Annotated in this window: 53 protein-coding genes (1 of these 53 cut by a window edge); 24 read left to right on the top strand and 29 right to left on the bottom strand. The window is 61.6% G+C overall.

Annotated elements, in window-relative coordinates; all coding sequences use genetic code 11:
* On the bottom strand, positions 1-150 hold the beginning of the coding sequence (locus ACHPFG_RS29130) for a choline ABC transporter substrate-binding protein (protein ID WP_431701116.1). 795 nt of this gene lie to the left of the window's left edge; only the first 150 of its 945 coding nucleotides appear in the window; the start codon lies at positions 148-150; its stop codon lies off the left edge, out of view.
* A 194-nt stretch (positions 151-344) separates the two neighbouring features.
* Here ACHPFG_RS29130 and ACHPFG_RS29125 point away from each other — a divergent pair, with 194 nt between their 5' ends.
* Positions 345-1289 carry a GlxA family transcriptional regulator gene (locus ACHPFG_RS29125; RefSeq protein WP_431701115.1) on the top strand — a complete coding sequence of 315 codons (945 nt, stop codon included), beginning with the start codon at positions 345-347 and terminating at the stop codon, positions 1287-1289.
* A gap of 68 nt (positions 1290-1357) precedes the next feature.
* On the top strand, positions 1358-2536 hold the full coding sequence (locus tag ACHPFG_RS29120; RefSeq protein ID WP_431701114.1) for an AAA family ATPase: 1179 nt from the start codon (positions 1358-1360) through the stop codon (positions 2534-2536).
* Positions 2537-2660: 124 nt separating this feature from the next.
* Here the strand turns inward: ACHPFG_RS29120 and ACHPFG_RS29115 are convergent, their stop codons facing one another.
* Together ACHPFG_RS29115 and ACHPFG_RS29110 are read right to left on the bottom strand one after the other, a co-directional pair.
* A complete protein-coding gene (locus tag ACHPFG_RS29115) occupies positions 2661-3077 on the bottom strand; it encodes a DUF3010 family protein (RefSeq protein WP_259193938.1) in 417 nt (138 codons plus the stop codon).
* A gap of 40 nt (positions 3078-3117) precedes the next feature.
* Complete coding sequence (locus ACHPFG_RS29110) at positions 3118-3519, bottom strand: lysozyme inhibitor LprI family protein (protein WP_074847796.1); 402 nt, start codon at positions 3517-3519, stop codon at positions 3118-3120.
* A 219-nt stretch (positions 3520-3738) separates the two neighbouring features.
* On the opposite strand from ACHPFG_RS29110, the gene ACHPFG_RS29105 reads away from it, so the two are divergent.
* The 6 genes from ACHPFG_RS29105 (at position 3739) to ACHPFG_RS29080 (ending at position 11500) form a co-directional block, all read left to right on the top strand.
* Positions 3739-4716 carry a dipeptidase gene (locus tag ACHPFG_RS29105; protein ID WP_010207105.1) on the top strand — a complete coding sequence of 326 codons (978 nt, stop codon included), beginning with the start codon at positions 3739-3741 and terminating at the stop codon, positions 4714-4716.
* Between the two features lie 76 nt (positions 4717-4792).
* Complete coding sequence (locus ACHPFG_RS29100) at positions 4793-5323, top strand: DUF5943 domain-containing protein (RefSeq protein WP_003194877.1); 531 nt, start codon at positions 4793-4795, stop codon at positions 5321-5323.
* Positions 5324-5338: 15 nt separating this feature from the next.
* Positions 5339-7399 carry a dimethylglycine demethylation protein DgcA gene (gene dgcA, locus ACHPFG_RS29095; RefSeq protein ID WP_065925458.1) on the top strand — a complete coding sequence of 687 codons (2061 nt, stop codon included), beginning with the start codon at positions 5339-5341 and terminating at the stop codon, positions 7397-7399.
* A gap of 156 nt (positions 7400-7555) precedes the next feature.
* Complete coding sequence (gene dgcB, locus ACHPFG_RS29090; RefSeq protein WP_431701113.1) at positions 7556-9499, top strand: dimethylglycine demethylation protein DgcB; 1944 nt, start codon at positions 7556-7558, stop codon at positions 9497-9499.
* Positions 9499-10719, top strand: coding sequence for an electron transfer flavoprotein subunit alpha/FixB family protein (locus tag ACHPFG_RS29085; RefSeq protein ID WP_131699072.1), 1221 nt, complete (start codon positions 9499-9501; stop codon positions 10717-10719). The genes dgcB and ACHPFG_RS29085 overlap by 1 nt, the downstream gene beginning before the upstream one ends.
* 10 nt (positions 10720-10729) lie before the next feature.
* Entirely contained in the window at positions 10730-11500 is a 771-nt protein-coding gene (locus ACHPFG_RS29080; RefSeq protein WP_431701112.1) for an electron transfer flavoprotein subunit beta, read from the top strand.
* Positions 11501-11576: 76 nt separating this feature from the next.
* On the opposite strand, the gene ACHPFG_RS29075 is transcribed toward ACHPFG_RS29080, so the two are convergent.
* The 14 genes from ACHPFG_RS29075 to gbcA all read right to left on the bottom strand — a co-directional run bounded on the left by ACHPFG_RS29075 (position 11577) and on the right by gbcA (position 24738).
* Positions 11577-13496, bottom strand: coding sequence for a secretin N-terminal domain-containing protein (locus ACHPFG_RS29075; RefSeq protein ID WP_431701111.1), 1920 nt, complete (start codon positions 13494-13496; stop codon positions 11577-11579).
* Between the two features lie 18 nt (positions 13497-13514).
* Complete coding sequence (locus ACHPFG_RS29070) at positions 13515-14003, bottom strand: hypothetical protein (protein WP_431701110.1); 489 nt, start codon at positions 14001-14003, stop codon at positions 13515-13517.
* On the bottom strand, positions 14000-14536 hold the full coding sequence (locus ACHPFG_RS29065) for a hypothetical protein (protein WP_431701109.1): 537 nt from the start codon (positions 14534-14536) through the stop codon (positions 14000-14002). The genes ACHPFG_RS29070 and ACHPFG_RS29065 overlap by 4 nt, the downstream gene beginning before the upstream one ends.
* Positions 14537-14542: 6 nt before the next feature.
* Complete coding sequence (locus ACHPFG_RS29060) at positions 14543-15097, bottom strand: hypothetical protein (RefSeq protein ID WP_431701108.1); 555 nt, start codon at positions 15095-15097, stop codon at positions 14543-14545.
* Positions 15094-15819, bottom strand: a complete 726-nt coding sequence (locus ACHPFG_RS29055) for a hypothetical protein (RefSeq protein WP_431701107.1) — start codon at positions 15817-15819, stop codon at positions 15094-15096. Before ACHPFG_RS29055 ends, ACHPFG_RS29060 begins: the two co-directional genes overlap by 4 nt.
* Positions 15800-17437 (bottom strand): GspE/PulE family protein, encoded by a 1638-nt coding sequence (locus ACHPFG_RS29050; protein ID WP_431701106.1) that lies wholly within the window; start codon positions 17435-17437, stop codon positions 15800-15802. Before ACHPFG_RS29050 ends, ACHPFG_RS29055 begins: the two co-directional genes overlap by 20 nt.
* A 4-nt stretch (positions 17438-17441) precedes the next feature.
* The gene (locus tag ACHPFG_RS29045) at positions 17442-18626 is read right to left on the bottom strand and encodes a type II secretion system F family protein (protein WP_431701105.1); all 1185 of its coding nucleotides are present in this window, start codon (positions 18624-18626) and stop codon (positions 17442-17444) included.
* Positions 18623-19087, bottom strand: coding sequence for a transglycosylase SLT domain-containing protein (locus tag ACHPFG_RS29040; RefSeq protein ID WP_431701104.1), 465 nt, complete (start codon positions 19085-19087; stop codon positions 18623-18625). Before ACHPFG_RS29040 ends, ACHPFG_RS29045 begins: the two co-directional genes overlap by 4 nt.
* A 1-nt stretch (position 19088) precedes the next feature.
* Positions 19089-19520 (bottom strand): type II secretion system major pseudopilin GspG, encoded by a 432-nt coding sequence (gene gspG, locus ACHPFG_RS29035; RefSeq protein ID WP_431701103.1) that lies wholly within the window; start codon positions 19518-19520, stop codon positions 19089-19091.
* A gap of 212 nt (positions 19521-19732) precedes the next feature.
* Positions 19733-21235 carry a lytic polysaccharide monooxygenase gene (locus ACHPFG_RS29030; RefSeq protein ID WP_431701102.1) on the bottom strand — a complete coding sequence of 501 codons (1503 nt, stop codon included), beginning with the start codon at positions 21233-21235 and terminating at the stop codon, positions 19733-19735.
* Positions 21236-21307: 72 nt separating this feature from the next.
* The gene (locus tag ACHPFG_RS29025; RefSeq protein ID WP_431701101.1) at positions 21308-21814 is read right to left on the bottom strand and encodes a type II secretion system protein; all 507 of its coding nucleotides are present in this window, start codon (positions 21812-21814) and stop codon (positions 21308-21310) included.
* On the bottom strand, positions 21801-22181 hold the full coding sequence (locus ACHPFG_RS29020; RefSeq protein ID WP_431701100.1) for a type II secretion system protein: 381 nt from the start codon (positions 22179-22181) through the stop codon (positions 21801-21803). The genes ACHPFG_RS29025 and ACHPFG_RS29020 overlap by 14 nt, the downstream gene beginning before the upstream one ends.
* Positions 22156-22650: a prepilin-type N-terminal cleavage/methylation domain-containing protein gene (locus tag ACHPFG_RS29015; protein ID WP_431701099.1), complete on the bottom strand. Its 495-nt coding sequence runs from the start codon at positions 22648-22650 to the stop codon at positions 22156-22158. The genes ACHPFG_RS29020 and ACHPFG_RS29015 overlap by 26 nt, the downstream gene beginning before the upstream one ends.
* Before the next feature lie 792 nt (positions 22651-23442).
* Complete coding sequence (gene gbcA, locus ACHPFG_RS29010) at positions 23443-24738, bottom strand: glycine-betaine demethylase subunit GbcA (protein WP_431701098.1); 1296 nt, start codon at positions 24736-24738, stop codon at positions 23443-23445.
* A gap of 282 nt (positions 24739-25020) precedes the next feature.
* Between gbcA and gbcB the strand changes: the two genes are divergently transcribed.
* Positions 25021-26121, top strand: a complete 1101-nt coding sequence (gene gbcB, locus ACHPFG_RS29005) for a glycine-betaine demethylase subunit GbcB (protein WP_431701097.1) — start codon at positions 25021-25023, stop codon at positions 26119-26121.
* 148 nt (positions 26122-26269) lie between these two features.
* Here gbcB and ACHPFG_RS29000 read toward each other — a convergent pair whose 3' ends face one another.
* On the bottom strand, positions 26270-27310 hold the full coding sequence (locus ACHPFG_RS29000) for a low specificity L-threonine aldolase (RefSeq protein WP_131699076.1): 1041 nt from the start codon (positions 27308-27310) through the stop codon (positions 26270-26272).
* A 90-nt stretch (positions 27311-27400) separates the two neighbouring features.
* On the opposite strand from ACHPFG_RS29000, the gene ACHPFG_RS28995 reads away from it, so the two are divergent.
* The 8 genes from ACHPFG_RS28995 (at position 27401) to fdhA (ending at position 37121) form a co-directional block, all read left to right on the top strand.
* Positions 27401-28129 carry a TraX family protein gene (locus ACHPFG_RS28995; protein WP_431701096.1) on the top strand — a complete coding sequence of 243 codons (729 nt, stop codon included), beginning with the start codon at positions 27401-27403 and terminating at the stop codon, positions 28127-28129.
* Between the two features lie 170 nt (positions 28130-28299).
* The gene (gene glyA, locus ACHPFG_RS28990; protein WP_090401748.1) at positions 28300-29553 is read left to right on the top strand and encodes a serine hydroxymethyltransferase; all 1254 of its coding nucleotides are present in this window, start codon (positions 28300-28302) and stop codon (positions 29551-29553) included.
* 22 nt (positions 29554-29575) lie between these two features.
* Positions 29576-30826, top strand: a complete 1251-nt coding sequence (locus ACHPFG_RS28985; protein WP_010207084.1) for a sarcosine oxidase subunit beta — start codon at positions 29576-29578, stop codon at positions 30824-30826.
* Positions 30827-30841: 15 nt separating this feature from the next.
* Positions 30842-31144, top strand: a complete 303-nt coding sequence (locus tag ACHPFG_RS28980; RefSeq protein WP_027605979.1) for a sarcosine oxidase subunit delta — start codon at positions 30842-30844, stop codon at positions 31142-31144.
* Positions 31141-34158 carry a sarcosine oxidase subunit alpha gene (locus ACHPFG_RS28975; RefSeq protein ID WP_131699078.1) on the top strand — a complete coding sequence of 1006 codons (3018 nt, stop codon included), beginning with the start codon at positions 31141-31143 and terminating at the stop codon, positions 34156-34158. The genes ACHPFG_RS28980 and ACHPFG_RS28975 overlap by 4 nt, the downstream gene beginning before the upstream one ends.
* A 130-nt stretch (positions 34159-34288) precedes the next feature.
* The gene (locus tag ACHPFG_RS28970; RefSeq protein ID WP_339451942.1) at positions 34289-34921 is read left to right on the top strand and encodes a sarcosine oxidase subunit gamma; all 633 of its coding nucleotides are present in this window, start codon (positions 34289-34291) and stop codon (positions 34919-34921) included.
* A 10-nt stretch (positions 34922-34931) separates the two neighbouring features.
* Positions 34932-35789, top strand: coding sequence for a formyltetrahydrofolate deformylase (gene purU, locus ACHPFG_RS28965; RefSeq protein ID WP_032883972.1), 858 nt, complete (start codon positions 34932-34934; stop codon positions 35787-35789).
* Between the two features lie 132 nt (positions 35790-35921).
* Positions 35922-37121, top strand: coding sequence for a formaldehyde dehydrogenase, glutathione-independent (fdhA, locus tag ACHPFG_RS28960; protein ID WP_003176541.1), 1200 nt, complete (start codon positions 35922-35924; stop codon positions 37119-37121).
* 135 nt (positions 37122-37256) lie between these two features.
* Here fdhA and ACHPFG_RS28955 read toward each other — a convergent pair whose 3' ends face one another.
* On the bottom strand, positions 37257-37715 hold the full coding sequence (locus ACHPFG_RS28955) for an anti-sigma factor (protein ID WP_431701095.1): 459 nt from the start codon (positions 37713-37715) through the stop codon (positions 37257-37259).
* A gap of 136 nt (positions 37716-37851) precedes the next feature.
* Between ACHPFG_RS28955 and ACHPFG_RS28950 the strand changes: the two genes are divergently transcribed.
* Complete coding sequence (locus tag ACHPFG_RS28950) at positions 37852-38424, top strand: DUF2780 domain-containing protein (RefSeq protein ID WP_131699081.1); 573 nt, start codon at positions 37852-37854, stop codon at positions 38422-38424.
* Here ACHPFG_RS28950 and ACHPFG_RS28945 read toward each other — a convergent pair.
* Positions 38421-39308: an acyltransferase gene (locus ACHPFG_RS28945; protein WP_131699082.1), complete on the bottom strand. Its 888-nt coding sequence runs from the start codon at positions 39306-39308 to the stop codon at positions 38421-38423. The genes ACHPFG_RS28950 and ACHPFG_RS28945 overlap by 4 nt on opposite strands.
* A gap of 173 nt (positions 39309-39481) precedes the next feature.
* Between ACHPFG_RS28945 and ACHPFG_RS28940 the strand changes: the two genes are divergently transcribed.
* Genes ACHPFG_RS28940 through creD form a run of 4 tightly spaced genes read left to right on the top strand, consistent with a single transcriptional unit; the run spans position 39482 to position 43524 of the window.
* On the top strand, positions 39482-39982 hold the full coding sequence (locus ACHPFG_RS28940; RefSeq protein ID WP_053131000.1) for an ATP-dependent zinc protease family protein: 501 nt from the start codon (positions 39482-39484) through the stop codon (positions 39980-39982).
* A gap of 9 nt (positions 39983-39991) precedes the next feature.
* Positions 39992-40660 carry a two-component system response regulator CreB gene (gene creB / locus ACHPFG_RS28935; RefSeq protein ID WP_131699083.1) on the top strand — a complete coding sequence of 223 codons (669 nt, stop codon included), beginning with the start codon at positions 39992-39994 and terminating at the stop codon, positions 40658-40660.
* Complete coding sequence (creC, locus tag ACHPFG_RS28930) at positions 40660-42099, top strand: two-component system sensor histidine kinase CreC (protein WP_431701094.1); 1440 nt, start codon at positions 40660-40662, stop codon at positions 42097-42099. The genes creB and creC overlap by 1 nt, the downstream gene beginning before the upstream one ends.
* Positions 42100-42150: 51 nt before the next feature.
* A complete protein-coding gene (gene creD, locus ACHPFG_RS28925; protein ID WP_131699085.1) occupies positions 42151-43524 on the top strand; it encodes a cell envelope integrity protein CreD in 1374 nt (457 codons plus the stop codon).
* Positions 43525-43710: 186 nt separating this feature from the next.
* Here the strand turns inward: creD and ACHPFG_RS28920 are convergent, their stop codons facing one another.
* From ACHPFG_RS28920 to ACHPFG_RS28885, 8 genes are all read right to left on the bottom strand, one after another.
* Complete coding sequence (locus tag ACHPFG_RS28920) at positions 43711-44340, bottom strand: glutathione S-transferase (protein ID WP_431701093.1); 630 nt, start codon at positions 44338-44340, stop codon at positions 43711-43713.
* 170 nt (positions 44341-44510) lie between these two features.
* Entirely contained in the window at positions 44511-44693 is a 183-nt protein-coding gene (locus tag ACHPFG_RS28915; protein WP_131699087.1) for a hypothetical protein, read from the bottom strand.
* Positions 44690-45793: a PepSY-associated TM helix domain-containing protein gene (locus tag ACHPFG_RS28910; RefSeq protein ID WP_431701092.1), complete on the bottom strand. Its 1104-nt coding sequence runs from the start codon at positions 45791-45793 to the stop codon at positions 44690-44692. Before ACHPFG_RS28910 ends, ACHPFG_RS28915 begins: the two co-directional genes overlap by 4 nt.
* 63 nt (positions 45794-45856) lie before the next feature.
* Positions 45857-48295 carry a TonB-dependent siderophore receptor gene (locus ACHPFG_RS28905; RefSeq protein WP_431701091.1) on the bottom strand — a complete coding sequence of 813 codons (2439 nt, stop codon included), beginning with the start codon at positions 48293-48295 and terminating at the stop codon, positions 45857-45859.
* A gap of 219 nt (positions 48296-48514) precedes the next feature.
* Positions 48515-49483: a FecR domain-containing protein gene (locus ACHPFG_RS28900; protein ID WP_431701090.1), complete on the bottom strand. Its 969-nt coding sequence runs from the start codon at positions 49481-49483 to the stop codon at positions 48515-48517.
* On the bottom strand, positions 49480-49998 hold the full coding sequence (locus ACHPFG_RS28895) for an RNA polymerase sigma factor (RefSeq protein WP_131699091.1): 519 nt from the start codon (positions 49996-49998) through the stop codon (positions 49480-49482). The genes ACHPFG_RS28900 and ACHPFG_RS28895 overlap by 4 nt, the downstream gene beginning before the upstream one ends.
* A 100-nt stretch (positions 49999-50098) precedes the next feature.
* A complete protein-coding gene (locus tag ACHPFG_RS28890; protein WP_131699092.1) occupies positions 50099-50806 on the bottom strand; it encodes a 3'-5' exonuclease in 708 nt (235 codons plus the stop codon).
* Positions 50803-52725: a putative nucleotidyltransferase substrate binding domain-containing protein gene (locus tag ACHPFG_RS28885; RefSeq protein ID WP_178116728.1), complete on the bottom strand. Its 1923-nt coding sequence runs from the start codon at positions 52723-52725 to the stop codon at positions 50803-50805. Before ACHPFG_RS28885 ends, ACHPFG_RS28890 begins: the two co-directional genes overlap by 4 nt.
* Before the next feature lie 246 nt (positions 52726-52971).
* Here ACHPFG_RS28885 and ACHPFG_RS28880 point away from each other — a divergent pair, with 246 nt between their 5' ends.
* Complete coding sequence (locus ACHPFG_RS28880; protein WP_431701089.1) at positions 52972-53418, top strand: response regulator; 447 nt, start codon at positions 52972-52974, stop codon at positions 53416-53418.
* Positions 53419-53536: 118 nt separating this feature from the next.
* Here the strand turns inward: ACHPFG_RS28880 and ACHPFG_RS28875 are convergent, their stop codons facing one another.
* Positions 53537-55714 carry a malate synthase G gene (locus tag ACHPFG_RS28875; protein WP_131699094.1) on the bottom strand — a complete coding sequence of 726 codons (2178 nt, stop codon included), beginning with the start codon at positions 55712-55714 and terminating at the stop codon, positions 53537-53539.
* 266 nt (positions 55715-55980) lie between these two features.
* On the opposite strand from ACHPFG_RS28875, the gene ACHPFG_RS28870 reads away from it, so the two are divergent.
* Positions 55981-56493 carry a glycine cleavage system protein R gene (locus ACHPFG_RS28870; protein WP_145336852.1) on the top strand — a complete coding sequence of 171 codons (513 nt, stop codon included), beginning with the start codon at positions 55981-55983 and terminating at the stop codon, positions 56491-56493.
* Positions 56494-56520: the final 27 nt, after the last annotated feature.

The following is a 56520-nucleotide window of genomic DNA, read 5'->3' as shown; positions in this document are numbered from 1 at the left end:
GGTCATGGCGCTGGTGGCGATGACGTCGGTCCAGTTCACCACGCCCATGCGTACGTTCTGGCAAGATGCCGCGTCGGCCGCCAGTACGTTCGTGCTCAAGATGGCGCTGGCGCTGAGTGCAAGCACGCAGTGGCGAATCAGTCGGTTCATGGTGGATCCCTCGGCAGGTCGTTATTGTGGGGGCCGGCGTCTTTGTGCGCCGTGGGATCACGTTACGGAGCTTTGGGCCCGCCGAAACGCACGGCGGCGACCAGCTCTTGCACTGCAGCGACCTGTGCTCTTGAATGGCCCGTTGAACTGGCGTATCACAGTGACCACGCTGCCCGTCCTACGAGAGCGCCATCATGTCCCAGGATTTCTACTTTCTGCTGATGCCGGGGTTCTCGGCCATTGGCTTTATTTCTGCGCTGGAACCGCTGCGCGTGGCCAACCGCTTTCGTGGCGAGCTGTACCGCTGGCATGTGCTGAGCGCCGATGGCGGCGCGGTGCTGGCTAGCAATGGCATGTCGGTCAACGCCGACGCCGCGCTGGAACCGCTGAAAAAGGGCGCGACGCTGCTGGTGGTGGCCGGCTTCGAACCGCTGCAGTTCGCCACGCCGGCGCTGGAACACTGGCTGCGCCGTCTGGACAATGACGGCGTGACCCTCGGCGCCATCGACACCGGCGCCTGCGTGCTCGCCGAAGCCGGCCTGCTCGACGGCCACCGCCTGACCCTGCATTGGGAAGCCATCGACGCCTTCAAGGAGTCGTACCCGCAGCTGACCGTGACTCAGGAACTGTTCGAGATCGACCGCCGTCGCATCACCTGCGCCGGCGGCACCGCCTCCATCGACCTGATGCTCGACCTGATCGCCCAGGCCCACGGCGCGGACCTGGCGATCCAGGTCTCCGAACAATTCGTACTCGGCCGCATCCGCCCACGCAAGGACCACCAGCGCATGCAGATCGCCACGCGCTACGGCATCAACAACAAGAAACTGGTGCAAGTGATCGGCGAGATGGAGCAGCACACCGAACCGCCCCTGAGCACCTTGGCGTTGGCCGATGCGATCAAGGTTACCCGGCGTCAGCTTGAACGGCTGTTTCGCCTGCATTTGAACGACACGCCCAGTAATTTCTACCTCGGCCTGCGCCTGGAAAAAGCCCGGCAGTTATTGCGCCAGAGCGATATGAGCGTGCTGGAGGTGAGCATTGCGTGCGGGTTTGAATCGCCCTCATATTTTACCCGGAGTTATCGGGCGCGGTTTGCCAAGTGTCCGAGGGAGGATCGGCGACGGGAGGTGGTTTGACGGGCAATTATAGTCAATTATACTCGCTACTATAATTTATAGTCCTTTTCATAATTGAGTATAAAACCATGTCCAAGCACAGCGGCTTTGTGTTTCGCCGCCCCACCCTGGCAAGCAGTATTGCCGATGGCCTGGTGGGGGCCGGTATTCAGGATTTCACCTCTGGCCTGTTTCTCGCGGCGCCCCGTCGCACGGGCAAAAGCACGTTTTTGCGCGAAGACTTGATCCCGGAATGTCAGCTCCGGGGCTGGCTGGCGGTGTATGTGGATCTCTGGGCTGACAAAGAGAAAGATCCTGCAGAGTTGATTGCCAGTGCTATTGCTGCTGCTCTGGTTCCCTATGAAAAGGGCATTCGCAAACTGGCCAAGAACATTGGCATCGAGAAACTCAGCTTTCTGCGTACGCTTTCCTGGGACTTTACCAAGCCACAATTGCCTGTCGGTGCGACGCTGACCCAAGCGTTGGAATTGCTCCACAGCGCTGCAGAAAAACCCGTTGTGCTGGTGATTGACGAAGCGCAGCACGCCTTAACCACCGAGTCAGGTATCAATGCGATGTTCGCGTTGAAGGCTGCCCGGGATCAGCTCAACCAAGGCCGTGACGAGGAGGGCAGCGGCTTGCGCCTGGTGTTTACCGGTTCCAACCGCGACAAGTTGGCCCACTTGGTGCTCGGCAAAAGCCAGCCGTTCTTCGGTTCCAGCATCACGCCGTTCCCGTTGCTGGGCAGGGAGTTCACCCAGGCCTACACCGCGCATCTCAACGCGCACCTGGCCGAGACCAACCAGTTCAACGCGGCTGATATTGATGAGGCATTTGAGTTGGTCGGCCGTCGCCCCGAGATGCTGCGCACCATTATTGGTGAAGTCGCGCTGGAGTTAGGCGAGGCAAGCAACCTGGGCCAACTGCTGCACAGTCGCGCCGAACTGCTGCGCGCGGGTGTATGGACCGAATTCGAAAGCGCCTGGAACGCCCTGACCATCCCGCAGCGTGCGGTGTTGGAGGTGATGGTGGAGCGCTCACACAACAACGAACCTTTTGCGCCGTTTACCGACAGCACACTGATAGCGGTCAGCAAGGCGCTGGAGGACATGGGCAGCGACGTGGTGCCGGGCACCCAGACCATTCAGGCCTGTATCGATGCGTTGCGCGATAAGGAGCTGGTGTGGAAGTCGAGCCGGGGAGGTTATGCCCTGGAGGACAAAACGTTCGGCGATTGGCTGCGGCACAAGCGCCATACACCCCACTGAAAACACCACAGACCCAGTGTGGGAGGGGGCTTGCTCCCGATAGCGGTATGTCAGCCAATGCATGAGCAAGCTGATCCACCACCATCGGGAGCAAGCCCCCTCCCACAGTGGATTTCGGCGTGGCTTATTTCTTCAGCAGGGCGGAGCATGCGGTCTTGAAGGCCTCATGCTGATACTTGTTCAGTGTCGCCGGCAGTTCAAAGTTGTGCTTCTTGTTCTGCGCATTGATGGTCTGCGGCGACAGCAACGTCACCTCAACCCCCTCCAGCAGTTGAAACACCCCTTCAATCTTGAACGTGGTCGGGCCACCGGCGAATTCGCCTTTTTTGCTGCGCTTCTTGATCGCGATGCGAGTGACGGCGTTGGCCTGCACGAAGGCCTTCACCTGGGCGGCAAAGGCTTTGACGTTGGCCGCTTCATCATCGTCTTCAAGGGCGATTTTCTTGGTAGCCAGGGCGACGTGGCTCAGCGCCTGGTTGTCCAGGGAGGCGACAGCGATGATGGCTTCGCTGCCTTTGATTTCGATGCCACAGATAGTCATGAAGGGCCTTGGTTCAAAGAGAAAGTGGAGGGATTGTCGCTTATTCCTGCCCAATCGACTCCAAAAACTCCGACCGCTCATCACTCATCCGCGCCAAACAGTCATTCTGCTCAATGGCGTAGGCCTTGGTGCCGGTCACCGCCGGGAAGGTGTCCACCGCGCAATCGGCGTCACGCAGTTTTTCCCACTTCTGCTGGGCATCCTTCAGACGAGCGGTAATGTCGGCGAGCTTGGTCTTGTCGCTGCCATAGGTGGAATGCATACGTTCCAGCAGACCCTGATAATTATCCTTGAGCAATTGCTCGGCAGTGGTTTTGTTGTAGGTGGCGCATTCCAGGGTTTGCTTGTCGTTTTCGATGCCATCGCATGGCGTGCTGTCGGTGTCTTCGGCCGCGTGGACGCCGGTTGCGATGAGTGCCAAAGCCAGGAAAATCGATTTCATTGCGCCGTCTCATATCAGTTGATGCGGGAATTCTGGCTCAAGCGTAAGACAAATAACAGCCGCCAGTCAGACACCTCTTAACAGCCTTTGTCGTGGATTGACGCTTTCGGCAATTCCCCTGTCGTTTTTGCACCCGGCTCCGTCGTCCCCTGGGCATATGCTGGCCCCAAAGCGCCGGCAGACGATTCGGCGCATGAATCGCCAATAAGGGGACGCCTGATGAGCCCAGCCGAATTGCACGCCGACAGCATCGTTATCGACGGGCTGATCATTGCCAAGTGGAACCGCGACCTGTTCGAGGATATGCGCAAAGGCGGCCTGACCGCCGCGAACTGCACCGTGTCGGTGTGGGAAGGGTTCCAGGCCACGATCAACAACATCGTCGCCAGCCAGACCCTGATCCGCGAGAACAGCGACCTGGTGATCCCGGTGAAAACCACCGCCGACATCCGCAAGGCCAAGGAACAGGGCAAGACCGGCATCATCTTCGGCTTCCAGAACGCCCATGCATTTGAAGACCAGCTCGGCTATGTCGAGATCTTCAAGCAGCTCGGCGTCGGTGTGGTGCAGATGTGCTACAACACCCAGAACCTGGTGGGCACTGGTTGCTACGAGCGCGACGGCGGCCTGTCGGGCTTCGGTCGTGAGATTGTCGCCGAGATGAACCGTGTCGGCATCATGTGCGACCTGTCCCACGTCGGCTCCAAGACCAGTGAAGAAGTCATCCTCGAATCGAAAAAGCCGGTGTGCTACTCCCACTGCCTGCCGTCCGGTCTTAAAGAACACCCGCGCAACAAGTCCGATGAAGAACTGAAGTTCATCGCCGACCACGGCGGCTTTGTCGGCGTGACCATGTTCGCGCCGTTCCTGGCCAAGGGCATCGATTCGACCATCGACGACTACGCCGAGGCCATCGAATACACCATGAACATCGTCGGCGAAGACGCCATCGGTATCGGCACCGACTTTACCCAGGGCCATGGCCAGGATTTCTTTGAAATGCTGACCCATGACAAGGGCTACGCCCGCCGCCTGACCAGCTTCGGCAAGATCATCAACCCGCTGGGCATCCGCACCGTGGGCGAGTTCCCCAACCTCACCGAGACCTTGCTCAAGCGCGGCCACCCTGAGCGTGTGGTGCGCAAGATCATGGGCGAGAACTGGGTCAACGTGCTCAAGGACGTCTGGGGCGAATAAGCCACCGCTGACACTTCTTTTCCCCCGGCCACCCAGGTCTGGGGCATCCAAACGAATTTTCTGGAGTTAAGTTTCCATGGCCAAGATCGCCCCTCAATTGCCTATCGAAGTCGACAGCGAAACCGGTGTCTGGACTTCCGACGCCCTGCCGATGCTGTACGTACCGCGCCATTTCTTCGTCAACAACCACATGGGCATCGAAGAAGTGCTGGGCGCCGACGCCTACGCCGAAATCCTCTACAAGGCCGGCTACAAGTCCGCCTGGCACTGGTGTGAAAAAGAAGCTGAATGCCACGGCCTGGAAGGCGTCGCGGTGTTCGAGCACTACATGAAGCGCCTGTCGCAGCGCGGCTGGGGCCTGTTCAAGATCCAGGACATCGACCTGGATAAAGGCACCGCCAGCGTCAAGCTCGAACACTCGGCATTCGTCTATGTGTACGGCAAGGTCGGGCGCAAAGTGGACTACATGTTCACCGGTTGGTTTGCCGGCGCCATGGACCAGATTCTGCAAGCGCGTGGCAGCAACATCCGCACCGTGGCCGAACAAGTCTACGGAGGCTCCGAAGAGGGCCACGATGACGGCTTGTTCACCGTCAAGCCGTTGTAAGCCGAGGACCGTGCCATGGCTTTCGAAGCAATGTTCCAGCCGATCCAGATCGGCAAACTGACCATCCGCAACCGCGTACTCAGTACCGCCCACGCCGAGGTGTATGCCACCGACGGCGGCATGACCACCGACCGCTATGTGAAGTACTACGAAGAGAAAGCCAAGGGCGGTATTGGCCTGGCGATCTGTGGCGGTTCCTCGGTGGTCGCCATCGACAGCCCCCAGGAATGGTGGAGTTCGGTGAACCTGTCCACCGACCGCATCATCCCGCACTTCCAGAACCTGGCGGATGCCATGCACAAGCATGGCGCCAAGATCATGATCCAGATTACCCACATGGGCCGTCGCTCGCGTTGGGATGGCTTTAACTGGCCGACCCTGATGTCGCCGTCCGGCGTGCGTGAGCCGGTGCACCGTGCCACGTGCAAGACCATCGAACCGGAAGAGATCTGGCGCGTGATCGGCAACTACGCCAGCGCCGCCAAGCGCGCCAAGGCCGGTGGCCTGGACGGTGTGGAACTGTCCGCTGTGCACCAGCATATGATCGACCAATTCTGGAGCCCACGGGTCAACAAGCGTACCGACGAATGGGGCGGCACCTTCGAAGGCCGCATGAAGTTCGGCCTGGAAGTGTTGAAAGCCGTGCGCGCCGAAGTCGGTGATGACTTCTGCGTGGGCATGCGCCTGTGCGGTGACGAGTTCCACCCGGACGGCCTGTCCCACGAGGACATGAAGCAGATCGCCAAGTACTACGACGACACCGGCATGCTCGATTTCATCGGCGTCGTCGGCTCGGGCTGCGACACGCACAACACCCTGGCCAACGTGATCCCCAACATGAGTTATCCACCGGAGCCGTTCCTGCACCTGGCGGCCGGTATCAAGGAAGTGGTCAAGGTTCCGGTGCTGCACGCACAGAACATCAAGGACCCGAACCAGGCTACGCGCATCCTCGAAGGCGGCTATGTGGACATGGTCGGCATGACGCGTGCGCACATCGCCGATCCGCACTTGATCGCCAAGATCAAGATGGGCCAGATCGACCAGATCAAGCAGTGTGTCGGCGCCAACTATTGCATCGACCGCCAGTACCAGGGCCTGGACGTGCTGTGCATCCAGAACGCCGCGACCTCCCGTGAATACATGGGCGTGCCGCATATCATCGAGAAATCCACCGGACCGAAACGCAAGGTGGTCGTGGTGGGCGCCGGCCCTGCCGGGATGGAAGCCGCGCGGGTGGCCGCCGAACGTGGTCACGACGTGACCCTGTTCGAGAAAAAAGAGTTTATCGGCGGGCAAATCACCACCGCCTCCAAGGCCCCGCAGCGCGACCAGATCGCCGGTATCACGCGCTGGTTCCAGCTGGAGCTGGCGCGCTTGAAAGTCGACCTGCGCCTGGGCGTGGCCGCCGATGCCGAGACCATTCTGGACCTGCGTCCGGACGTGGTGGTGCTGGCGGTCGGCGGGCATCCGTTTATCGAACAGAACGAACACTGGGGCGCTGCCGAAGGCCTGGTGGTGAGCAGCTGGGACGTGCTCGACGGCAAAGTCGCGCCGGGCAAGAACGTGCTGGTGTACGACACCATTTGCGAATTCACCGGCATGTCGGTGGCGGACTTCCTGGCCGACAAAGGCTGCCAGGTGGAAATCGTCACCGATGACATCAAGCCGGGCGTAGCCATCGGCGGTACGTCGTTCCCGACCTACTACCGCAGCATGTACCCCAAGGAAGTGATCATGACCGGCGACATGATGCTGGAAAAGGTCTACCGCGAGGGCGACAAGCTGGTGGCGGTGCTGGAGAACGAATACACCGGCGCCAAAGAGGAGCGGGTGGTCGATCAGGTGGTGGTCGAGAACGGCGTGCGTCCGGACGAAGCCATCTACTACGGGCTCAAGGAAGGTTCGCGCAACAAGGGCCAGATCGACGTTGAAGCCCTGTTCGCGATCAAGCCGCAGCCGTGCCTGAGCGAGGCGGGTGAGGGGTACTTGCTGTTCCGCATCGGTGACTGTGTGGCACAGCGTAATACCCACGCTGCCATCTATGACGCCCTGCGCCTTTGCAAAGACTTTTGATGAGGTGAACTCGGTCAAATGTGGGAGGGGGCTTGCCCCCGATAGCGGTGGTTCAGCGACAGCTGTATCAACTGACAGTCCGCCATCGGGGGCAAGCCCCCTCTCAATTTCGGGCCAGTTTCACAGTAGACCTGTGTGGTCTGTGGGAGCTTCACCATGTTGAACACCTTGCTGCCTATTCTCTTATTCGCCGCCCTGGGCCTTGCCGTCCTCGGCGCCTTGCGCCGGGTGAACATGTGGCGCCGTGGCCGTGCCTCCAAGGTCGACCTGCTGGGCGGCCTGCTGGCCATGCCCAAGCGCTACATGGTCGACCTGCACCACGTGGTCGCCCGCGACAAATACATCGCCAACACCCACGTCGCCACGGCGCTGGGCTTTGTGCTGTCGGCGCTGCTGGCGATCCTGGTGCACGGTTTCGGCCTGCACAATCGCATCCTCGGCTACGCGCTGCTTTTGGCCTCGACCTTGATGTTTGTCGGCGCCATCTTCATGTACCTGCGCCGCCGCAACCCGCCCGCGCGCCTGTCGAAGGGCCCGTGGATGCGCCTGCCGAAAAGCCTGATGGCGTTCTCGGTGAGCTTCTTCCTGGTGACCTTGCCGGTGGCCGGGATTCTGCCGGCGGACTTCGGCGGCTGGTTGCTGGCTGCACTGCTGAGTGTGGGTGTGCTGTGGGGTGTGTCCGAGACGTTCTTCGGCATGACCTGGGGCGGCCCGATGAAACACGCCTTCGCCGGTGCCCTGCACCTGGCCTGGCACCGCCGCGCCGAGCGCTTCGGCGGCGGTCGCTCCACCGGTTTGAAACCGCTGGACCTGAGCGACAAGACCGCGCCCCTGGGCGTGGAAAAACCCAAGGATTTCACCTGGAACCAGCTGCTCGGTTTCGACGCCTGCGTGCAGTGCGGCAAGTGTGAAGCCGCGTGCCCGGCCTTCGCCGCCGGCCAGCCGCTGAACCCGAAAAAACTGATCCAGGACATGGTGGTCGGCCTGGCGGGCGGCACCGATGCCAAGTTCGCCGGTAGCCCGTATCCGGGCAAAGCCATTGGCGAACACGGCGGCAATCCGCATCAGCCGATCGTAAACGGCCTGGTGGACGCCGAGACCCTGTGGTCGTGCACCACCTGCCGCGCCTGCGTGGAAGAGTGCCCGATGATGATCGAGCACGTGGACGCCATCGTCGACATGCGCCGCCACCTGACTCTGGAAAAAGGCGCCACGCCGAACAAGGGCGCCGAAGTCCTGGAAAACCTGATCGCCACCGACAACCCCGGCGGTTTTGCCCCGGGCGGCCGCCTGAACTGGGCGGCGGATCTGAACCTGCCACTGCTCAGCGAAAAAGGCAGTGCCGACGTGCTGTTCTGGGTCGGCGACGGTGCCTTCGACATGCGCAACCAGCGCACCCTGCGCGCATTCGTCAAAGTACTGAAAGCGGCCAAGGTCGACTTCGCGGTGCTCGGCCTGGAAGAACGCGACAGCGGTGACGTGGCGCGACGCCTGGGCGATGAAGCGACGTTCCAACTGCTGGCCTCGCGCAATATCCAGACGCTGGCCAAGTACAGCTTCAAGCGCATCGTCACCTGCGATCCGCACAGTTTCCATGTGCTGAAAAACGAATACGGCGCCTTCAACGGCAACTATCTTGTGCAGCACCACAGCACCTTCATGGCCGAGCTGATCGGCGAAGGCGCGCTGAACCTGGGCCAGCACAAAGGCAACAGCGTGACCTACCACGACCCGTGCTACCTGGGCCGCTACAACGGTGAGTACGAGGCCCCGCGCCAAGTGCTGCGTGCCTTGGGCATCGAGGTCAAGGAGATGCAACGTTCGGGCTTCCGCTCACGCTGCTGCGGCGGCGGTGGCGGCGCGCCGATTACCGACATCCCCGGCAAGCAACGGATCCCCGACATGCGCATGGAAGACATCCGCGAGACCGGCGCCGAACTGGTAGCGGTCGGTTGCCCGCAATGCACGGCGATGCTCGAAGGTGTGGTTGAACCGCGCCCGTTGATCAAAGACATCGCCGAGCTGGTGGCCGATGCATTGCTCGAAGACGTCGCACCGGCCAAAGCTCCCAACAAGCGTGAACCTGCGGAGGTGCACTGATGAGCGACATTATCCGCCGCGACCCACGGGCCGAATGGATCGCCCGTAACCGCCTGCACCCGCTGCACGCGGCGATGCAGCCGGTGCAACACAGCTGGATGGGGCCGAACGGTGTTATCCGCAAAAACGTACATGGCGTCGGTTTTATCGGCCCCAACGGCATCAAGCGCATCGACCGCAGCGGTGCCCAGCAGGGCGGCGCGGCCAAGCGTACGGCAGCGATTGAAGTGCAGTTGCCGCTGCATCAGGTGCCTGCGCCTGCGTTCTACATCAACGTAGTGCCGGACATGGTCGGCGGCCGCTTGAGCAGTCACGACCGCGACCTGCTCGGCCTGGCGCGACAACTCGCCGGCAGCGACGGTGCGGTGTTGGCGGTGGTGTTTGGCGAGCACAAGGAAAGCGCGTTTGCCACGGCCGGTGTCGATCGCCTGCTGGTGCTGGACGGCCACGAATTCGACGGTTACTCACCGGAGCAACGCGTGCAGGGTTTGCGCGCTGTGGATAACCAGTTCAACCCGCGCCATTGGTTGCTGCCCGACAGCCGCAGTGGTGGCGGCGAGCTGGGTCGGCGTTTTGCCGCCAGCCTCAAGGAGCGCCCGGCTACACGGGTGTGGCAGATCAAGGGCGACGAGTGCATCGGCCGCGCCGGTGCGGGCCGGGAAGACTTGGCGCGACCGCTGCCGCGTCTGATTCTTGCGGCTGCCGAATGCGCCGATCCGGTCAGCGACACACGCCATGAAGTGCTGCCTGTGGAGTTATCCACAAGCCTGGCGCGCAGCCTGCCGCGTATCGAGGATCTCGGCGCGGTGGCGGTGGACCCGGCGGCGATTCCCATGGCCGAGGCCGAGTTTATTTTCTCCGGCGGCAACGGCGTGAAGGACTGGGCGCTGTTCCACCAGACCGCCGCCGCATTGGGGGCAACCGAAGGCGCCTCGCGGGTGGCGGTGGACGACGGCTTTATGGCCCGTGATCGCCAGGTCGGCGCCAGCGGTACCTGGGTGACGGCGCGGGTGTATGTGGCCGTGGGAATTTCCGGGGCGATCCAACACCTGCAAGGCATTGGCGCCTGCGACAAGGTGGTGGCGATCAACCTCGACCCGGGCTGCGACATGATCAAGCGTGCCGACCTGTCGGTGATCGGCGAAAGCGCCGCGATTCTGCAAGCCTTGATCGATGCGGTCGAGGCCTACCGCAACGGCGCCAAGCGCGATGCGGCTTGAGGACATGACCATGACCACGAATGTAATCAGCCTGGTGTCCATCGGCGCCCACCCCACCTCCGGGCGCCCGCGCCGCGCCGAACAGGACGCGCGCGCGGTCGAGCTGGGCCTGCAAATGGCCGGGGATAAGTTGCAGGTGCTGCACGCCGGCAATATCGCCGAACCGACCCTGCGCAGCTACTTGGGCATGGGGTTGCCGCAACTGCATGTGCTGGAACAACCGGAGGGTGCCGATGCCTTGCCGGTACTCAGTGATTATCTGCGCGAGGCAGGTGCCCAGGTGGTGCTCACCGGCAGCCAGGCCGAAACCGGTGAAGGCTCGGGGATGTTGCCGTTCCTGCTCGCCGAGCAATTGGGCTGGCCGCTGGTTGTCGGGTTGGCTCAGGTGGAGTCCATCGACGGCGGCGTTGCTCATGTGCTGCAAGCCTTGCCGCGTGGGCAGCGGCGGCGCTTGAAGGTGCGCTTGCCGTTTCTGGCCACGGTGGACAACGCCGCGCCGAAGCCTCGGCAGAGCGCCTACGGCCCGGCACAGCGCGGTGAGTTGGCGGCCCATGAGGTCGAAATTGAAGCCGATGAGTTATTCACAGGCGCGGTGCTGCAACCGGCCAAACCTCGTCCCAAACGCCTCAAGGTGATCAAGGCCAAGAGCGGTGCCGACCGTATGAAAGCGGCCACGGCCAAGGCCAGTGGTGGCGGTGGACAGGTGCTCAAGGGTGTGAGCGCCGAGGAAGGCGCCCAAGCCATTCTCAAGTTGCTGATCGAAGAAGGCGTCGTGCGCTAACCCACTAACACTGCAAAACCAATGTGGGAGGGGGGCAAGCCCCCTCCCACATTTTTATCTCCATCAGGGTCTGAGATTAAGGTGGGGCTGGCGCAGGCTTGGGCACCAGATCCGGCAGCGGTGGCGGCAGTGGCTGCCAGGTGGCATCCGGCTGTTGCATCGGCGGTGGCAGCGCCGGTGTAGGGTCGCCTCCCATCGGCTTGAGAATCATTTTTTCGGTGGTGTCGCGCAGGATCATGCCTTGGGTCGAACTGCGCGCTTCGGTGCCGCTGTGGAAGGTGCTGATCTGGGAAATCGGCAGGTCCAGGTTGCGTTCGATCCTCGGGGTCAGCAGCAGGATGATCTCGGTTTTCTGCTGCGTGTTCTGGTTAGTGCCGAACAGCTTCTTGCCGATCCACGGGATCTGGCTCAACCACGGTAGCCCCGAGCCTTCATCGATATCCGAGGTGCGGATCAGCCCCGAGACGATCTGGGTTTCATTGTTGCGCGCGGTCAGCAAGGTCTTGGTGGCCCGTGAGCCGAGCTCGAAAGTAGCCGGTACATGTTCCGAGCCGGGAATGCGCTTGGTGATATGGCTCATTTCCACGTTCAGTTCCAGGTTTACCTCATCGCTCAGGCTGATATTCGGTTTGACCGTAATCTGCAGCCCCACGTCCTGGTAAGACACTGACGAGGTGGTGATCTGGTTGGCGGTAGTGGTGGTCACCACGGGGATCTTGTCGCCGATGTTCACCTGGGCTTCTTCACGATTGCGCACCCGCACCCTGGGGTTGGCCAGGGTCACGGTGTTACCGCTGCGTTGCAGCATATTGATGCGCGCCGAGGTGCTGCCCGAATCGAGCAGGATGTTGTCGCCATTGATCCCCCGCAACGCGCTGATCGGGATGCCTGCCAGCCCGGCAGGTACGTTGGCGAGGTTGCCCACGGATAAGCCGATGCTCTCCGGGTACTGGATGCCCAGGTTCAATTCGTCGGTCAGGCTGACCTCCAGCACCTGGATGTCGATGGTCACTTCCGACTGCGCGATATCAATGGCCTCCACCAGTTTTTCCACGGCGCTCAGGGTGTCCAGGCCGTCGCGCACAATCACCGCGTTCAGGCGTTCGTCCACCAGCACTTCCTTGGGCTTGAGCACCTGTTTGATCTCGGCGGCGATGACCTTGGGGTCGCCATGACTGAGGTAGAAGGTGCGTACGGCCAACTCGCGGTATTCACGTTCTTTGTCCGGGCGTCGCGGGTAAACCAGGATGGTGTTGGCGTTGAGGATTTTCTTGTCCAGCCCTTGGGTGGTCAGCAGCAGGTTCAGTGCGTCTTCGGCGGTGGTTCGGCTGGCGGTCATGCTCGCTGAGGCACTGGGATTGACGTCCTTGTCGATGACGAAGTTGACCCCCGACAGGCGCGCAATGGTCTCGAAAATCGTGGTCAGGCTTTGGGCGCTGAACTCCAGGCTCAGGGGTTTGCGCATCGCTTCGGAGAGGTCGGCGCTGAGGTAATCGGCGCTCACCAGTTCACGGGTCAGGGCATTGCGAAAGTCCAGCGCCTCTCGGTAATTGGGCTTTTGCGCGATGATCTGGCGCACCAGGTTGAGTGCTTCTACCGGGTTGGCGCGTTTCATTTCGTAGGCCCGGGCCAGTTGCGGGCGCAGCTGTTTCATTGCCTGGATGCTCTGGATTTCCTGGCGCGCGCCGAGGTTGCTGGGGTCGTATTTGAGGATGGTTTCCAGGGCGCGGAGGGCGGCGGCATCGTCGCCACGCATCAGCGCGGTACTGGCTTCGCGGCTGTATTGGGCCACCAGCAATTCCAGTTTGCTGAAGTTGGCGGTGCGCAATTGCACATCGTCAGGGGCTTGTTTGGCTTCGGCTTGCAGCACTTCGACCGAGCGGATGATGTCGCCCTTCTGGCGCAACTCGTCGCTCTCCTTGATCGCCCGTTGGGTCTGGCAGGCGCAGAGCAAAGCCATGGCCAGGCTCAAGGGAATCCACGTGCGTATGGCCATGATCGTGTCCTGCCCCGGTCAGTGAGGGTCCAGCCGCAAGGTGCTGGCATGCTTGAGCGGCATGTAGGTCAGCACCACGGTGGTGTCGGTGAGTTTGTCCAGCCGGTAATGGGCGTCGAGCATCTTGCCGGGCACGATGCGCCCGGGTACCGAGCAGCGGTTGCACAGGGTGTACTGGCTGCCATTGCCGCGCAGCACGACGATTTTCGCTTGGTTCTCGTAGCGCCATTGCGCACTCACGGTGAAGGGCAGTGGCGGGGGCCTGGGGGGCGCCGGGTCGACCGTCGTGGGTGGCGGCGGTGGGGCCCAGGTCTGCGCGGGAAACAGGTCGATGGCCACCATCGTCGTTGCTGTCGCGGAGGGTGATACCGGCGCAGGCTCGATCGCCGGGGGGACGACAGGCACTGGCGCGCGGGTGACGGTGTCGGGTGTGTCCTGCCAGAACAGCCAGCCGCAGCCGATCAAGGTCAGCAGTAACAGGATGCGCAGATACAGCGGCAGTTTCATTCCACCACCCCCAGTACGCTCACTTTGAGATCGATATTCAGCATGCCGCTGGCGATGTCCTTGCGTTCCAGCGTCAGGCTTTCGATACGCACTGCGGGCTCGCGTGCCACTTCAGCCAGGGCTTCGCGCAACAGGTTATAGGGGCCGGAGAGGGGGATCTGCGCGTCCAGGCGTTGCAGGCCTGTGTCGCCTGGCGCGGAGTAGGCCAGGTGGGTCTGCGCGATGATGAAGCCGTGACGTGTGAGCAGGCCCAGCAGTTTTTCCAGGCGCGGCGCGAAGTCGGCGGCGGCGGGCAGTTTTTCCACCACCGCAGGCGTGGTGACTTGAACCTGCTGGGGCTGTTCGGCGATCCCGGCTTCAAGTTCCTGGCGTCGCTGGGTGTCGGCGAGAGTCGCCGGTCGAATCACCGTCACTTCAATCAACAGCGCCGCCGCGATCACTCCCAGGGCCAGCAACCCCCAGAAACCCAGGCTTTGCTGGCACTGCAACAGTTGCCAGCGCAGGCGCGGCAGGTAGCGAGTGAGGGTGTCCATTGGCGGCTATCCTGCGCCCACGCGGAGTTTGATCTGCACCGGCTGCTGCGGGTCGGTGGTCTTGAGCGTGCTTTGTTGCAGGTTGACCCGCACGCCCGGCTGGGCCTGGAGCCGTTCCACAAAACGGAAGGCATCGCCCAGCGCCTTGGCTTCCAGATCGAGGTGCACCTGCAGGGACTGGGTGTTGACCTCTACACGGGTCAGCGCGACCTCCCCGGACAAGGCCCTGGCCACGGTATCCATCAAGGCGAAGGGGGTGGTCGATTGTTGGGCGAAAGCGGCCAATTGCTGTTTTTGCCGGGGCGACAGGCGGATGGCCGCCTGGATTAATTGTTCCTGTCGGCGGGTCAGTTGGATGAATTGCTGCTCCAGTTCGTCGGTCTGCACCTGCTGTTGTTCCATGCGTTGCCAGTGCTGCCAGGTACTGAACAGCAAGGCTGCGGCGACCAGCCATAACACGCTCACCACGGGGCGATGGGTCGCGTTGGGACGCTGGAAATCAACGCCCGGGGCCTTGGGCGCGCGTAGCCGTTGCCAGATGCCGATGAGCCTGGATTTCATGCCGGTGCCTCCTCCAGCCACGGGTGCACAGGCCCCAGGCGATGTTCGACAGGGGTGCTGGCGATAACCACGGTCTGCGGCGCATGGCGCTCCGCGAGAAGGTCGGCGTTGAACAGGTTGTCACTCAAGGCGCTGCCGGGTTGGGTGGGGATCACGCACACCTGGTCGATCACACCGTGCTGGCGATACAGGCAACTGAGGCTGTCGGTTTCGGCGACCGCCAGCACACAGTCGGCGGGCAAATGCCGCCAGTACTGCTGGGCCACCGCCGTCAGCAGGGGGGTGCAGGTGAACAGGGGCAAGCGTTGCAATTTGAACAGCTCGCGCAGGTCTTGCAGCAGATCCCGTGGCGTCGCGACCGCCAGGCGTTGCTGGCCAAAGGGGCTGTTGGCGAGTTGTACCTGCCAATGCTCGGGGTCGAGCCCCGCCTGTTGGCTGAACATGGCCTCGGCAAAGTCCTGCCAGTCGGCCTGACTGTACAGGCCGGTTTGCCAGGGCAGCATCAGATAGTGCACATGGGGAAACCCCAGCAGCACCGTGGCCCGGTCGAGGAAGCGCACCTGGCTGCGAGGCGCCTGTTCCAGCAGGTCGGCGCATGCTGCCAGGGGGGCGCCTTGCTGCTGTGCGCGCCAGATACGTGCTCCGCGCCACCGAGCACGTGCGGCCCACTCGGCGCCGGCGCTGTGCAGGCGCACCACGTGTTCAATAAAGGGAAATGACACGGTGGATCTCCTTGAGGGTGGTGTGGCCCTGGGCGGCATGGGCCAGGGCGATATCGCGGATGAACACATGGCCGGCTTCGCGCGCCAGTTCCCGCAGGGTGGACGCCGAATTACGGTTGAGCAGGCCTTCCTTGATCGGGTCAGTCATGTTCAGCACTTCCGCAAGCGCCAGGCGGCCGCGATAGCCCGTATGGCGACAGGCCTCACAGCCCTTGCCCAGGCGGTATTGACCCTGGCTGAGCAGGGCGTCGGGCACGTGGGCGAGGCGGACGATTTCCGCGTCGGGTTCGGCGGCTTCACCACAGTCCGGGCAAATGCGCCGCACCAGGCGCTGAGCGACGACGCCGTTGAGCGCTTCGACGAAACTGGCCGGGTCCACATTCATGTAGGTAAAGCGCTCCAGCACGTTGAACGCGCTGTTGGCGTGCACCGAAGACATCACCAGGTGCCCGGTCAGCGCGGCCTGCACGGCGATGCCGGCGGTTTCACCGTCGCGTATTTCCCCCACCAGGATGGTGTCCGGGTCATGGCGCAGGATCGAGCGCAGGCCACGGGCGAAGGTCAGGCCCTTCTTGTCGTTGACCGGGATTTGCAGGATCCCGGGCAGCTCGTATTCCACCGGGTCTTCGATGGTGATGATCTTTTTCTCGCCGGTATTGGTCTCCGACAAAGCGGCATACAGCGTGGTGGATTTGCCGCTGCCGGTGGGGCCGGTCACCAGCAACATGCCATAGGGTTCGCTGGCCAGCACGCGGATCCGGTCGATGGTGTCGGCGGCCAGCCCGAGGTCGGAAAGGCTCAGGGATTCGCCCCGCTGCGATTTGTCGAGTACGCGCAATACAGCGTCTTCGCCGTGGATGCTGGGCATGATCGACACGCGAAAATCCACCTCGCGGCCCTGGATCTTCATCTTGAAGCGGCCATCCTGGGGCACGCGGCGCTCGCCGATATCCAGCTCCGACAACACCTTTATGCGCGACAGCGCCTGCTCCGCCATGTCCATGCCGCTGGCCTGGCCCATCTGCTGCAACACGCCGTCGATGCGGTACTTGATGACCAGGCCGACCGGTGTGGTTTCCACATGGATATCGCTGGCGCGACTTTGCAGCGCGTCGAACAACATGGAGTTGACCAGGCGTACCACCGGGTTGTCGTCCCTGGCGATACTGCTCAAGGAAATCTCCTGGGCGGCCTGGCTGACCTGGGCGTTGTCGGCGGCCTCGCCGAAAGGTTGCATGACCCGTTGGCTGGCTTCTGCCTGGCTCAGTTGGGCCTTGACCGCCCCCGGCAGGCTCATCCCCAGGGGCAGTGGGCGCAAGGTGGCAGAGGACTGCAGCCAGTGCCGGCTGGCCAGTGTGAACGGGTCGCCCAGCACCAGGCAGGGCTGGCCCTGGTGCTCCACCGGCAACACGTTGTGGATCAGCGCCTGGGGCAATGGCAGCAGATCAAAGCGCCAGTGTTCACCGAGGTTTTCCGGCGCAATGGCGAGCAGTCCCAAAGGCTGGGCGATAGTACCCAGCTGTTCGGGCGCCTTATGCAACACCTCCAGCAGGTAATTGGACAAGCTCAGCCCGCGTTGCTCTGCAAGGGCCTGCCATTGCCGTGTCTGCTCGCTCATAGCGCTACCCCTGGATGGAACCTGCCAGTTCGAAAATCGGCATATACAGCATGAAAACGATCAGGCCGATCAGCCCGCCCACCACCAGCATCAACAGCGGCTCGAACACCTTGCTGAACAACTCGATGGCGCGTTCCAGCGCTTCATCGTGGAACTGCGCGATGCGCTCGCACATGGCCGCCAATTCGCCGCTTTGCTCACCCACGCGTAGCAGGCGTTCGGCGACGGCGGTGGTCAATTGATGGCGGGCGAGGGCGGTGGACAGTGGCTGGCCGGCCTGGATGTCGGTCATGGCCTGGCGCAGGTCCGCCTGGCGTTCCACGGGCAGCAGCGCGCCGGACAGCTCCACCGCGGTGACCACCGGCATGCCGCCCATCAGCAACATGCCGGCCGTGCGGTAAAAGCGCGCGAGGATAAACAGCGTGCGTTGGGCGCCCAGGCTGGGGATCTTCCAGAACAGCTGGGCGACGCGGCGCTTGAACCCGGCGCTGCGCAATAACAGCACCAGCACGGCAATCGTCAGCACCAGGCCAAGCAGCAACTCCATGCCACGTGCGTCTACCAGTGCGCCCCACCACACCATGAAGCGCGCGGTGGCCGGCAGGTCGGCGACCGCGTCGAACACCGAGGCAAAGCGTGGGATCACGAAAAACAGCAGGAACAGCAGGATCAGCGCGCCAACGCTGAGCACTACCAAGGGGTACATCAGGGCGCCGCTGACGCGCTTCTTCACGGTTTCCAGGTGGGCTTCAAAATGATGGTAACGGCGCAGGGCCACGGCCAACTGGCCGCTGTGTTCCGAGGACGCCACGGTGGCAATCAACAGTGACGGGAAGGTCTGCGGCTTGAGCAGCATCGCCTTGGACAGCGAATTGCCTTCGTACATAGACGCGAGCAGATCGCTCATGACTTGCCGGTTAATCCCTGCTGGCGCCTTGTCGCGCAGGGTCTCTACCGCTTCCACCAGCACCAGGCCAGCATCGAGCAGTACCACCAGTTCCTGGATAAACAGGCCCAGGGCGAACGTGCTACGACGGCTGGGCAGTTTGAGTGAGCGGCGGGCTTTCAGCGAGATGACCTGGGCGCCATCGGCCTGCAGTTGCTGGCGCGCCTGGGCGATGTCGAGGGCTTGCAGGCGCAGGGTCTGCAAATGGCCGTCGCGGATGATGCGCACGTCAAAGTCGATCATGGCGTTTGCCCCGCCTGTTGTTGGCGCTGTTGCAACAACACACCGTAGTAACGCCACACGGTCAGGGCGTAGCGTGAGCGCCGCGCCTCCCGCTCCGGTCTGGCCCCGGCGTTATAGGCGCCGACGGCCTGCCAGCCATAACCCTGCTCGCGAATAAAACCGGCGAGGATCCACGCGCCCACCATGACGCTGGTGCAGGGCTGTGTGAGCAGATGCTGTTCGGTGATGCCGAATTGGGCCAGTACGGGCAAGTGGCGGCTATTGATCTGCATCAGGCCGATGTCCTGGCTGCCGTCACTGTTGAAGTTGCGCGCGCTGGGATTGAGGCCGGATTCGACCTTGGCAATGGCATACAGCAACAGCGGGTCGACGTGGTAGCGGCTGGCTGCCAGTTGCCAGCAGTTGGCCTGTGCGGTACCCGTGAGGCACAGCAGCGTCAGGACGAGCCGCAGCGTGTACATGTCACAGGCCGTACACAATGTCGGCGTAGGTGTTGACACCGCCGGCCTTGCCGTCACGGCCCAGGCAGATGATTTCCGCATCGTTGGGCGGTGTGCCGGGGTTCTTGTAGAGATACGGGTTGCCCCAAGGGTCTGGCGGCAGCGTCTTCACATAGGGGCCCTGCCAATGGTTGGCGGTGGCGGGCCGGGTGGTGAGGGCGTTGAGGCCGAGCGTTTCGTCGGGGTAGTTGCCGTTGTCCAGGCGGTACTGGTTCAAGGCATCGGCAAGGGCTTTCATCTGGCCCTGGGCGGTTTGTACCTTGGCCAGTTCCAGGCGGTCGAACATCTTCGGGCCGACGTAGCCGGCGAGCAGGGCGATGATCAGCAGGACGACCAGCAGCTCCAGCAGCGTGAAGCCACGTTGAGGGCTGTGGATAAGTGAGTGCGTGCGCATGGAGAGACCCTGTTGGGAGTGCCAAGGTACGGCGGTTGTGTGTAACTCTCCCGGCCCGCTGTAAAGCGGGCACCGCCGGTAGAACTGCGTTAGAACCTTTTCTATTCACGTACATCTTCAACTGTAGCGTTGCTCGATATAAGGCGCCGGGAGGCGCCCTATAACGTTTGGCACTTACGCTTATCCACTAACTGAATATGCGGCGGAATGGGTCATTGAACTTCCTCCCAGGCCTGATCCCATGCCGTGCCCGAGCCAGGGGCATACGCCCATGCGGCGCCTGCGCACCACGCGGTGTAGGGGTGAGGTTTGCACTTATAGTTTTTGCCGTTATTGGTCACGATGTCGTCCGCTTTATACGGGGTGCCTTCTTTGTAGGCCGGGTGTTCTTCACCTCCACCGGCGGGCGTGACGGTAAACACAACTTCGGCTTGGCCGGTCTTGCCATTTTGCTGGTCACGAACCTTCAGCTGTGCAGTGAATTTAGTCTCCTGTGTGACGGTGTAAGCGTTGCCGCTGACCGTGGCGCCATCCTGTGCGCCCACCATCCCTGGAGCTGTCCACAGATAGAGCAAGGGGCCGTTGCTGCCTGACGATCCCGTGCCGCTGAACGTAAAGGCTTGCCCCGACTTCAATGTGCTCGGCCCCGTGATGCGTGCCACCGGTTGCGCTGGATTGACCGGGCCTGGGCCCTCGCCGGCGATGATCGCCATCGCTCGGCTGTAACCCTTGGCGGTGGTGTAGACCGAGTTGGCGCTGGAGTCGGTGGGGTTGAATACGATCGTGTTGCCCTTCTTCTCTCCCACTCTGGCAATGGTGGGATTGATCCTGTCCGCCAACTGCTTGCCCCAGATGTTGGGGTCCAGGTTGTTCGCGCTGATCGGCAGGGTGATGTCCACCACTTCCTTGGCCGCCGGTGAGTTATCGAGGATGCGGAAGTGGACCGAGTCACCGGCTTTGAGGGTGTTCATGATCGAATCGATGAATTGGCCAAGATTGACCCACTGCTCCGGAACCCCACCGCCGATGATGTTGATGTCACTGCAGTTATAGAACCCTTCGCCCGCTGGATCGATACGCTGCCACTGCACGAACAGCGTGGCTTTGCCCGTTTGCGTCGAAGGAATCGGCACAGGGAACTTGAAGTACCCGGAAGCGCCGGAAATGGTGGGAGGATCGTTGCCCCAGTTGGTTTGTGCGACGCTGAATTGCTCGGAATGGATGAGTGTCAGGTCATTCCAGGTCAACGGCGACTGGGTCGGGTCAAAACCCGGTTTTGTGAGAAAGACCTTCACAAAACTGGGAACGTGCGGGGCCGTACCGATGATGCGCACGTCCATCATGCCGTTGGAGGGTGTTACGTCAGTACGGTACCAGTCATCCGAGACAATGTTCAGGCCATCCTTCTTACTGTCGGCCGCCGAGCACAGTTGGCCGTCGGGCACTTCTCTTTTGACGATCTCCGGATCGTTGTAACCAGGTGCCGTGATCAAATGGGCCACTTCATTCCATTGCTGGCCTGGATACTGTCCACTTTTTGCAGACAGGGCTGCGCAGCCGTTATCGCTGGGGCTTCCTGACCAGAAATCCGGGAGCGTCTTGCAATAGACCTGCCGTGCGATGGGCTTGTCCACCGCACCGTGGGCCATGACCAGCGTCGGGGCCAACAAGACCGCCGCCAACAACCATTTCGTTAAGCGCTGTAAGTTACTCATGCTTGATCCACCTTAATTCAGATAAACAAGTTCCGAACGGCTGGAACGATCAGTCTGTCGAGTGTGTGAGCGTCATCGGGTCAGTTGATCTCCCATGGGAGCGACGCGGGTTGCAGGGTTGTTCTGCCCAGGGCCAAACAGAAACACCCACCCTTGATAACTGCCTTGTCCTGTAAAACTCTGATTGATAACTGAAAAGTTACCTTGTTTGAACGGTGTGCCCTCGGCCGTGCTGAACACGCCCATGATGGTTTCACCGGGCCCGGCCACCACGCCCCACTCGGCGCTGCCGGTCAGCGGGTCGGTATAGGCACGGCGCAAATAGCGCCGGGTGGTGGGGTGGCGACGGTCGAGCACCAGGTCTTCGAGGGACTTGGGGTAGGTGCTGCCGGCGGCGTAGTACAGGCCTATTGCGCGGCGGATTTCATTGCCTCGCGCCAGCAATTCCAGCTCGCGCTCGCGCTGCAGCACGCTGGACCACAGCGTGCCGACTTCCATCAACATCACGGCCACCACGGCCACCGTCACCAACATGCCCATGAACACCGAGCCCTGCTGGGGGTGTTTACCAGTCGGCATAGGTGCTCCCGTTCGTGTCGGTGCCGGGCGCGCCGCTGCGTACATCGCCCAGGCCTTGTTCGTCGGAAGGTTGCAGTTGCCAGGTGTCACGCCTGCCGGTCAGCGGGTCTGTGGGAATCTCGCGCAGGTAGCGGCGGTCGACCAGGGCTTGCAGGGACTCGGGGTTGGCGCCGTGGTCTTCGCGGTACTGGTCCAGGGCCTGGCGAATGGAAGACAGGTTGTGGCGCAGCACGGTTTCCTGGGCCTTGGTGTGCTGGCGGAAGTACTGCGGGGTGACCAGGGTCATAAGGGTGGCGATGATCGCCATGACCACCAGCAACTCAATCAGGGTAAACCCCCGATTACCATTGGCTGTATGACGTTCCATTCAAGCTCTCCCGGGTGCTTCGGGATGAAACGTCGAATACATCTTCTCCCTCTTGTGGATTATCCGCAGTGCTTTTGTAGCTGCGCAGCTGCCAGGTTTCTGCGGGCGCGTGTTCAGGGCACTCGCACACGGGATCGCGGGGAATGCGTCGCAGGAAATAGAGTTTGTTGCCCTGAAGGTTGGTCTTGTCGGTCACCCCCTCGACCAATACGTGCAGGGAGGGTGGATAGCCGCTGTCAGTGATGCTCTTTTCAATGCGGCCATCGTCACTGGCGTCTTTGTAGGCATCGATTGCGCGCCGGATTTCCCGCAACGAACGTTGCAGGTCCAGTTCTCGATCACGTTTACCCATCAATGCTGTCAGCGGATAAGCCACTGTCGCAAGCGTGGCCAGCAGGGCCAGCGTCAGTAGTAATTCAATCAGCGTAAAACCTTTGGCGCAGTGATGGCTGGGCTTGCCCTGCCACATCACCGTTCTACCTCCCGATCAGGCTGCCAAGGACTTCCGCGTTAACCCAGGCCATGGAATTGACTGCAAAGGTGAGTGTAGATGCTGAGTGTTTTTTGTACAGGTTGCACGGTTACCCACAAACGCTGTGCGCGTAGCTGTGGATAAGGTGTTCGTGGGTGTCCACGAGGCCCGTGAATCAAGGCCTGCAAGCCGCTGTACGAAAATTGATCAAGCTAAGTCACGGTTTTTTGGTGCTTTTTTGTGTGGATAAGCTTGAAGCAGCGGTTGGACTTGCCCCCAAAGTCTGTTGGCGCTTCTGTGGATAAGATGTTTGCTATCCGCTACAGGCCTTATAGATAAAGGCTTTCAATCGTTTGGTTATTTATTGATCAAATTGCCGCTGAAACCGAAGAATACAGCTGAAACCCACGGTTTATGACGGTTTGGCATGGTTTTCCACAGCGCTGTAGAAGTTGCCCCCAAAGTCTGTTGGCGGTTCTGTGGATAAGGTGTTTGCGTACCGCTACAGGTCACGATTTACGTGGCTTGTAAGGTCTTGATCAATAAATGATCAATGCGCCTTGGGAACCGTCAACTTGAATAAGTCACGGATTTTCTTCAATTAATTTTGCTTGGATAGCGGAGTTGCCCACAATTGCTGTGGGTGGCTTTGTGGATAAGTTGTTGGGTAAAGGCTGGAGGGCAGGCTGGCAGTGGTCTGCGAGAGACTTGATCAAATATTAAGCAGTGTGAGGTTCAAGTGTGGGAGGGGGAACGCCCCCTCCCACAGTTTTGAGCTGTGGGTATCGGTTATTCGTGTGCTGCCACGCCTTTCAGGTAAGGCGCCGGGGCTGCACCGAGGTTGTTCAACATGCGCTCGCTGTACCAGTCCACAAAGTTCACCACGCCGAACTCATAGGTCTTGGAGTAAGGGCCAGGCTGGTAGGCGGTGGAGTTGATCCCGCGCTGGTTCTCTTCGGCCAGGCGACGGTCCTGGTCGTTGGTGGCGTCCCACACCTTGCGCATGCGCTCCACGTCGTAGTCCACGCCTTCCACGGCGTCCTTGTGCACGATCCACTTGGTGGTGACCATGGTTTCCTGTGCGCTGATCGGCCACACGGTGAACACGATAATGTGGTCGCCCATGCAGTGGTTCCACGAATGCGGCAGGTGCAGGATGCGCATCGAGCCCAGGTCGGGGTTCTTGATCCGGCCCATCAGCTTGGCGCAGCCCTGCTTGCCGTCCAGGGTCATCGACACGGTGCCCTTGAGCAGCGGCATGCGCACGATACGGTTACGCAGGCCGAAGCTGGCATGGGCGTAAGGGATCTTCTCGGCATCCCAGGCAGCGGCCGACGCCGCGACGTGGTCCTTGAACGCCTGGTCGGCGCGTGGGTCGGTAACGTCGTCCCACTCAAGCAGGGTTTTCAACAACTCGGGGTGCGACGCGTTGCAGTGGTAGCACTCGCGGTTGTTTTCCAGCACCAGCTTCCAGTTGGCTTTTTCGAACAAGGTGGTCTGGATCGCCACCTTGGTGTTTTCCATGTCGTAGGGTTCCATGTAATGGTTCAACGTCGACAGGAAGTCATCGATGGCCGGCGGGTTCTCGGCCAGGCTGATAAAGATGTAGCCGCCGGCGGTCTTCACATTCACCGGTTTGAGGCCGTATTGCTTCATGTCGAAGTCGGCGCCCATCTCGGTGCCGGCGAACAGCAGGCGGCCGTCGATCTCGTAGGTCCACTGGTGGTAAGGGCAGACCAGCTTGGCGACTTTGCCTTTGTCGCTGGTGCACAGGCGCGAACCCCGGTGGCGACACACGTTATGGAACGCATGCACCACGCCTTCGGCGCCACGGATCACGATGATCGGGTTCTTGCCCACTTGCAGGGTCAGGTAGTTGCCCTTGGTGGGGATTTCGCAGGTCATGCCGGCGATCAACCACTCTTTCTGGAAGATCTCCTGCATGTCGATATCAAACAACCGCTCATCAGAGTAGAACGGCTGCGGCAGCGAAAAGGTGCGCTCGCGCTCTTGCAGCATTTGCGCGGTGGCCTTGCGTGCGGGTTCCAGCGGATCGCCCAAGCTTAAGGTTGCGGTGACGTCCATCGTGTGTGTCCTCATGGCCATTCTGTGTGGCCGGCGAATAGTGGCTGATCAGGTTTGCAGCAAGGCGTAAAGAAAGCGTCGTTGTTGGGAGCGAGTGTGGGGCTGCTGATGCACGGAACCTTATCCATGAGCGACATGGCCCACTCTGTTCCCGACGCGCAACCCCCGTGGTATGGGGGCTGGTCGCGATAAGTATGTGAATGTCGCAGATAGGTAAATGGGTGGTTCTCGCGTTACGCAGAATTGCCCCCATAAGGCCGACTATCGGCGGTGGAGAACAGCATGTCCAACAGCTTCCTGAATCCGGTAACCACCCAGACCTGGGCCAATGGTCGGCACATCGTCCGTTGCGTCAAAGTCATCCAGGAAACCTGGGATGTGCGCACCTTCTGCTTTATGGCCGACCAGCCGATCCTGTTCTTTTTCAAGCCGGGGCAGTTCGTCACCCTGGAGCTGGAAATCGATGGCCAGCCGATCATGCGCTCGTACACCATTTCCAGTTCGCCGTCGGTGCCCTACAGCTTCTCGGTGACCATCAAGCGCGTTCCGGGCGGCAAGGTGTCCAACTGGCTGCACGACACGCTGCACGAAGGACAGGAATTGGCGGTGCACGGGCCGGTCGGGCTGTTCAATGCCATCGACTTCCCGAGTCCGAAAGTCTTGTACCTCAGCGGCGGTGTTGGTATCACCCCGGTGATGTCCATGGCGCGCTGGTTCTACGACACCAACGCCAATGTCGACATGACGTTTATCCACAGCGCGCGTTCGCCCAAAGACATCATCTACCACCGCGAGCTGGAGCATATGGCGTCGCGGATCGACAACTTCAGCTTGCATCTGATCTGCGAAAAACACGGCCTGGGTGAACCTTGGGCCGGCTACCGCGGTTACCTGAACCACAAGATGCTCGAACTGATGGTGCCAGACTTCCTTGAGCGCGAAGTATTCTGCTGCGGTCCTACGCCGTATATGAATGCGGTGAAGCGCCTGCTGGAGGCGGCCGGTTTCGACATGGCGCGGTACCACGAGGAATCCTTCGGTGCCACGCCGCCGGAAGCCCGCGCCGACGCGGTGGAGCAGGCCGAGCAAGCGGCGGATGCGCCGGAAATCGACCTGGCGGATTTGCACCAGGTGGAATTCCTTGCCTCCGGCAAGAGCATTCGCGTCGCGCCGGGCGAGACCGTCCACGCGGCGGCGGCCAAGCTTGGGCTGTTGATCCCGAAAGCCTGCGGCATGGGCATTTGCGGAACGTGCAAGGTAATGAAGCTGGGCGGAGAGGTGGAGATGGAGCACAACGGCGGGATCACCGAAGAAGACGAAGCCGAAGGCTACATCCTCTCGTGCTGCAGTGTGCCGAAGGGGGATGTGCGCATCGATTTCTGATTGCTCGAGCAGGCACAACACAATCCAAATGTGGGAGGGGGCTTGCTCCCGATAGCAGAGTGTCAGCCACTGTATGTGCAGGCTGACCCACCGCTATCGGGAGCAAGCCCCCTCCCACATTTGTTTTATGTACATCAGTGAGTCATTGTCAGTCACCCATGACTTCGCGGATATCTGCTGCCAATTCCCGCACGCGCTCTTCGTCGGTATCCCACGCACACATGAACCGCGCGCCACCTTTGCCGATGAAGGTGTAGAAGCGCCAGCCCTTGGCGGTCAGCGCGGCAATCGCCGGTTCCGAGAGTTGCAGGAACACGCCGTTGGCCTGTACCGGGAACATCAACTCCACACCCGGAATATCCGCCACCAGACTGCTGAGCAATTGCGCGCAGTGGTTGGCGTGGCGCGCATGTTTGAGCCAGGCGTCGTTTTCCAGCAGGCCCACCCAAGGGGCGGACAGGAAGCGCATTTTTGAGGCCAGTTGGCCGGCCTGTTTGCAGCGGTAGTCGAAGTCTTCGGCCAGCGCGCGGTTGAAAAATAGGATGGCTTCACCCACGGCCATGCCGTTCTTGGTGCCGCCAAAGCACAACACGTCCACTCCGGCTTTCCAGGTCAGGTCGGCCGGCGAGCAGCCGAGAAACGCGCAAGCGTTGGAGAAGCGCGCGCCGTCCATGTGCAGGTTCAGGCCCAGCTCCTTGCAGGTGACGCTGATCGCGCGGATTTCTTCCGGGGTGTAGACGCTGCCGACTTCGGTGGCTTGGGTCAGGGTCACTACGCGGGGTTTGGGGTAGTGGATGTCCTGGCGCTTGAGGGCGATCTCGCGGATCGATTCCGGGGTCAGCTTGCCGTTCTCGGTGCGCGCGGTGAGCAGCTTGGAGCCGTTGGAGAAAAACTCCGGCGCGCCGCATTCGTCGGTCTCGACGTGGGCGGTTTCCGAGCAAATCACGCTATGGTAGCTCTGGCACAAGGAGGACAGCGCCAGGGAGTTGGCGGCCGTACCGTTGAAGGCGAAGAACACTTCGCAGTCGGTTTCGAACAGGTTGCGGAAACCGTCGGCGGCGCGGTGGGTCCATTCATCATCACCGTAGGCGCGTTGATGACCCTGGTTGGCTTGTTCCATGGCGGCCCAGGCTTCCGGGCAAATGCCCGAATAGTTGTCACTGGCGAATTGTTGGCTCTTGTCGGTCATGGCCCATTCCTGTGGTCGATGTTGGTGCGCACTTTAACCAAGATTGTCGGGCGTGCGCACGCACTGTAAATGCAAAGTCACTGGGGAATTATGCACGGTTCTGAAACGATGCCTGTCGGACGCGTCCGTGATGGCGCTTTGGATTTGCTCAAGTGGCTGGCGCTGCTGAGCATGGTGCTGGACCACCTGCGTTATGTCGGTCTGGACCTGGATGGCCTTTATGTACCGGGGCGCCTGGCGTTCCCGTGGTTTTGCCTGGCGATTGCGGCGAACCTGCACCGGGCCAGAGACCTGGCGGTGAGCGGCCAGTGGCGCTACCTGGGCTGGCTGTTGCTGTTCAGCGTGATCAGCGAGGTGCCGTATCGGCTGTTTATCGAGGATGCCGATACGTTGAACGTGCTGCCCACCTTGGCGTTGGGACTGCTGGTTGCCCGAGGATGGCAGCAGAAGGCGCTTATTGATCGAGGATTGGCGTTGATCGCTGTCACTATAGCGGCGGTATTTTCGTCGCAGCTAATGTTCGGGTTCTTTGGGGTATTGCTGCCACTGGCGATGCTGCTGGTGTTTCGGCGGCCTTGGTATTTCAGTGTGTTGCCGGGATTGGTCTGCGTGGCCGCCAACCAATGGCAGGTCCTGCTCAATAGCGGCACGCCGGTGGCGTTGTTGGGATTGGCGACCTGCCTGATTGCGCCATTGCTCGGTATGGTCTTGTTGCGACACGCAAAAAGCGCTGGGCCACCAGCCATGCGCCGCTGGGCGTATGCCCTGTATCCCATGCACTTCCTCCTGCTGCTACTGCTCCGCCACATCATCGCCTAACCCCTGTGGGAGGGGGCTTGCTCCCACATTTGTTCGGTGTTGTTTCGGCAATGTCGTAAACGCACCTTTGCGTGGCGTCCGTAGGCATTTGGCCTGTCTGCGCCAGCCCTACCATCGCATCAAAGGGCCCTGCATGGGCCTCAACAATACGAAAGGCTGGGAGAGACGCGATGTTCAGCAAACAAGACCAGATCCAAGGGTATGACGACGCACTGCTGGCAGCCATGAATGCCGAGGAGCAGCGTCAGGAAGATCATATCGAGCTGATCGCGTCGGAGAACTACACCAGCAAGCGCGTGATGGAAGCCCAGGGCAGCGGCCTCACCAACAAATACGCCGAAGGCTACCCGGGCAAGCGCTACTACGGTGGCTGCGAGCACGTGGACAAGGTCGAGGCCCTGGCCATCGAGCGCGCCAAGCAACTGTTCGGTGCCGATTACGCCAACGTGCAACCGCACTCCGGCTCCTCCGCCAACAGCGCGGTGTACCTGGCGCTGTTGAACGCCGGCGACACCATCCTCGGCATGAGCCTGGCTCACGGTGGTCACCTGACCCACGGTGCCAAGGTGTCGTCCTCGGGCAAGCTGTACAACGCGGTGCAATACGGCATCAACACCGACACCGGCCTGATCGACTACGACGAAGTCGAGCGCCTGGCCGTGGAGCACAAGCCGAAGATGGTCGTGGCTGGGTTCTCCGCCTACTCCAAGACCCTGGATTTCCCACGCTTTCGCGCGATCGCCGACAAGGTCGGTGCGCTGCTGTTCGTCGACATGGCCCACGTCGCCGGCCTGGTCGCCGCCGGCCTGTACCCGAACCCGCTGCCTTACGCCGATGTGGTCACCACCACCACCCACAAGACCCTGCGCGGTCCACGTGGCGGTTTGATCCTGGCCAAGGCCAACGAAGAAATTGAAAAGAAACTCAACGCCGCCGTATTCCCTGGCGCCCAGGGCGGCCCCCTGATGCATGTGATCGCCGGCAAGGCCGTGTGCTTCAAGGAAGCCCAGGAGCCAGGCTTCAAGGCCTACCAGCAGCAAGTGATCGATAACGCCCAGGCCATGGCCAGCGTGTTTATCAAACGCGGCTACGATGTAGTGTCCGGCGGCACCGATAACCACCTGTTCCTGGTCAGCCTGATTCGTCAGGGCCTCACCGGCAAAGAGGCGGATGCCGCCCTCGGTCGCGCCCACATCACCGTCAACAAGAACGCCGTGCCGAATGACCCGCAGTCGCCGTTCGTGACCTCGGGCCTGCGCATCGGCACCCCGGCGGTGACCACGCGCGGTTTCAAAGTGCCGCAGTGCATCGAGTTGGCCGGTTGGATCTGCGACATCCTCGACAACCTCGGCGACGCCGACGTCGAGGCCAACGTGGCCAAGCACGTGTCTGCCCTGTGCGCTGATTTCCCGGTTTATCGCTGAGCGCGGTTTTGGAGTAATGACTATGCAACGCTACTCGGGCTTCGGCCTCTTCAAGCACTCCCTCAGCCACCACGAAAACTGGCAGAAGATGTGGCGCACGCCGACCCCTAAGAAGGTCTACGACGTGGTCATCGTCGGCGGCGGCGGGCATGGTCTGGCGACGGCTTACTACCTGGCCAAAGAGCACGGCATCACCAACGTGGCCGTGGTCGAGAAAGGCTGGCTGGGCGGCGGTAACACCGCGCGCAACACCACCATCGTACGTTCCAACTACCTGTGGGACGAGTCGGCGCACCTTTACGAACACGCGATGAAACTGTGGGAAGGCCTGTCCCAGGACCTGAACTACAACGTGATGTTCTCCCAGCGTGGCGTCTACAACCTGTGCCACACCCTGCAGGACATCCGTGATTCCGAGCGTCGTGTCAGCGCCAACCGCCTTAACGGCGTGGATGGCGAGCTGCTGAATGCCAAGCAAGTGGCCGACGAGATTCCGTACCTGGACTGCTCGAAAAACACCCGCTACCCGGTACTCGGCGCCACCGTGCAACGGCGTGGCGGCGTGGCCCGTCACGATGCCGTGGCCTGGGGCTTTGCCCGCGCCGCCGACGCTCTCGGCGTGGACTTGATCCAGCAGACCGAAGTGATCGGTTTCCGCAAGGAAAACGGCGTGTGCATCGGTGTGGAAACCAACAAGGGCTTTATCGGCGCCAAACGCGTCGGTGTGGTCACCGCCGGTAACTCCGGTCACATGGCTTCGCTCGCCGGTTTCCGCCTGCCGATCGAATCCCACCCGCTGCAAGCGTTGGTGTCGGAGCCGATCAAGCCGATTATCGACAGCGTGATCATGTCCAACGCCGTGCACGGCTACATCAGCCAGTCCGACAAGGGCGACCTGGTGATCGGTGCCGGTATCGACGGCTACAACGGCTACGGCCAGCGTGGTTCGTACCCGGTGATCGAACACACCATCCAGGCCATCGTCGAGATGTTCCCGGTGCTGTCGCGGGTGCGCATGAACCGTCAGTGGGGCGGCATCGTCGACACCACGCCGGACGCCTGCCCGATCATCTCCAAGACCCCGGTGCCGAACATGTTCTTCAACTGCGGTTGGGGTACCGGTGGCTTCAAGGCCACCCCAGGCTCAGGCAACGTGTTTGCTGCCAGCCTGGCCAAGGGTGAAATGCACCCGTTGGCGGCACCTTTCTCCATCGACCGTTTCCACAACGGTGCGTTGATCGACGAACACGGCGCTGCGGCCGTCGCCCACTAACAGGAGAAATTCCCTATGTTGCATATCTTCTGTCCTCACTGTGGCGAACTGCGCTCCGAAGAGGAATTCCACGCGTCCGGCCAAGCGCACATCCCGCGCCCGCTGGACCCGAATGCCTGCACCGATGAAGAGTGGGGCGACTACATGTTCTTCCGCGATAACCCGCGTGGCCTGCACCACGAACTGTGGATTCACGCCGCCGGTTGCCGCCAGTACTTCAACGCGACCCGCGACACCGTGACCTACGAAATTCTTGAAACCTACAAGATCGGTGAGAAGCCTCAGTTCACCGCCAAGGCCTCTGGAGAGAAGGTATGAGCCAGATCAATCGCCTGTCCAACGGTGGCCGCATCGACCGTAATAAAGTCCTGACCTTCAGCTTCAACGGTCAGAGCTACAAAGGCTTTGAAGGCGACACCCTGGCCGCAGCCCTGCTGGCCAACGGCGTCGACATCATCGGCCGCAGCTTCAAGTACTCGCGCCCACGCGGCATCTTCGCTGCCGGCGCCGAAGAGCCGAACGCCGTGCTGCAGATCGGCGCTACCGAAGCCACGCAGATCCCTAACGTGCGTGCCACGCAACAGGCGCTGTACCAAGGTTTGGTCGCCACCAGCACCAACGGCTGGCCGAGCGTCAACAACGACATGATGGGCATTCTCGGCAAGGTCGGCGGCAAGCTGATGCCGCCGGGGTTCTACTACAAAACCTTCATGTACCCGCAATCGTTCTGGATGACCTACGAGAAGTACATCCGCAAGGCCGCAGGCCTGGGTCGCTCGCCGACCGAGAACGACCCGGACACCTACGACAACTTCAACCGTCACTGCGACGTCCTGGTGGTCGGCGCAGGCCCTGCCGGCCTCGCTGCGGCACTGGCTGCGGCACGCAGTGGTGCTCGCGTGATCATCGCCGATGAGCAGGAAGAGTTTGGCGGATCCTTGCTTGATTCCCGCGAAAGCCTCGACGGCAAACCGGCCACCGAATGGGTCGCGAGTGTCATCGCCGAATTGAAAACCCTGCCGGACGTGGTGCTGCTGCCCCGCGCCACCGTCAACGGCTACCACGACCATAACTTCCTGACCATTCACGAGCGCCTCACCGATCACCTGGGTGACCGTGCGCCGATTGGCGTGGTGCGCCAGCGTATCCACCGCGTGCGTGCCCAGCGTGTGGTCCTGGCGACCGGTGCTTGCGAGCGTCCGCTGGTGTACGGCAACAACGATGTGCCGGGCAATATGCTGGCGGGTGCGGTGTCCACCTACGTGCGCCGCTACGGCGTGGCACCGGGCAAGAAACTGGTGCTGTCGACCAACAACGACCACGCTTACCGCGTGGCGCTGGATTGGCTCGATGCCGGCCTGCAAGTCGTGGCGGTGGCCGATGTGCGCCACAACCCACGCGGTGCATTGGTTGAAGAAGCCCGCGCCAAAGGTATTCGGATCCTCACCGGCAGCGCTGTGATCGAGGCCCGTGGCACCAAGCGCGTGACCGCTGCGCGTATCGCCGCGATCGACGTCAAGGCGCATAAAGTCACCAGCCCCGGCGAATGGCTGGACTGCGACCTGGTGGCCAGCTCCGGCGGCTACAGCCCGGTGGTCCACTTGGCCTCGCACCTGGGCGGCAAGCCGACCTGGCGTGAAGACATCCTCGGTTTTGTACCGGGCGAAGCCCCGCAGAAACGTGTGTGCGTCGGTGGCATCAACGGCGTCTACGGCCTTGGCGATTCCCTGGCGGATGGTTTTGAAGGCGGCGTGCGCGCCGCCAGCGAGGCCGGTTTTGCCCCGGTGGAAGGTACGCTGCCAAAAGCCTTGAGCCGGCTGGAAGAGCCAACCCTGGCGCTGTTCCAAGTGCCTCACGAGAAAGCTACCGCACGGGCGCCGAAGCAATTTGTCGACCTGCAAAACGATGTCACCGCCGCCGCCATCGAACTCGCCACCCGCGAAGGTTTCGAGTCGGTGGAACACGTCAAGCGCTACACCGCGCTGGGCTTCGGCACCGACCAGGGCAAGCTCGGTAACGTCAACGGCCTGGCGATTGCCGCGCGCTCGCTGAACGTGACCATCCCGCAGATGGGCACCACCATGTTCCGTCCCAACTACACGCCGGTGACCTTCGGCGCGGTGGCGGGCCGTCACTGTGGGCACATCTTCGAACCGGTGCGCTACACCGCTTTGCAAGCCTGGCACGTGAAGAACGGCGCCGAGTTCGAAGACGTCGGTCAGTGGAAACGCCCGTGGTACTTCCCGCGCAACGGTGAAGACCTGCATGCCGCGGTGAAACGCGAATGCCTGGCCGTGCGCGACAGCGTCGGCCTGCTGGATGCGTCCACCCTCGGCAAGATCGACATTCAAGGCCCGGATGCGCGTGAGTTCCTCAACCGCATCTACACCAACGCCTGGACCAAGCTCGACGTGGGCAAGGCGCGTTACGGCCTGATGTGCAAGGAAGACGGCATGGTCTTCGACGACGGCGTCACCGCCTGCCTCGCCGACAACCACTTCCTGATGACCACCACCACCGGCGGCGCCGCCCGCGTATTGCAGTGGCTGGAAATTTACCAACAGACCGAGTGGCCGGACCTCAAGGTGTACTTCACCTCGGTCACAGACCATTGGGCGACCATGACCCTGTCCGGCCCCAACAGCCGCAAGCTGCTGGCGGAAGTCACCGACATCGACCTGGACAAGGACGGCTTCCCGTTCATGACCTGGAAAGAAGGCCTGGTGGGCGGTGTTCCGGCGCGGGTGTTCCGTATCTCGTTTACCGGTGAGTTGTCGTACGAAGTCAACGTGCAGGCCGACTACGCCATGGGCGTGCTGGAACAGATCGTCGCGGCCGGCAAGAAGTACAACCTGACCCCTTACGGCACCGAGACCATGCACGTACTGCGGGCCGAGAAGGGCTTCATCATCGTCGGCCAGGACACCGACGGCTCGATGACCCCGGACGACCTGAACATGGGCTGGTGTGTCGGTCGTACCAAGCCGTTCTCGTGGATCGGCTGGCGCGGCATGAACCGTGAAGACTGCGTGCGTGAAGAGCGCAAGCAACTGGTGGGCCTGAAGCCGATCGATCCGAACGTGTGGCTGCCGGAAGGCGCGCAACTGGTGTTCGATCCGAAGCAGACGATCCCGATGAAGATGGTCGGTCACGTCACCTCCAGCTACGCGCATAACTCCCTGGGTTATTCGTTTGCCATGGGCGTGGTCAAGGGCGGCTTGAAGCGCATCGGTGAGCGGGTGTTCTCGCCCCAGGCGGATGGCAGCGTGATCGAAGCGGAGATTGTGTCTTCGGTGTTCTTTGATCCTAAGGGTGATCGGCAGAACATCTGATAGACCGCGGCGCGGCCATCGGGAGCAAGCCCCCTCCCACATTTTGATGTGTGAATACTTTCAAATGTGGGAGGGGGCTTGCTCCCGATGAGGCCATCAGCCTCACAACAGAATTCAGGAAAGGTGCTCCATGACAGCAGCCAATGTTTACCAACAACGCCCCACCTCCGGCGCCAAGGCCGAGTCGTCCCTGCACCATGCCGACCTCGCCAGCCTGGTCGGCAAGGGCCGCAAGAACGCCGGCGTGACGGTGCGCGAAAAGAAACTGCTCGGCCACCTGACCCTTCGGGGTGACGGTCATGACGCCGCCTTTGCCGCCGGCGTGCACAAGGCCCTGGGCATCGAACTGCCTGGCGCCCTGCAGGTCATCGTCAAAGGCGAAACCAGCCTGCAATGGCTCGGCCCGGATGAGTGGTTGCTGATCGTGCCAAGCGGTGAGGAATTCGCCGCCGAACAAAACCTGCGCGCCGCCCTGGGTGACCTGCATATCCAGGTCGTCAACGTCAGCGGCGGCCAGCAGATCCTCGAACTCAGCGGCCCGAACGTGCGCGATGTGCTGATGAAATCCACCAGCTATGACGTGCACCCCAACAACTTCCCGGTGGGCAAGGCGGTGGGCACGGTGTTCGCCAAATCGCAGCTGGTGATTCGCCACACCGCTGAAGACACCTGGGAACTGCTGATTCGTCGCAGCTTTTCGGATTACTGGTGGTTGTGGTTGCAGGACGCCTCGGCCGAATTTGGCCTGAGCGTTCAAGCCTGAGGAATGACCCATGAGCCGCGCACCCGATACATGGATTTTGACCGCCGACTGCCCCAGCGTGCTCGGCACGGTGGACGCGGTTACCCGCTACCTGTTCGAGCAGGGCTGCTACGTCACCGAGCACCATTCGTTCGATGACCGCCTCTCGGGCCGGTTTTTTATTCGCGTGGAATTTCGCCAGCCGGATGGCTTCGACGAGCAGGCTTTCCGCGATGGCCTGGCCACGCGCGGTGAAGCCTTTGGCATGATCTTCGAGCTGACGGCGCCGAACTACCGGCCAAAAGTGGTGATCATGGTCTCCAAGGCCGATCACTGCCTCAACGACCTGCTGTACCGTCAGCGTATCGGTCAGCTGTCGATGGACGTGGTCGCGGTGGTGTCCAACCATCCCGATCTCAAACCTTTGGCCGACTGGCATCAAATTCCCTACTACCATTTCCCCCTCGACCCTAACGACAAACCGTCCCAGGAGCGTCAGGTGTGGCAAGTGATTGAAGAGACCGGCGCCGAACTGGTGATCCTTGCGCGCTACATGCAAGTGCTGTCGCCGGAGCTGTGCCGCAAGCTGGACGGCAAGGCCATCAATATCCACCACTCGTTGCTGCCGGGGTTCAAGGGCGCCAAGCCGTATCACCAGGCCTACAACAAGGGCGTGAAATTGGTCGGCGCCACGGCGCATTACATCAACAACGACCTGGACGAAGGCCCGATCATCGCCCAGGGTGTGGAAGTGGTGGATCACAGTCACTATCCCGAGGATCTGATTGCCAAGGGGCGGGACATCGAAGGGCTGACACTGGCTCGGGCGGTGGGGTATCACATTGAGCGGCGGGTGTTTTTGAACGCCAATAGGACTGTGGTGCTCTGACTGCCGCCATCGGGGGCTTGCTCCCGATGAGGCCCAAACAAACAACACAAGAAACAGCATCTGTACCCGAGCATTTAACGCGCTGCCTGCCTGGGCAACGCAGTTCCATAAAAACAACAGCGAGGTGAAAGCATGTCTGGTAATCGTGGTGTCGTGTATCTCGGCAACGGCAAGGTCGAAGTACAGAAAATCGACTATCCCAAAATGCAGGACCCCCGTGGCAGGAAAATTGAGCACGGCGTCATCCTGCGCGTGGTCTCCACCAACATCTGCGGCTCCGACCAACACATGGTGCGCGGCCGCACTACTGCCCAAACCGGCCTGGTGCTCGGTCACGAGATCACCGGTGAAGTGATCGAGAAGGGCAGCGACGTCGAAAACCTGAAGATCGGCGACCTGGTTTCCGTCCCCTTCAACGTCGCCTGCGGGCGCTGCCGCTCTTGCAAAGAGCAACACACCGGCGTGTGCCTCACCGTCAACCCGGCCCGTGCCGGTGGTGCCTACGGCTATGTCGACATGGGCGACTGGACCGGCGGCCAGGCCGAGTACGTGCTGGTGCCGTACGCCGACTTCAACCTGCTGAAACTGCCGGACCGTGACAAGGCCATGGAGAAAATCCGTGACCTGACCTGCCTCTCCGACATTCTCCCGACCGGCTACCACGGTGCCGTTACCGCTGGCGTAGGCCCTGGCAGCACCGTCTACATCGCCGGTGCCGGCCCGGTCGGCCTGGCGGCTGCTGCGTCTGCACGTCTGCTGGGTGCGGCGGTGGTGATCATCGGCGACGTCAACCCGATCCGCCTGGCCCACGCCAAGGCCCAGGGTTTCGAAATTGCCGACCTGTCCACCGACACCCCCCTGCACGAACAGATCGCCGCGCTGCTCGGCGAGCCGGAAGTGGACTGCGCCGTCGACTGCGTAGGCTTTGAAGCCCGCGGCCACGGGCACGACGGCGTCAAGGCCGAAGCCCCGGCCACTGTGCTCAACTCACTGATGGGCGTGGTGCGCGTGGCGGGCAAGATCGGTATCCCCGGCCTGTACGTCACCGAAGATCCAGGTGCTGTGGATGCCGCCGCGAAAATGGGCAGCCTGAGCATCCGCTTCGGTCTGGGCTGGGCCAAATCCCACAGCTTCCACACCGGCCAGACTCCGGTGATGAAGTACAACCGCCAACTGATGCAGGCGATCATGTGGGACCGTATCAACATTGCCGAGATCGTCGGCGTGCAGGTGATCAGCCTGGATGACGCGCCACGTGGGTACGGCGAGTTCGATGCGGGCGTGCCGAAGAAGTTTGTGATTGATCCGCATAAGTTGTTTAGTGCGGCGTAAATCCCAGGCATACGAAAACCCAAATGTGGGAGGGGGCTTGCTCCCGATAGCGTTCAGTCAGTTACCTATTTACTGGCTGACTCAACGCCATCGGGAGCAAGCCCCCTCCCACAGTGGGTTGTGGTGTTTGGAACATCAGCGGTTGGCCAAAGCCCCCTGATAGACGGTCGGCCCCGTCGGTTGCTTGCTCACCGAGCCCCCTTTGCTCTCCGAACTCACCATCAATTCCACCGGCTTGCTGATCGAGGCCTGCTGCCTTGGATTCAAGCCGATGATGCCTTCGCCACTCTCCGGTAACAGTCCAAGTGACACGGGCTTGCCGTCGTCGGGAATCGCCCACAGTTCCAGGCTCTGATCCGACGCGGGTGCGGTGATGGCGATGGGTTGCACTTTCAGGTAATCCTTGTGCGCCATGATTTGCGCGGCCGGCTGTTGGGTGGTGGTCACCAGCGTGGCGGCGGACTTGACGTTGTCCTGGGTGTAGAACGCGCCGCCGAGACCGGCGACTATGGCAATGCACACCCCGATAAACATCCGGGGGCGGCTCCAAAAAGGGGGCTTGGATTCAATCACTTGGGGGCGGGTCGCGCTCATAGGGCTGTTTCCTGGAAAGTTTTGACGTTGTTTCATGGACTCTGATCTGGCCATTGGGTTCCTGGGCCGCTCGGAACAATGTGCCGGATGCCCAGTCAAACGCCTGCGTTTACCCCTACATCCAGAGGTTGTTTCAATGAAGATTTCACGCGGTTTCGCCCTTTCCTGCCTGATGAGCCTGGCCGCCACCCCGGTGTTTGCCGCGGGATTCAGCCTTGGCGACGCGGCCAATGCCATCTCCGGCATGCAAGGGGGCAATAACAAGGCCGCAGCTGCAGCACCGTCGTCCGAGACGGCCGGCCTGCTCAGCGCCCTGACCTCGCAACTGAACATCACCCCCGAACAAGCCGTAGGCGGTACCGGCGCGATGCTGGGCCTGGCCAAGAACAAATTGAGCGGCAACGACTATTCGCAACTGGGTAACAGCGTGCCGGGCCTCGACCAACTGTCGGGCAACAATGCATTGGGCAGCCTCGGGGCCTTGAGCGGGATGCTCGGCCAGACCGGCGGTAGCAAGACCAGCGGCCTGGACGGCTTGCTGGGTAACGTGAAGAACACCAACGACCTGAACACCGCGTTCAGCGCCTTGGGTATGGACAGTGGCATGGTCGGCCAGTTTGCTCCGGTGATCCTGCAATACCTGGGTGGGCAGGGCGCCAATAGCTCGTTGCTGGGTAAACTGGCCCAGGCCTGGGGCACCGGGAGCTAAATACGCTCCGCGCGCAGTTGTTCGATGCGTGCGTCTTTCTGCGTCCAGAGCTGGTTGACCCAGCTCTGGACGGTCTGGCGAAACGCCGGATCGTTTTCGTAATCACCCTGCCACAACGCCGGGTCCAGCTCACGGGTCTGGATGTCGATGATCACCTTGGGCACTGCGCCGCTGATCAAATCCCAGAATCCCGGAATCTTTTGCTGCGGATAGACCACGGTCACGTCGAGCACGGCGTCCAGCTGTTCCCCCAGCGCCGCCAGCACAAACGCCACGCCGCCCGCCTTGGGCTTGAGCAAGTGAGTGAATGGCGAAGCCTGCTGCTTGCGCTTGGCCTCGCCGAACCGCGTGCCTTCGAGGTAATTGACCACGGTCACCGGCTGGCGCTTGAACAGCTCGCAGGCCTCCTTGGTGATCTTCAAATCCTGCCCCGCCAGCTCCGGGTGCTTGGCCAGGAACGCCTTGGTGTAGCGCTTCATGAACGGGTAATCCAACGCCCACCAGGCCAGGCCCAGGAAGGGTACCCAGATCAGCTCTTTTTTCAGGAAGAATTTGAAGAACGGTGTGCGGCGGTTGAGGGCCTGGATCAGCGCCGGGATATCCACCCAGGATTGGTGGTTGCTGATCACCAGGTAGCTGGTATCGCCGCGCAGCTCATCACCGCCGCGAATGTCCCATTGGGTGGGGATGCACAAGGAAAAAATCAGCTTGTCGATCTCGGCCCAGGTCTCGGCGATCCACATCACCGCCCATGAGGCGTAGTCCCGATAGCGCCCGGGCGCCACCAGTTTGAGCAGGGCAAATACCATCAGCGGTCCGATCAGGACCAGGGTGTTGAGCAACAGCAGCAGTGAGACAAAACAGCCGGTGAGCAGGCGGCGCATAAGTAACTCTTGGAATCTTGTGGGCGGGCCATCATAAGCAAGCTGAGTCTAGAGGCCAAATCGCAAATGGCCGTACGAATGTTTCACAATGTGCCGGTTATGGTGGGTGTGACTAACTAAGTGCTGTCTTTGCGGTCTAGAATCCGCCTACTTCTTTCCGAGGAAATCACTTCGTGAAACTGCTTCTTGCCTCCCTCGCCCTGGCTGCCCTGCCTGTCATGGCTGCCGAGCCGACCCTTTACGGTCGCTATGAATACATCCAGTTGCCGGAGATCGGCGAAACCTTCAAGGCCAAGATGGACACCGGCGCGCTGACCGCTTCGCTGTCGGCCCGTGATATAGAGACCTTCACCCGTGACGGTGACGACTGGGTGCGCTTCCGCCTCGGCGGCAAGGACGCCACCAACAAGGTCTACGAGCACAAGGTGTCGCGCATCAGCAAGATCAAGAGCCGCGCCGATGAAGACGATGACAAGGACGAAGCCACTGTGGCCAAGCGCCCGGTGATCGACCTGGAAATGTGCCTGGGCAACGTCAAGCGTACCGTCGAGGTCAACCTGACCGACCGCAGCAGCTTCAATTACCCGTTGCTGATCGGCGCCAAGGCCTTGCGTGAATTTGGCGCAGCAGTAAACCCGGCCCGTCGCTACACTGCCGACAAACCGGACTGCTGATTTGAACCCATGCCCCACATCCTGATTGTCGAAGACGAAGCGGCAATAGCCGACACGCTGATATTCGCCCTGCAGGGCGAGGGCTTTACCACCACCTGGCTGAGCCTCGGCCAGGAGGCGTTGGCCCATCAGCGCCAGACCCCCGCCGACCTGATCATCCTCGACATCGGCCTGCCGGACATCAGCGGTTTTGAAACCTGCAAGCAATTGCGCCGTTTCAGTGAAGTGCCGGTGATGTTCCTCAGCGCGCGGGATGGCGAGATCGACCGCGTGGTGGGGCTGGAGATCGGCGCCGACGATTACGTGGTCAAGCCGTTCAGCCCGCGGGAAGTGGCGGCGCGAGTGCGGGCGATCCTCAAACGCGTCGGCCCCGGTGTGGCGCCGGCGCTGTTCCAGGTTGACCTGGAGCGCATGCAAATCAGCTATCGCAGCCAACCCCTGAGCCTGACCCGGCATGAATTTCGCCTGCTGCAAAGCCTGCTGGAGCAACCCGAGCGGGTGTTCAGCCGCGAGCAGTTGCTGGACGCGGTGGGCGTGGCGGCCGACGCCGGTTACGAGCGCAATATCGACAGCCACATCAAGAGCCTGCGCAGCAAGTTACGCAGCGTGGCCGCCGATGCTGAGCCGATCCAGACCCATCGCGGCCTCGGCTACAGCTACAGCCCGAGCAACGGCTGATGCGCCTGGGGCTGCGGATTTTCCTGGTGTATGCGCTGTTTATCGGCCTCACCGGTTATTTCGTGCTCAGCACGGTGATGAAGGAAATCCGCCCCGGCGTGCGCCAATCCACCGAAGAAACCCTGGTGGATACCGCCAACCTGCTGGCCGAGATCCTGCGCGAAGACGTGAAGAACGGCACCCTCGGGCAGAGTCACTGGCCGGAGCTGCTCAAGGCCTACGGCAATCGCCAGCCGGGCGCGACCATCTGGGGCCTGCCGAAAAACCAGGTCAACCATCGTATCTACGTCACCGACGCCAACGGCACCGTGTTGCTCGACTCCATGGGCGAAGCGGTGGGCCAGGACTATTCGAAGTGGAACGACGTGTACCTGACCCTGCGCGGCGAGTACGGCGCGCGTTCCACTCGCAGTGCAGCGGATGACCCCACCTCATCGGTGATGCACGTGGGCGCGCCGATCCGCGATAACGGGCAGATCATCGGCGTGGTCACCGTGGCTAAACCGAACAGCTCGCTGCAGCCGTATGTCGACCGCACTGAACGCCGCCTGCTGTGGTACGGCGCGGGCCTGGTCATCCTCGGCCTGTTGCTCGGCGCGCTGTTGTCGTGGTGGCTGAGCGTTGCACTGCGTCGCCTGACCGCTTACGCCGAAGCCGTCAGTGAAGGCCGAAGGGCCGAGCTACCGCATTATCGCGGCGGCGAGCTGAAGCAGCTGTCCACCGCTGTCGAGCACATGCGTACGCAACTGGAGGGCAAGGCCTACGTCGAACATTACGTCCACACCCTGACCCATGAATTGAAAAGCCCGCTGGCAGCGATTCGCGGCGCGGCCGAGCTGTTGCAGGGCGAGATGAGCCGCGAACAGCAGCAGCGCTTCGTCGGCAATATCGACAGCGAAAGCGCGCGCCTGCAACAGTTGATCGAGCGCCTGCTGAACCTGGCGCAGGTGGAACAACGCCAGGGTTTGGAAGAGCAGACGAGTATCCCGCTGGCGGCCTTGGTCGACGATGTACTCAACGCCCAATGTGCGCGAATCGAAGGCGCCGGGCTGCACGTCGAACAGACAATTGCCGCTGAAGTGAAGGTAGTCGGCGAACCCTTCCTGTTGCGCCAGGCCCTGGGCAACTTGCTGGACAACGCGCTGGACTTCACACCGCCCGGTGGTGTGTTGAGATTCAGCGCACAGACGCTGCACAACGACGTGCAGGTGAGCCTGTTCAATCAGGCTGCCCCGATCCCCGACTACGCCCTGCCGCGCCTCAGCGAGCGCTTCTACTCCTTGCCGCGCCCCGGCAGCGGGCGCAAAAGTACCGGCCTGGGCCTCAATTTTGTCGAGGAAGTCATGAAGCTGCACGGCGGCACCCTGCAGATCGGTAATGTGCCTGGCGGCGTGCACGTGGTGCTGCATCTCCACACAGTCTCCACATTGCCCACATAAATCCCCCACACAGGCTGCCCAGACTCTCCCCATCAAAACAGGGAGAGACCCATGAACCGCAGCCTGCTTTTCAAACTTGGCGCGATTGCGCTGCTGATCCTGCTGTTGCTGATTCCGTTGCTGATGATCAACGGCATCATCAGTGACCGCCAGCAACTGCGCGACGGCGTCCTGATGGACATCGCGCGCAGTTCCAGCTACGCCCAGCGCCTCACCGGCCCGGTGATGGTGGTGCCGTATCGCAAGACCGTGCGCGAGTGGAAGCTCAATGAAAAGCTCAACAAGCGCTACGAGGTCACCCGTGAAGAGCGGGGTCGTCTGTATTTCCTGCCGGACCGTTTTGAGCTCGACGGCAAGGTGCAGACCGAACTGCGCGCACGGGGTATTTACCAGGCGCGGCTGTTCCATGCCGACAACCGTATCAGTGGGCGTTTCGAGCTGCCGGCGCAGTTGGGCATCACCGAAGACTTTGCCGATTACCGCTTTGAACCGGCGTTTCTGGCGGTGGGGATCAGCGATATTCGCGGCATCGAAAATGCGCTGAAGCTGGAGCTGGGCAGCCAGCGCCTGGAGTTCGAACCAGGCTCCCAGGTGGACTGGCTGGGGGAGGGCGTGCATGTGGCATTGCCAGAGCAGGACAGCAGAAAACCGGCCGTAGTGGACTTCGCCTTTGATCTGCGCCTGCAAGGCACCGAGCAACTGCAAGTGGTGCCAGTGGGCAAGACCAGTCAGGTGTCCCTGGCCTCCAACTGGCCGCACCCCAGCTTTATCGGCAACTTCCTGCCGGCCCGGCGCGAAGTGACTGACAGCGGCTTCACGGCCAACTGGCAGACCTCGTTCTTTTCCACCAACCTCGAGCAGGCGCTGCAATCCTGTTTGGACCAGCAAGGCTGTGACGACTTCAACAACCGCAGCTTCGGTGTGAACTTCATCGACCCGGTGGACCAGTACCTCAAGAGCGACCGCGCGATCAAATACGCGCTGCTGTTTATCGCCCTGACCTTTGCCGGTTTCTTCCTCTTCGAAGTGCTCAAGAGTCTGGCGGTGCACCCGATTCAATACGCGTTGGTGGGCGTTGCCTTGGCGTTTTTCTACCTGCTGTTGTTGTCGTTGTCCGAGCACCTGGGCTTTGCCTTGGCCTACCTGATTTCGGCGAGTGCCTGTGTGCTGTTGATCGGGTTCTACGTATGCCACGTGCTGCGCAGCGTTGCCCATGGCCTGGGGTTTTCGGCGGGGTTGGCGGCGTTGTATGGCTTGCTGTACGGGCTGTTGAGTGCCGAGGACTACGCGCTGCTGATGGGCTCGCTGCTGCTGTTCGGGCTGCTGGGTACGGTGATGGTGCTGACACGTAAGCTGGATTGGTATGGCGTGGGCAAGCGCAAGGTGGCCGAGCCGCTGCAGTTCGATCTGGAGGCGGTGCAATGATCGGGTTGCGGGAGGATCAGCAAGTGGGGGCGCATTTAGCCGCAAGGATCGTTACATTCCTCAATACCACCACCGTCCAATGTGGGAGTGGGCTTGCCCGCGATAGCGGTGGTTCAGAAACAGATGTGCTGAATGACATACCGCGATCGCGGGCAAGCCCGCTCTCACATTGGGTCGGTGTGAACGTCACACGGGCGGCTGGGTCTCGAGCATCGAAGGTCGCTGGCTGACCTCGGCATACCAGGCGGCCAGCTTGGGGTTATCCGAGCGCCATTGCATATCCGGATGGCGGAAGTCGAGGTAGCCCAGGGCGCAGGCCACGCTGATCGAAGCGATGTCGAAGTGGCTGGTCAGCTCGGCGATGGCGTCCTGTTCCAGCTCGGCGAGGGCGCGACGGATCTTGTTGCGCTGTTCGTCGAGCCACGGCGCCCAGTGTTTTTCCGCCGGGCGCAGGGCGGTCTCGTAACGCACCAGCACGGCGGCATCCATGATGCCGTCGGCCATCGAGGCTAGGGTCAGGCGCCGCCAGCGGGCCGAGCCATCGCGGGGGATCAGCGGGTTGCCGACGTGCTGGTGGTCGAAATAATCGAGAATCACCCGGCTGTCGTGCAGCACGGTGCCGTCGGCCAGGCGCAGGGCCGGGATCTTACCCACGGGGTTGTCTTGCACCAGATGCGCATCGGGGTTGACCGGTGTCGGCATGCAGACATGCAGGGCGACACGGTCCTGCTGGCCGGTTTCAGCCAACAGCACACGGACTTTGCGCACGAACGGTGACGCGGGGTTGTGGAACAAGGTCATGCTGGGAGCGGACATGGGCGAACCTCACAATGGACTGTGGCTAGCCTAGAGGGTTGCGCGGTGGCTGGCGAGGGGGAGTGCGGGTGTTCTTGAGGGCCTCATCGGGGGCCCCCTCCCATATGTGTCCCGCGTTCGTCATAACCACGCGGTCAACTGTGGGAGGGGGCTTGCCCCCGATAGCGCCCTCAGCCACGCCGCTTGAACAACGCCCAAATGCCAATGGCAGCCGGCAGGCCCAACCCCAACCAACTCAACGAATCCCACAGCCCATCCCCCAGCAACGCCGCAAACAACCCGGTGGCGCTGAGCAGGCCAATCCCCAGCGGAATACCAAATACCTTCCAGAAACTCGACTGCCTTGGCTTCATGCCTTGCCCGCCCTGCGCCGAACGATCCACAGGTAAATCCCACTCACCAGCACGATGATGGTCAGCACATCCAGCGCCGCCCAGAGGATCTTCATCGGCATGCCGCCGTAGTCACCAAAGTGCAGGGGCTGCGACACGCCCATGGCGTCCATGTACCACGGCCGTTCGGCGATGGCGGTGACGGCCAGGGTGCTGGCGTCGATCAGGACCGGCGTGAGCAGGTGCGAGGTCAGGTGTGTACTGCCCTTCATGAACACCGCGTAATGGTGCTCGCTGGAAAAGCGTGTGCCGGGGAAGGCGATAAAGTCCGGCTGCATGCCGGGCGCGGCCTTGGCGGCGATGCTCAGCAGCTCGCTCGCGGGTGCGCGTTGGGTCAGGGGCGGGGCGTTTTTATAGGGTTCGATCATCGCGCTGAGGCTGTCGGTGCGCCAGGCGGCGATGATCAAATCGGCACAGGCGCTGATCACGCCGGTCACGCCCACCACCAGTGCCCACGTCAGGGTGACAACGCCGATCAGGTTGTGCAGGTCGAGCCAGCGCAGGCGCGTGGACTTGTCCTGGCGCACAGTGGCGAACTTCAAGCGGCGCATGAACGGCAGGTACAGCACCGTGCCCGAGACAATCGCGACCACAAACAGAATGCCCATGAATGCCAGCAGCAACTTGCCCGGCAGGCCGGCGAACATATCCACATGCAGGCGCAGCAGGAACAGTGTGAGCCCGCCATTGGCCGACGGCATCTCGACCGCATCGCCGGTGCGCGCGTCGAGCATGAAGGTGTGGGATGAGTTGGGCTCGGTGCCGGCCGTGGCGGCCATGATCGCGATCACGCCGTTCTTGTCGTCTTCGTCCCACGCCAGGTATTGCATGGCCTCGCCCGGGCGATGGGCCTGGGCTTTGGTCACCAGTTGCTCGAGGTCGAGCTGTGGCGTATCGGCGGGCATCTGCGCCAGTTCGGGCTCGTTGCCCAGCAGGTGATCGATCTCGTGGTGAAACACCAGCGGCAGGCCGGTGAGGGCGAGCAGCAACAGGAACACCGTGCAGATCAGGCTGGTCCAGGTGTGGATGAAGGACCAGCGGCGGATGGTTTTGCTTTTCATCACGGCTCCAAAGGCAAAAGGGCCGCGGTTCAGGCGGCCCTTCATCAGCGGTTTATCACCGTTTTAGAATTTGTAGTTCACGCTGGCGACCACGTTACGCTGGTCGCCGTAGTAGCAGTAGAAACCATCGCAGGTGGACAGGTAGTCCTTGTTGAAGATGTTCTTGGCATCAACGGCCACGGTCACACCCTTCATGGTGCTGTTCAAGCGGCCGAGATCGTAATGCACCGAGGCGTCGTAAACGGTGTAGGAACCTACATGGCCCAGTTCGGTGTTGGCAGCGTTGCCGTAGGTGTCGCCGACGTAACGCACGCCCGCACCCACCCCAAAACCGTCCAGCAGCCCGCTGCGCCATGTGTAGTCAGCCCAGCCAGTGGCCTGGTTGCGAGGCAACTGGTTCAGACGGTTGCCTTTTTCAGCGGCAGCGCCTTGAGTGATTTCGCTGTCGTTATAGGTATAGGAACCCACCAGTTTCAGGCTTTCGGTGACGTCGGCACTGGCTTCCAATTCCAGGCCGCGTACCTGCACTTCACCCACTTGGCGAGTGATACTGCCCTCGGTGACTGAGGTGTTTTGCTGGGTCAGGTCGAACACGGCAGCGGTGAACAATGCCTTGGTGCCAGGAGGCTGGTACTTGATACCGGCTTCGTACTGTTTGCCTTCGGTGGGCTTGAACGCCCCGGTACTGGCCACTTGGGTGCCTGAGCCAGCCTGGAATGATTCGGCGTAGGACAGATACGGGGTGATGCCGTTGTCGAAGACATAGCTCAGCGCTGCGTTGCCACTGAAGTGCTTGTCACGCTGGGTGTTGGTCGCATCGTTCAGGTTATGGAAGGTGGTACCGGTATGTACCCAGTCTTCACGACCGCCGAGGGTCAGGCGCCAGTTGTCGAGGGCCATCTGGTCCTGGACGTACAGGCCGGTCTGCTGGGTCTTTTGGGTGTAGTCGTACATGGTGAAGTACTGGACCTTGGAGAAGTCCTGCCCGTACACCGGACGGTTGAAGTTGATGGTCGGCACACCCGTCGAACCCCAGTCCCAGCGCGCGTCGCTGGTGGAGCGCTGGTGGTCCAGCCCCAGCAACAGTGTGTGGCTTACCGCGCCCGTCTGGAAGTCGGCCTGGAAGTTGTTGTCGACGGCGAACTGACCGATGTTTTCATCAACCTTTCCGGCGGAGCGCCTCACGTTGCCGTCGGCGTCAACTGCGACTTCAGGGCCATTCGGAAAGAATGCGCCACCGGCAGTGATGCCCTGGAACGACAGATCGTTCTTGGTGTAGCGCAGGTTCTGATGGAACTGCCACGTGTCGTTCAGGCGTGTTTCGAAGGCATAGCCCAGCGCATAGTAGGTGCGATCGTAGAATTCCCAGTCCGGATCGCCCAGGTTCTTATGATGGGAAATCTTGCCGGCCGGCGAACTCAGCTTGGTGCCTTGCAATGGCAGGAACTGCCCGGTGATCCCGGTATCGTCGCGGGTGAACTGGGTGAGCAACGTCAGCTTGCTGTCGTCGTTGATGTTCCAGGTCAGGCTGGGCGCGATGTTGTAGCGCTTGTCCGGGATGTGATCCACGGCGGTGTTGCTGTCGCGCACCACGCCGCTGACGCGGTAGAGGAACTGGCCTTCGTCGTCGATCTTGCCGGTGCTGTCGAAGTTGATCTGTTTGTGGTTGTTGCTGCCGGCCTGTACTTCGATTTCATTCGAACTTTCGGCCTGGGGGCGGCGGCTGACCATGTCCAGCAAGCCGCCAGGTGGGGTTTGCCCGTAAACCGAGGAAGCCGGGCCGCGCAGGACGGCAATGCGTTCCAGGTTCCACGTGTCTATTTTCGGTGTGGCGTAGTTGCCTTTGGGCAATGGCAGTCCGTCGAGGAATTGAGTTGGGACAAAACCGCGGACCAGCAGCCAGTCGCTGCGGGAATCGGAGCCGTAGCCGGAGCTCTGCACGCCTGCGGTATAGCGCAAAGCGTCATTGAGGTTGAGTACGGATCGGTCTTCCATTTGCTTGCGAGTGATCACGGTCACCGAGCGAGGCAGCTCGGCAATCGGTGTATCGGTCTTGGTACCAGCGGCGGTGCGTGTTGCAACATAACCATCCACCGGGCCCCAGGCGCTTTCATAGCTGCCTTGCCCCGTGATGTTGGTCACCGGCAGCGCCATCACACCCTCCGGAACCGCCACCAGCGTGTACGTCCCTGCGCTGCTTTGCTCCAGTTGCAACCCGGTGCCACGCAAGGCTTCACGCAGTGCACCCGGTGCATCGAACTGGCCCTGGACCGGGGCCGAGGTCTTGCCCGAGGCCAACGCTGGGTTGAGGGTCAGTGCGAGGCCGGCCTGGCTGGCGATCTGGTTCAGGGTGCTCGCCAGCGGGGCGGCCGGCAGGTTGTAGGCGTGCACGCTGGAGGCTTGTTCGGCGGCAATCAGCGCAGTGCTGGCCAGTGGGGCGCTGAGGGCAATGGCCACGGCTAACAGGCTGGGGCGCAACAAGGTGTCTAGCGTGCGGGACATGGGCGGCTCCTGAATGGAAGTAATTCGCAATTGCCTATGTGCCGAACGAGAATTGAAAAGTGATAGGGCAGGATCAAACTATTTTTTGTGGTGGGTTTGAGGGCCTCATCGGGGGCAAGCCCCCTCCCACATTTGAAGGTATTCGCAAATCAACCTGTGGGAGGGGCGGTGCGACGATTCGACTTGCTCCCGATAGCGATAGCCCAACTACCACAGAACCTAAGGCTTACCCGTGACCGTCACCCACCACGGCGTGTGCTGTTCGATCTGCACCGGCAGGGTCGGCAGCAGCGCGTTGAGCGCCAGGGTGGTGTCGTGCAGCGGGAAGCTGCCGGTGATGCGCAGGTCGGCCACGTCTTTATCCACCCCGAGATGGCCGGTGCGGTAGCGGCTGAGTTCCTGCACCACATCGCCCAGGCGGGCGTTGTCGACCACCAGCATGCCGCGCGTCCAGGCATCGGTGGCGGGGGTGACGGCCAGCGCAGGGCCGAGGCCGTCGCTGCGCATCAGCACTTGCTGGCCTTCCTTGAACACCTGTTCCTGCTGCAGCGCTTCGGGCTGGGCGCCCACCGCCGATTGCAGCACGCTCAGGCGCGTGGCGTCGTCTTCGCGCTTGACGATAAACCGCGTGCCCAGCGCGCGCAGGCTGCCGTCGCGGGTTTGCACATAAAACGGGCGCGCATCGTTGTGGCCGGTCTCTACGAGGATTTCGCCTTCCTGCAACACGATCAGCCGGCGCTTCTCATCGAAGCGCACGTCGATGGCACTGTGGGTGTTGAGGTTGATCAACGTGCCGTCCGCCAGTTTCAGCGTGCGCTGCTCGCCGGTGGCGGTGCGTTGGTCGGCCAGCCAATAGTGGATCGGCACGTAGCGTTCGCCGGCAAACAACGCCAGGCCGCACACCAGCGCAATACTCGCCAGGCCGCTGCCCAGCTTGCGCACGCGCTGGCGAATGCCTTCGCGCGATTGCAACAACGCCGTCCGTGCCGGGCCCGAGGCCACGCTGAAACGCTGGTCGAGCATGCCCAGTTGGCGCCAGGCTCGGGTGTGTTCTTCATCACTGGCCAGCCATTTGCTGAACTCTTCTCGCTCCACCGCGCTGCCATCACCCGAATCGAGGGACAACTGCCAGGCAATCGCCGCATCCAGCACGCGGGCCGACACCGGCTTGGCGCTGACAAAGGTCACAGCGGCTCGCCATACAGGGCGATGTAGCACTGGCGAATGCCCTGGGCCAGGTACTGGCGCACACGCGGCACCGACACACCCAGGCGTTGGGCGATTTCGGCATGGCCGAGGCCGTCGAGGCGGTTATAGAGGAAGGCGGCGCGGGCCTTGCTCGACAGTTTGCCGAGCAGGCGGTCGATGGCTTTGAGGTCTTCGAGGATCAGTTGCTGTTCTTCCGGCGACGGGTGTTCGCTTTCCGGGATCAGCATCAATTCGGTGAGGTAGGCCTGTTCGAGGGCGGCGCGACGGAAGTAGTCGAACAGCAAGCCCTTGGCGATGGCCACCAGAAACGCCCGTGGCTCGCGGGGCTCGCGCAACTCGTCACGGCCGAGCAGGCGCATGAAGGTGTCCTGGCTCAGGTCTTCGGCACGGCTCGGGCAGGCCACATTGCGCCGCAGCCAGGCCAGCAGCCAGCCACGATGGTCGCGATACAACGCGCCAACAAGCTCACTGTGTGGGTTCTGGGCCGACGACAAGGCATCACCGAATAAACAAAAGGTTTAAACTAACGAGAATTATTCGCGATTGTGTCAGAGGCGTGGGGCGGGCGCAATTGGCGTCTGTCGGGAGATGACATTAAAACGATGGCGCGTGTTTACGCCGTTTCCATTGGCTCAAGCGCTCTTGCAGCGCCTGAGGCGTGTCGATCTGCTGCTGACGCGCGCGGCTGAACAGGATCAGCATCAGCTCCGCCGTGGCCAGGGCATCAGCGCTGGCATGATGGCGTTCGCCTACCTGCAGGTCGAAGTGGTTGATCCAGTCGTCCAGCCCGGCCTCGCGTATGTGCGCCTCGGGGCACAACAGCGGGGCGATGTCGGCCACATCCAGGAACGTATGGGCCAAGCGATACCCGAGGCTGTCCTTGAGGGCGCGGCCGAGCATGTGTTGATCGAATGGCGCGTGGAAGGCGAGCAGCGGGCTGTCGCCGACAAACTCCATGAAGTCCAGCAGTGCCTCGACCGGGTCACTGCCCGCCGCGATGGCGCTGGGGCCGAGGCCGTGGATCAGCACGCTGGGGCTGAGTTTGGCTTCGGCGCGGTGCAAGGTGCGCTCGAACAGTTGGGAAAAATCCACCGCGCCGTCCTCGATCACGACCGCACCGATGGACAGTACCTGGTCACGGTTGAGGTTCAGGCCGCTGGTTTCCAGGTCCACCACCACCCAGCGCTGGCTGCGCAACGCGTTGTCGCCCAAGACAAGAGGCGTGGGGAGTTGCTCCAGGCGCCGTTGTTGCGCGGCATCCAGTCTGGGCTTGGCCGCGCGCAGCCAACCAAACAAGCTCACAACTGATACCGCAAGGTCAGGCTGCTTTGCAGGCGCTGGGCCTGGCGCAGGGATTCGCGCAGGATACGGCGGTCCAGGTGGTTGAGGCTGTCGGGGTCGACGCGGTTGGAATACGGCTGGTTCTCGCGGGTCTGCAACTGATGCTGCTGCATGCGGGTTTGCTGGATAAAGTGATAGGCCTCTTCATAGGCGGCGCCGTCCAGGGGCTCGATCACTTCCTTGACCACCAGTTGGCGCAGGCGCTCCAGGGTGTTATTGGCGTGGATGCCATTGGCCAGGGCCAGCAGGCGTGCGCCGTCGACAAAGGGGGTGAGCCCCTGCACCTTGAGGTCGAGGGTGGCCTTTTCCCCGCCTTTGCGCGTCAGCACAAAATCGCGGAAACGCCCTACGGGCGGGCGCTGGCGCAAGGCATTCTCGGCCAGCATGCGTTGGAACAGCCGGTTATCCCCGACCTGGTCGAGAATGCCCTGGCGCAGTTGCTCGCAGCCACGTTCATCGCCCCACACGACGCGCAGGTCAAAATAGATACTCGACCCCAGCAGGTTCTCCGGCGTCGCCTCGCGAATGAACGCCGCAAACCGCCGCGCCCATTCCGCCCGCGACAGGCACAGCTCCGGGTTGCCGGCCATGATATTGCCCGTGCACAGGCTGAACCCGCACAGCGCCAGGCTTTGGTTGATCTGTTGTGCCAGGGGCAGCAGCCGCCCGCGAATCTCGGCGGCTTCCACCGCGTCCTTGGCCTCGAACAGGATGCCGTTGTCCTGGTCGGTGTACAGCGTCTGCTCGCGCCGGCCTTCGCTGCCGAAACACAACCAACTGAAGGGCACGCCGGGGTCGCCTTTTTCGGCCAGGGTCAACTCGATCACCCGGCACACGGTGTGATCGTTGAGCAGGGTAATGATGTGGGTGATCTGGGTAGACGACGCGCCATGGGCGAGCATGCGCTCCACCAGTTGGCCGATCTCGCCGCGCAGCGCCACCAGGTTCTCCACCCGTGGCGCGTTGCGGATGGTGCGGGCCAGGTGCACCAGGTCGACCCGTTGCAGGGAAAACAGATCGCGCTCGGACACCACGCCGCACAGGCGCTGGTCCTTGACCAGGCAGACGTGGGCGATATGCCGCTCGGTCATGGCGATGGCCGCGTCGAAGGCGCTGTGGTCCGGGGTTAAAAAGAACGGCGCCTGGGTCATATGGCCTTCAATGCCCTGGCTGAAGTCGCCGGTGCCGTCGGCCACCACCTGGCGCAGGTCGCGCAGGGTGAAAATGCCCAGGGGCGCCTTGTGTTCGTCGACGATCACAATGCTGCCCACCTGCTGCTCATGCATCAGCGTTACCGCTTCGCGCAGTGGCGTCTGCGGGCTGCAGGTGACCGGATGGCGCATGGCCAATTCGCCCAGGCGGGTGTTCAGGGAATATTGGGTGCCGAGGGTTTCCACGGCTTTTTGCTGCACTTGCTGGTTGACCTGGTCGAGCAGGCTGCTGACGCCACGCAAAGCGAAGTCGCGGAACGGGCTGGACAGCGCGAACAGCTTGATAAAGGCCGGTTTGTTCAGTTGCAGGCAGAAGGTGTCTTCAGCGGCCTTGTGTTCGGTGCGGGTGGCCCGTTCACCTAACAGCGCCGCGAGGGGGAAACACTCGCCTGTGGTGATTTCGAAAGTGGCTTGGGTGGAGTCCGGCCGTTCACCCACGACGCGGCCCTGCTTGACGATGTAGAAGTGTTCCACCGGCCCGCCCGACGGTTTGAGAATGCTCTCGCCGGGGCCGAAGAAGCGCAGTTGGCACTGTTCCACCAGAAACGCCAGGTGCGCGTTTTCCATCTGGTTGAACGGCGGAAAGCGTTGCAGGAACTGCAGGGTGCCGTGGATGTTCTGCAATACAGCAGTTTTTCCCGCCTGGGCGAAAGCATCAGCTTTACTCATAACCATGACCGCAATTTTTTTGTCGTTATCGTCCTGCATGGTCGACTCCTGAGCGGCGGGTGCCCATTGGACGTAAGTCTAGGTCGATGAAAACGCCGCAGAACTAAGGAAAAACCTTACACGACTATCGTCCAAACCCCGTAGAACACCCACTAGGAAAACTTTCCGACGAAGTGCACATTGATCGCCCTTCCGCAGATGTCTGACGAGTGTGCTGGAAGATTGTCGAAAACCGCTGAGAAACGTATGTCCGACCACGATATTTTGAGTGATGCCGAGCGCGAGGCGCTGAGCGCCGTGATGCTGGAGCCTGATTTACCGCCACAACGCGTGTTGATTGTTGACGACGACAAGGATGCGCGTGAACTGCTGGCGGAGATCCTGGGCTTGGACGGTATTCGCTGCATGACTGCCGACAGTGGCGAGGCAGCGTGGGATTTATTGAAGTCCAGCAGCTCCATCGGTTTGCTGATCACCGATCTGCGCATGGAACCCAGCAATGGTCTGGAGTTGATCAAGCAAGTGCGCGAATCAACCCGCGCGGCACTGCCGATCATCATCATGTCGGGGGATGCCGAAGCGCCGGATGTCATTGATGCGATGCATTTGAGCGTGGTGGATTTTCTGTTGAAGCCGATCGACAGCGTGAAGTTGGCGAAGCTGGTCAAGCGCGAGTTGGGGATGGCTTCCTGATTTTCGCGGTGTCTGTACGGGCCTCATCGGGAGCAAGCTCCCTCCCACAGTTGACCGCGTACATCCACGCCACAGCCCCAAAGAAAAAGCCCTGATCTCACGATTAGGGCTTTTTCATTTACAGGCCGTTTTTAGCCTTGAACTCCCGACGCCGACGGTGCAACACCGGCTCGGTATAGCCATTCGGCTGTTTGGTCCCTTCAATAACCAACTCCACCGCTGCCTGGAACGCAATGTTGCTGTCGAAATCCGGCGCCAGTGGGCGGTACAGCGCATCCCCGGCATTCTGACGGTCCACCACCGGCGCCATGCGCTTGAGGCTTTCCATTACCTGGGCTTCGTTGACAATGCCGTGGCGCAGCCAGTTGGCAATGTGCTGGCTGGAGATGCGCAGGGTGGCGCGGTCTTCCATCAGGCCGACATCGTTGATGTCCGGCACTTTCGAGCAACCCACGCCTTGGTCGATCCAGCGCACGACATAGCCGAGGATGCCCTGGGCGTTGTTGTCCAGCTCGTTGCGGATTTCTTCGTCGGACCAATCGGTGTTGCTGGCCAGGGGAATGGTGAGGATGTCGTCCACCGACGCACGCTCGCGCTTGGCCAGTTCGGCCTGGCGTGCGAACACGTCGACCTTGTGGTAATGCAGCGCGTGCAGTGCGGCTGCCGTCGGCGATGGCACCCAGGCAGTGTTGGCGCCGGCCAGTGGGTGGGCGATTTTCTGTTCGAGCATCGCCGCCATCAGGTCGGGCATCGCCCACATGCCTTTACCTATCTGCGCACGGCCTTGCAGGCCGGTACTCAAGCCGATATCGACGTTCCAGTTCTCGTAGGCGCCGATCCATTTTTCCGCCTTCATCGCCGCCTTGCGCACCATCGCGCCGGCTTCCATGGAGGTGTGGATTTCGTCGCCGGTGCGGTCGAGGAAGCCGGTGTTGATAAACACCACGCGCTCGCTGGCCGCCTTGATGCAGGCCTTGAGGTTGACCGTGGTGCGGCGCTCCTCGTCCATGATCCCGACCTTGAGGGTGTTGCGCGGCAGGTTCAGCACGTCTTCGATGCGGCCGAACAGCTCGTTGGTGAACGCGGCTTCTTCCGGGCCGTGCATCTTCGGCTTCACAATGTAGACCGAACCGGTGCGGCTGTTCTTGCGCGTGTTGTTGCCGTTGAGGCTGTGGACCGCTGCCAGGCTGGTGAGCAGGCCGTCGAGGATGCCTTCGGGTACTTCGTTGCCGTCTTTGTCGAGGATCGCGTCGATGGTCATCAAGTGGCCAACGTTGCGCACGAACAGCAGGGAACGGCCGTGCAGCGTCACGTCCTTGCCGTCGACGCCGGTGTAGACGCGGTCGGCATTCATGGTGCGGGTGAAGGTCTTGCCGCCCTTGGCCACTTCTTCGGCCAGGTCGCCCTTCATCAGGCCGAGCCAGTTGCGGTAGATCACCACCTTGTCATCGGCATCGACGGCGGCGACGGAGTCTTCGCAGTCCATGATGGTGGTGAGTGCGGCTTCCATCAGTACGTCTTTGACGCCGGCGGCATCGGTCTGGCCGACCGGGGTGCTGGCGTCGATCTGGATTTCGAAGTGCAGGCCGTTGTGTTTCAGCAGGATCGCGATCGGCTCGGCCGCAGGGCCCTGGAAACCAATCAACTGCGCATCGTCACGCAGGCCGCTGTTGCTGCCACCCTTGAGGCTGACGATCAACATGCCGTCGACGATCTTGTAGCCGGTGGAATCGACGTGGCTGCCGGCGCTCAGCGGCGCGGCTTCGTCGAGGAAGGCACGGGCGAAGGCAATCACCTTGTCGCCACGCACTTTGTTGTAGCCCTTGCCCTTTTCGGCGCCGTCGGCTTCGCTGATGGCGTCGGTGCCATACAGGGCGTCGTACAGCGAGCCCCAACGCGCATTGGAAGCGTTGAGGGCGAAGCGGGCGTTCATCACCGGCACCACCAGTTGCGGGCCGGCCATGCGGGCAATTTCGTCATCGACGTTTTGGGTCGAGGCCTGGAAGTCTGCGGCTTCTGGCAGCAGGTATCCGATGTCTTGCAGGAAGGCTTTGTAGGCCACCGGGTCGTGGGCCTGGCTGGCGTGAGTCTGGTGCCAGGTATCGATCCGCGCCTGGAAATCGTCGCGTTTGGCGAGTAGGGCTTTGTTCTTCGGAGCCAGGTCGTGGATGACCTTGTCGGCACCGGCCCAGAACTGATCGGCAGTGATGCCGGTACCGGGAATGGCTTCGTTGTTCACGAAGTCGAACAGGACTTTGGCGACCTGCAGGCCACCGACTTGAACGTGTTCAGTCATTGCTTGCCTCACTCTGCGGAGCTTATGCGCTGATTCAGATTTTCATTATGTAGTGCTCGGGAGGGCATACTACATGATGACTTGCGGTTGTGAAAATTAGACTAAATACGTCGTTTAGCGACCCACTTTGGTCGTACGGTCACAGCGGAGAATCGGATGTTCTCAAAAAACTATTAGATTGTTCCAGATAAATATAAAAATGGTACACGATTTGTTTTCGCGGGCTTCCGAGTCCACCTTGTAGATTGAATTCAGAGGGCTTCGCCATGGACCATCTTGTACTCACTATTATTGCCGCCGACAAACCCGGCCTGGTAGAACGCATCGCGCAGAACATTGCGGCCCACGGCGGCAATTGGCTGGAAAGCCGAATGGCGCATATGGCCGGGCAGTTTGCCGGGATCCTGCGGGTCAGCGTTCCTGCGGAAAGCCGTCAGGCGCTGGTAGGGGCGCTGGAAGACTTATCCACCCACGGCATTCGCGTGCTGGTAGGAGAGGGCAGTACCGGGCAGGCATCGGCGTCCAAACCCATCGTGATGACCTTGGTCGGCAATGATCGCTCGGGCATCGTGCGTGAGATTACCGCGCTGTTGAGCAAGCAGGGTGTGAACCTGGAACGCCTGAGCACCGATGTACGGCCGGCCCCGATGAGCGGTGACCCGCTGTTCAGCGCGGAGGCTTTGTTGCAGGTGCCGTCGACGTTGTCCCTGGATAAGTTGCAGGAGTCGCTGGAAACCTTGGCCGATGACCTGATGGTGGAGTTGCGTAGCGAGGAATAACCCACAAGGTTATGCATGGAAATCTTG

It is taken from the genome of Pseudomonas sp. BR20, from assembly GCF_050780135.1.
In the GTDB taxonomy this organism is placed as follows: domain Bacteria; phylum Pseudomonadota; class Gammaproteobacteria; order Pseudomonadales; family Pseudomonadaceae; genus Aquipseudomonas.
This window is presented reverse-complemented; position numbering and strand designations above follow the sequence as displayed.

Coding starts and splice junctions, on each gene's coding strand:
- ACHPFG_RS28915 (WP_131699087.1), bottom strand. CDS start 44,693: ATGAAGCCAAGGCAGTCGAGTTTCTGGAAGGTATTTGGTATTCCGCTG.
- ACHPFG_RS29075 (WP_431701111.1), bottom strand. CDS start 13,496: ATGGCCATACGCACGTGGATTCCCTTGAGCCTGGCCATGGCTTTGCTC.
- ACHPFG_RS29025 (WP_431701101.1), bottom strand. CDS start 21,814: ATGCCGACTGGTAAACACCCCCAGCAGGGCTCGGTGTTCATGGGCATG.
- ACHPFG_RS28950 (WP_131699081.1), top strand. CDS start 37,852: ATGAAGATTTCACGCGGTTTCGCCCTTTCCTGCCTGATGAGCCTGGCC.
- ACHPFG_RS28905 (WP_431701091.1), bottom strand. CDS start 48,295: ATGTCCCGCACGCTAGACACCTTGTTGCGCCCCAGCCTGTTAGCCGTG.
- gspG (WP_431701103.1), bottom strand. CDS start 19,520: ATGCGCACGCACTCACTTATCCACAGCCCTCAACGTGGCTTCACGCTG.
- ACHPFG_RS28880 (WP_431701089.1), top strand. CDS start 52,972: ATGTCCGACCACGATATTTTGAGTGATGCCGAGCGCGAGGCGCTGAGC.
- ACHPFG_RS28975 (WP_131699078.1), top strand. CDS start 31,141: ATGAGCCAGATCAATCGCCTGTCCAACGGTGGCCGCATCGACCGTAAT.
- creC (WP_431701094.1), top strand. CDS start 40,660: ATGCGCCTGGGGCTGCGGATTTTCCTGGTGTATGCGCTGTTTATCGGC.
- gbcB (WP_431701097.1), top strand. CDS start 25,021: ATGTCCAACAGCTTCCTGAATCCGGTAACCACCCAGACCTGGGCCAAT.
- dgcB (WP_431701113.1), top strand. CDS start 7,556: ATGTTGAACACCTTGCTGCCTATTCTCTTATTCGCCGCCCTGGGCCTT.
- ACHPFG_RS28945 (WP_131699082.1), bottom strand. CDS start 39,308: ATGCGCCGCCTGCTCACCGGCTGTTTTGTCTCACTGCTGCTGTTGCTC.
- ACHPFG_RS28920 (WP_431701093.1), bottom strand. CDS start 44,340: ATGTCCGCTCCCAGCATGACCTTGTTCCACAACCCCGCGTCACCGTTC.
- ACHPFG_RS28955 (WP_431701095.1), bottom strand. CDS start 37,715: ATGAGCGCGACCCGCCCCCAAGTGATTGAATCCAAGCCCCCTTTTTGG.
- glyA (WP_090401748.1), top strand. CDS start 28,300: ATGTTCAGCAAACAAGACCAGATCCAAGGGTATGACGACGCACTGCTG.
- ACHPFG_RS28985 (WP_010207084.1), top strand. CDS start 29,576: ATGCAACGCTACTCGGGCTTCGGCCTCTTCAAGCACTCCCTCAGCCAC.
- ACHPFG_RS28995 (WP_431701096.1), top strand. CDS start 27,401: ATGCACGGTTCTGAAACGATGCCTGTCGGACGCGTCCGTGATGGCGCT.
- ACHPFG_RS28870 (WP_145336852.1), top strand. CDS start 55,981: ATGGACCATCTTGTACTCACTATTATTGCCGCCGACAAACCCGGCCTG.
- fdhA (WP_003176541.1), top strand. CDS start 35,922: ATGTCTGGTAATCGTGGTGTCGTGTATCTCGGCAACGGCAAGGTCGAA.
- ACHPFG_RS29125 (WP_431701115.1), top strand. CDS start 345: ATGTCCCAGGATTTCTACTTTCTGCTGATGCCGGGGTTCTCGGCCATT.
- ACHPFG_RS29085 (WP_131699072.1), top strand. CDS start 9,499: ATGAGCGACATTATCCGCCGCGACCCACGGGCCGAATGGATCGCCCGT.
- ACHPFG_RS29015 (WP_431701099.1), bottom strand. CDS start 22,650: ATGTGGCAGGGCAAGCCCAGCCATCACTGCGCCAAAGGTTTTACGCTG.
- ACHPFG_RS29030 (WP_431701102.1), bottom strand. CDS start 21,235: ATGAGTAACTTACAGCGCTTAACGAAATGGTTGTTGGCGGCGGTCTTG.
- ACHPFG_RS29120 (WP_431701114.1), top strand. CDS start 1,358: ATGTCCAAGCACAGCGGCTTTGTGTTTCGCCGCCCCACCCTGGCAAGC.
- ACHPFG_RS29070 (WP_431701110.1), bottom strand. CDS start 14,003: ATGAAACTGCCGCTGTATCTGCGCATCCTGTTACTGCTGACCTTGATC.
- dgcA (WP_065925458.1), top strand. CDS start 5,339: ATGGCTTTCGAAGCAATGTTCCAGCCGATCCAGATCGGCAAACTGACC.
- ACHPFG_RS29065 (WP_431701109.1), bottom strand. CDS start 14,536: ATGGACACCCTCACTCGCTACCTGCCGCGCCTGCGCTGGCAACTGTTG.
- ACHPFG_RS29000 (WP_131699076.1), bottom strand. CDS start 27,310: ATGACCGACAAGAGCCAACAATTCGCCAGTGACAACTATTCGGGCATT.
- gbcA (WP_431701098.1), bottom strand. CDS start 24,738: ATGGACGTCACCGCAACCTTAAGCTTGGGCGATCCGCTGGAACCCGCA.
- purU (WP_032883972.1), top strand. CDS start 34,932: ATGAGCCGCGCACCCGATACATGGATTTTGACCGCCGACTGCCCCAGC.
- ACHPFG_RS29060 (WP_431701108.1), bottom strand. CDS start 15,097: ATGAAATCCAGGCTCATCGGCATCTGGCAACGGCTACGCGCGCCCAAG.
- ACHPFG_RS28980 (WP_027605979.1), top strand. CDS start 30,842: ATGTTGCATATCTTCTGTCCTCACTGTGGCGAACTGCGCTCCGAAGAG.
- ACHPFG_RS29100 (WP_003194877.1), top strand. CDS start 4,793: ATGGCCAAGATCGCCCCTCAATTGCCTATCGAAGTCGACAGCGAAACC.
- ACHPFG_RS29045 (WP_431701105.1), bottom strand. CDS start 18,626: ATGATCGACTTTGACGTGCGCATCATCCGCGACGGCCATTTGCAGACC.
- ACHPFG_RS29040 (WP_431701104.1), bottom strand. CDS start 19,087: ATGTACACGCTGCGGCTCGTCCTGACGCTGCTGTGCCTCACGGGTACC.
- creB (WP_131699083.1), top strand. CDS start 39,992: ATGCCCCACATCCTGATTGTCGAAGACGAAGCGGCAATAGCCGACACG.
- creD (WP_131699085.1), top strand. CDS start 42,151: ATGAACCGCAGCCTGCTTTTCAAACTTGGCGCGATTGCGCTGCTGATC.
- ACHPFG_RS29115 (WP_259193938.1), bottom strand. CDS start 3,077: ATGACTATCTGTGGCATCGAAATCAAAGGCAGCGAAGCCATCATCGCT.
- ACHPFG_RS29105 (WP_010207105.1), top strand. CDS start 3,739: ATGAGCCCAGCCGAATTGCACGCCGACAGCATCGTTATCGACGGGCTG.
- ACHPFG_RS29110 (WP_074847796.1), bottom strand. CDS start 3,519: ATGAAATCGATTTTCCTGGCTTTGGCACTCATCGCAACCGGCGTCCAC.
- ACHPFG_RS29050 (WP_431701106.1), bottom strand. CDS start 17,437: ATGAGCGAGCAGACACGGCAATGGCAGGCCCTTGCAGAGCAACGCGGG.
- ACHPFG_RS29080 (WP_431701112.1), top strand. CDS start 10,730: ATGACCACGAATGTAATCAGCCTGGTGTCCATCGGCGCCCACCCCACC.
- ACHPFG_RS28885 (WP_178116728.1), bottom strand. CDS start 52,725: ATGAGTAAAGCTGATGCTTTCGCCCAGGCGGGAAAAACTGCTGTATTG.
- ACHPFG_RS29020 (WP_431701100.1), bottom strand. CDS start 22,181: ATGGAACGTCATACAGCCAATGGTAATCGGGGGTTTACCCTGATTGAG.
- ACHPFG_RS28970 (WP_339451942.1), top strand. CDS start 34,289: ATGACAGCAGCCAATGTTTACCAACAACGCCCCACCTCCGGCGCCAAG.
- ACHPFG_RS28875 (WP_131699094.1), bottom strand. CDS start 55,714: ATGACTGAACACGTTCAAGTCGGTGGCCTGCAGGTCGCCAAAGTCCTG.
- ACHPFG_RS28910 (WP_431701092.1), bottom strand. CDS start 45,793: ATGAAAAGCAAAACCATCCGCCGCTGGTCCTTCATCCACACCTGGACC.